At 64.7% G+C, this 42,417-nt stretch carries 38 protein-coding genes and 2 pseudogenes; 20 read left to right on the top strand and 20 right to left on the bottom strand.

Annotated features, from left to right (window positions below):
* Window positions 1–231: 231 nt before the first annotated feature.
* From ACVOLZ_RS16230 to ACVOLZ_RS16220, 3 genes are all read left to right on the top strand, one after another.
* A complete protein-coding gene (locus tag ACVOLZ_RS16230; protein WP_005411400.1) occupies window positions 232–468 on the top strand; it encodes a DUF2188 domain-containing protein in 237 nt (78 codons plus the stop codon).
* Between the two features lie 277 nt (window positions 469–745).
* A complete protein-coding gene (locus ACVOLZ_RS16225; RefSeq protein ID WP_005411399.1) occupies window positions 746–913 on the top strand; it encodes a hypothetical protein in 168 nt (55 codons plus the stop codon).
* On the top strand, window positions 910–1,818 hold the full coding sequence (locus ACVOLZ_RS16220; protein WP_005411398.1) for a hypothetical protein: 909 nt from the start codon (window positions 910–912) through the stop codon (window positions 1,816–1,818). Before ACVOLZ_RS16225 ends, ACVOLZ_RS16220 begins: the two co-directional genes overlap by 4 nt.
* Before the next feature lie 48 nt (window positions 1,819–1,866).
* Here ACVOLZ_RS16220 and ACVOLZ_RS16215 read toward each other — a convergent pair whose 3' ends face one another.
* Together ACVOLZ_RS16215 and ACVOLZ_RS16210 are read right to left on the bottom strand one after the other, a co-directional pair.
* Window positions 1,867–3,996 carry a KAP family P-loop NTPase fold protein gene (locus tag ACVOLZ_RS16215; RefSeq protein WP_005411397.1) on the bottom strand — a complete coding sequence of 710 codons (2,130 nt, stop codon included), beginning with the start codon at window positions 3,994–3,996 and terminating at the stop codon, window positions 1,867–1,869.
* A 133-nt stretch (window positions 3,997–4,129) separates the two neighbouring features.
* Window positions 4,130–5,446, bottom strand: a complete 1,317-nt coding sequence (locus tag ACVOLZ_RS16210) for a DUF5623 domain-containing protein (RefSeq protein WP_005411396.1) — start codon at window positions 5,444–5,446, stop codon at window positions 4,130–4,132.
* A 495-nt stretch (window positions 5,447–5,941) separates the two neighbouring features.
* On the opposite strand from ACVOLZ_RS16210, the gene ACVOLZ_RS16205 reads away from it, so the two are divergent.
* The 6 genes from ACVOLZ_RS16205 (at window position 5,942) to ACVOLZ_RS16180 (ending at window position 10,172) form a co-directional block, all read left to right on the top strand.
* On the top strand, window positions 5,942–6,208 hold the full coding sequence (locus ACVOLZ_RS16205) for a hypothetical protein (protein ID WP_054662511.1): 267 nt from the start codon (window positions 5,942–5,944) through the stop codon (window positions 6,206–6,208).
* 204 nt (window positions 6,209–6,412) lie between these two features.
* Complete coding sequence (locus ACVOLZ_RS16200) at window positions 6,413–7,300, top strand: hypothetical protein (protein ID WP_162486348.1); 888 nt, start codon at window positions 6,413–6,415, stop codon at window positions 7,298–7,300.
* Window positions 7,301–7,365: 65 nt separating this feature from the next.
* Window positions 7,366–7,701: a hypothetical protein gene (locus ACVOLZ_RS16195; protein WP_054662517.1), complete on the top strand. Its 336-nt coding sequence runs from the start codon at window positions 7,366–7,368 to the stop codon at window positions 7,699–7,701.
* A 332-nt stretch (window positions 7,702–8,033) separates the two neighbouring features.
* Window positions 8,034–8,918 (top strand): PfkB family carbohydrate kinase, encoded by an 885-nt coding sequence (locus ACVOLZ_RS16190; protein ID WP_481517026.1) that lies wholly within the window; start codon window positions 8,034–8,036, stop codon window positions 8,916–8,918.
* A complete protein-coding gene (locus ACVOLZ_RS16185; RefSeq protein WP_481517025.1) occupies window positions 8,915–9,520 on the top strand; it encodes a 7-cyano-7-deazaguanine synthase in 606 nt (201 codons plus the stop codon). The genes ACVOLZ_RS16190 and ACVOLZ_RS16185 overlap by 4 nt, the downstream gene beginning before the upstream one ends.
* Complete coding sequence (locus ACVOLZ_RS16180; RefSeq protein WP_005411390.1) at window positions 9,498–10,172, top strand: nitroreductase family protein; 675 nt, start codon at window positions 9,498–9,500, stop codon at window positions 10,170–10,172. The genes ACVOLZ_RS16185 and ACVOLZ_RS16180 overlap by 23 nt, the downstream gene beginning before the upstream one ends.
* Here the strand turns inward: ACVOLZ_RS16180 and ACVOLZ_RS16175 are convergent.
* The gene (locus tag ACVOLZ_RS16175) at window positions 10,113–10,928 is read right to left on the bottom strand and encodes an 8-oxoguanine DNA glycosylase (RefSeq protein WP_232282059.1); all 816 of its coding nucleotides are present in this window, start codon (window positions 10,926–10,928) and stop codon (window positions 10,113–10,115) included. The two genes, ACVOLZ_RS16180 and ACVOLZ_RS16175, sit on opposite strands and share 60 nt — an antisense overlap.
* Here ACVOLZ_RS16175 and ACVOLZ_RS16170 point away from each other — a divergent pair.
* Window positions 10,915–11,466, top strand: a complete 552-nt coding sequence (locus ACVOLZ_RS16170; RefSeq protein WP_198283852.1) for a hypothetical protein — start codon at window positions 10,915–10,917, stop codon at window positions 11,464–11,466. The two genes, ACVOLZ_RS16175 and ACVOLZ_RS16170, sit on opposite strands and share 14 nt — an antisense overlap.
* A gap of 33 nt (window positions 11,467–11,499) precedes the next feature.
* Here ACVOLZ_RS16170 and ACVOLZ_RS16165 read toward each other — a convergent pair whose 3' ends face one another.
* The gene (locus ACVOLZ_RS16165) at window positions 11,500–12,237 is read right to left on the bottom strand and encodes an enhanced serine sensitivity protein SseB C-terminal domain-containing protein (RefSeq protein ID WP_005411388.1); all 738 of its coding nucleotides are present in this window, start codon (window positions 12,235–12,237) and stop codon (window positions 11,500–11,502) included.
* A gap of 149 nt (window positions 12,238–12,386) precedes the next feature.
* Between ACVOLZ_RS16165 and ACVOLZ_RS16160 the strand changes: the two are divergent.
* Both ACVOLZ_RS16160 and ACVOLZ_RS16155 read left to right on the top strand, forming a co-directional pair.
* Window positions 12,387–12,551 (top strand): annotated as a pseudogene (locus tag ACVOLZ_RS16160) (IS30 family transposase); the annotation flags it as partial.
* Between the two features lie 84 nt (window positions 12,552–12,635).
* Window positions 12,636–13,964, top strand: a complete 1,329-nt coding sequence (locus ACVOLZ_RS16155) for an esterase/lipase family protein (RefSeq protein ID WP_157173542.1) — start codon at window positions 12,636–12,638, stop codon at window positions 13,962–13,964.
* Window positions 13,965–14,424: 460 nt separating this feature from the next.
* Here ACVOLZ_RS16155 and ACVOLZ_RS16150 read toward each other — a convergent pair.
* Window positions 14,425–15,267, bottom strand: a pseudogene (locus ACVOLZ_RS16150) (YifB family Mg chelatase-like AAA ATPase); the annotation flags it as partial.
* 10 nt (window positions 15,268–15,277) lie between these two features.
* Window positions 15,278–15,535, bottom strand: coding sequence for a ubiquinone biosynthesis accessory factor UbiK (ubiK, locus tag ACVOLZ_RS16145; RefSeq protein ID WP_481517024.1), 258 nt, complete (start codon window positions 15,533–15,535; stop codon window positions 15,278–15,280).
* A 155-nt stretch (window positions 15,536–15,690) separates the two neighbouring features.
* Between ubiK and ACVOLZ_RS16140 the strand changes: the two genes are divergently transcribed.
* Window positions 15,691–16,029, top strand: coding sequence for a P-II family nitrogen regulator (locus ACVOLZ_RS16140; protein WP_057628415.1), 339 nt, complete (start codon window positions 15,691–15,693; stop codon window positions 16,027–16,029).
* A gap of 160 nt (window positions 16,030–16,189) precedes the next feature.
* Here ACVOLZ_RS16140 and ACVOLZ_RS16135 read toward each other — a convergent pair whose 3' ends face one another.
* Window positions 16,190–16,846 (bottom strand): RIO1 family regulatory kinase/ATPase domain-containing protein, encoded by a 657-nt coding sequence (locus ACVOLZ_RS16135; RefSeq protein ID WP_481517023.1) that lies wholly within the window; start codon window positions 16,844–16,846, stop codon window positions 16,190–16,192.
* A gap of 269 nt (window positions 16,847–17,115) precedes the next feature.
* On the bottom strand, window positions 17,116–17,973 hold the full coding sequence (gene speE, locus ACVOLZ_RS16130) for a polyamine aminopropyltransferase (RefSeq protein ID WP_481517022.1): 858 nt from the start codon (window positions 17,971–17,973) through the stop codon (window positions 17,116–17,118).
* 234 nt (window positions 17,974–18,207) lie between these two features.
* Between speE and speA the strand changes: the two genes are divergently transcribed.
* Window positions 18,208–20,097, top strand: a complete 1,890-nt coding sequence (gene speA, locus ACVOLZ_RS16125; RefSeq protein WP_481517021.1) for an arginine decarboxylase — start codon at window positions 18,208–18,210, stop codon at window positions 20,095–20,097.
* A gap of 84 nt (window positions 20,098–20,181) precedes the next feature.
* Here speA and ACVOLZ_RS16120 read toward each other — a convergent pair whose 3' ends face one another.
* From ACVOLZ_RS16120 to radC, 4 genes are all read right to left on the bottom strand, one after another.
* Window positions 20,182–20,931, bottom strand: coding sequence for an SDR family NAD(P)-dependent oxidoreductase (locus ACVOLZ_RS16120; protein ID WP_481517020.1), 750 nt, complete (start codon window positions 20,929–20,931; stop codon window positions 20,182–20,184).
* A 622-nt stretch (window positions 20,932–21,553) separates the two neighbouring features.
* Complete coding sequence (locus ACVOLZ_RS16115) at window positions 21,554–22,435, bottom strand: SPOR domain-containing protein (protein ID WP_481517019.1); 882 nt, start codon at window positions 22,433–22,435, stop codon at window positions 21,554–21,556.
* A 21-nt stretch (window positions 22,436–22,456) separates the two neighbouring features.
* Entirely contained in the window at window positions 22,457–24,145 is a 1,689-nt protein-coding gene (gene argS / locus ACVOLZ_RS16110) for an arginine--tRNA ligase (RefSeq protein ID WP_481517018.1), read from the bottom strand.
* Between the two features lie 196 nt (window positions 24,146–24,341).
* Complete coding sequence (gene radC, locus ACVOLZ_RS16105) at window positions 24,342–25,016, bottom strand: RadC family protein (protein ID WP_481517017.1); 675 nt, start codon at window positions 25,014–25,016, stop codon at window positions 24,342–24,344.
* Window positions 25,017–25,113: 97 nt separating this feature from the next.
* On the opposite strand from radC, the gene coaBC reads away from it, so the two are divergent.
* The 3 genes from coaBC to ACVOLZ_RS16090 are packed head-to-tail and all read left to right on the top strand — an operon-like array spanning window position 25,114 to window position 29,186.
* Entirely contained in the window at window positions 25,114–26,355 is a 1,242-nt protein-coding gene (gene coaBC / locus ACVOLZ_RS16100) for a bifunctional phosphopantothenoylcysteine decarboxylase/phosphopantothenate--cysteine ligase CoaBC (RefSeq protein WP_481517016.1), read from the top strand.
* On the top strand, window positions 26,352–26,819 hold the full coding sequence (gene dut, locus ACVOLZ_RS16095) for a dUTP diphosphatase (protein WP_481508139.1): 468 nt from the start codon (window positions 26,352–26,354) through the stop codon (window positions 26,817–26,819). The genes coaBC and dut overlap by 4 nt, the downstream gene beginning before the upstream one ends.
* 15 nt (window positions 26,820–26,834) lie before the next feature.
* Window positions 26,835–29,186, top strand: a complete 2,352-nt coding sequence (locus tag ACVOLZ_RS16090; RefSeq protein WP_481517015.1) for a phosphomannomutase/phosphoglucomutase — start codon at window positions 26,835–26,837, stop codon at window positions 29,184–29,186.
* Window positions 29,187–29,592: 406 nt separating this feature from the next.
* Here the strand turns inward: ACVOLZ_RS16090 and ACVOLZ_RS16085 are convergent, their stop codons facing one another.
* The 8 genes from ACVOLZ_RS16085 to pyrE all read right to left on the bottom strand — a co-directional run bounded on the left by ACVOLZ_RS16085 (window position 29,593) and on the right by pyrE (window position 39,498).
* Window positions 29,593–30,303, bottom strand: a complete 711-nt coding sequence (locus ACVOLZ_RS16085) for a response regulator transcription factor (protein ID WP_481517014.1) — start codon at window positions 30,301–30,303, stop codon at window positions 29,593–29,595.
* On the bottom strand, window positions 30,293–32,953 hold the full coding sequence (locus ACVOLZ_RS16080; protein ID WP_481517013.1) for an ATP-binding protein: 2,661 nt from the start codon (window positions 32,951–32,953) through the stop codon (window positions 30,293–30,295). Before ACVOLZ_RS16080 ends, ACVOLZ_RS16085 begins: the two co-directional genes overlap by 11 nt.
* A gap of 36 nt (window positions 32,954–32,989) precedes the next feature.
* Window positions 32,990–33,586, bottom strand: a complete 597-nt coding sequence (kdpC, locus tag ACVOLZ_RS16075; protein ID WP_481517012.1) for a potassium-transporting ATPase subunit KdpC — start codon at window positions 33,584–33,586, stop codon at window positions 32,990–32,992.
* Between the two features lie 8 nt (window positions 33,587–33,594).
* Complete coding sequence (kdpB, locus tag ACVOLZ_RS16070) at window positions 33,595–35,658, bottom strand: potassium-transporting ATPase subunit KdpB (protein WP_481517011.1); 2,064 nt, start codon at window positions 35,656–35,658, stop codon at window positions 33,595–33,597.
* Window positions 35,659–35,666: 8 nt separating this feature from the next.
* Entirely contained in the window at window positions 35,667–37,385 is a 1,719-nt protein-coding gene (gene kdpA / locus ACVOLZ_RS16065; RefSeq protein WP_481517010.1) for a potassium-transporting ATPase subunit KdpA, read from the bottom strand.
* Between the two features lie 11 nt (window positions 37,386–37,396).
* Window positions 37,397–37,489, bottom strand: coding sequence for a potassium-transporting ATPase subunit F (locus ACVOLZ_RS16060; protein ID WP_054660392.1), 93 nt, complete (start codon window positions 37,487–37,489; stop codon window positions 37,397–37,399).
* 620 nt (window positions 37,490–38,109) lie between these two features.
* Window positions 38,110–38,769 carry a hypothetical protein gene (locus ACVOLZ_RS16055; protein WP_481517027.1) on the bottom strand — a complete coding sequence of 220 codons (660 nt, stop codon included), beginning with the start codon at window positions 38,767–38,769 and terminating at the stop codon, window positions 38,110–38,112.
* Between the two features lie 69 nt (window positions 38,770–38,838).
* Window positions 38,839–39,498: an orotate phosphoribosyltransferase gene (pyrE, locus tag ACVOLZ_RS16050; RefSeq protein ID WP_481517009.1), complete on the bottom strand. Its 660-nt coding sequence runs from the start codon at window positions 39,496–39,498 to the stop codon at window positions 38,839–38,841.
* 197 nt (window positions 39,499–39,695) lie between these two features.
* On the opposite strand from pyrE, the gene ACVOLZ_RS16045 reads away from it, so the two are divergent.
* From ACVOLZ_RS16045 to ACVOLZ_RS16035, 3 genes are all read left to right on the top strand, one after another.
* Complete coding sequence (locus ACVOLZ_RS16045; protein ID WP_481517008.1) at window positions 39,696–40,496, top strand: exodeoxyribonuclease III; 801 nt, start codon at window positions 39,696–39,698, stop codon at window positions 40,494–40,496.
* On the top strand, window positions 40,493–41,860 hold the full coding sequence (locus ACVOLZ_RS16040; RefSeq protein WP_481517007.1) for an AmpG family muropeptide MFS transporter: 1,368 nt from the start codon (window positions 40,493–40,495) through the stop codon (window positions 41,858–41,860). Before ACVOLZ_RS16045 ends, ACVOLZ_RS16040 begins: the two co-directional genes overlap by 4 nt.
* Before the next feature lie 81 nt (window positions 41,861–41,941).
* Window positions 41,942–42,169, top strand: a complete 228-nt coding sequence (locus tag ACVOLZ_RS16035; RefSeq protein ID WP_481517006.1) for a hypothetical protein — start codon at window positions 41,942–41,944, stop codon at window positions 42,167–42,169.
* Window positions 42,170–42,417 lie beyond the last annotated feature (248 nt).

Raw genomic sequence — 42,417 nt, 5'->3', positions numbered from 1 at the left:
TTGGTTTGGGGTTCTACTATTCTAACACCCACTATTACCTTTGTCTGGGGGGGGGGGGGCGGCGGGGCCGCCCACACCCCCGCCCCCAGCCCGGCTATCTCATCACTCGAGTGCAGAGCCGTCAACCTGAGTGGACGCCACAGCGCAAGTTGGGCTCCTGCTGGCAGGTGAGACTTCTCTATTTCCGACGACAACGGCGCCGCTATCGATAACGGCGCGAGGAGATGTGCTGTGAGCAAGAAGAAGGATATCCATGTGGTGCCCCACGACAACGGCTGGGCGACCAAGCGCGAAGGTGCCAGCCGCGCCGGCGTGGTGGTGGACACGCAGCGCGAGGCCATTGAGCGTGCCAAGGGCCAGGCGCAGCGCGAAAGGGTGGAGGTGGTCATCCACCGCCCCGACGGCCGGATCCGTGACAGCGACAGCTATGGACGGGATCCGCATCCGCCCAAAGACGAAAAGCACTGAGGTCTGACCCGGCCCCGGCGTCAACGCCGGGGCCGATTTTTGCCTGCTCCGGCGAGCTTGCGATGTCGACGCCGGACGCCTGGCCCCGCCTGTCGCACCTACGTCGCCAGGGGTGGCGGGCCGTCTGCGCCGCCAGGCAACCTTGGCCGGAAAACCAGGCAGCTTCTATAGTCACTATGTCGAATACTCCTTGCCGACAGGCGGGGAGGCCGAACCGCTGCAGCGAATTGCGGTCGAGCACGCCACCCGGTCATCCGCGCCGCCACGAGGAGCCACCATGGCCCGCCTTACGCTTCAAGAGAAAATTGACACGGTCACTCGGCTGCACACCGTCCATGAATCCCTGGGCGAAGTGGATCCGGACGTGATTCAGATTCAGCATGATGTCGATGAGCTGCTAGCACGGGGGCGCTGGTTGATGTCTACGGAAGCCAATGGCCCGTGACGACGAACGAAGTCTCCCGTAAGGATCAGCGCCCGCCACACCGGGATTGGCATGGGTCACACCAGGAGTGGGGCTATCGCCCCCAGGCATTCCGTTGGGACGGCCATAAACTGGTCGGCATCAACTTCATTCCGCTGGCGCGGGAAATGCGGGCATGGCTGAAGCAGCGAGGTCAACTGCCGCTGCTGTCAAACGCGGACCTCACGACCACAGGCGGCTACACCAATCCCTTCACGTTTAGCGGCGGGTCGATTGCCCTGATCCTGGCCCGCGTCGTGAACGCCTACTACGATTACTGCACGGTGCCCTCGGCGCAGGACGACCCCATCGATGCCGAAATCGAGCGGCTCAGGCTGTACAACGAGGTGGTTCTTTACACCGCAAGAATGTGCGAAACCACGATCAAGCAGCTGCTCTACTGCACGCAGTTTCCTGAATCTAGGTACATGAAGAAAGCACTGGGACAATTGCTGGAGGCGCCGTGCACCACGTGCAGAAAAGAGAACGGTAAGAAGCCGCACTTGATCTCCTTGGTCGGCTCACTGGCGCACCCCTTCCACCTTTGTCTGGAGTTCGATCATTGCGCCATGGACCACATGGCGCTCGGCAACACGTTGAGGAACTCACAGGCCGCGCATTCGGGTATTCAAACCTTGAACATCCGAACCGCGGACGTGTCCAAGGCGGACCTTCGTTCGGGTTGCGACGAGGTCATGCAGGGATTCATCCACATGCTGTCGCACTTGGAAAAGGTCGAGGAGGCGATGTTGGACGATCTAGCGCAAAAGGGGGCGGCGATAGAACTCCTGCGGCGCAACGGCCTTCCCGCGGAGGAGGCCAACTTTCGCCTGATGCCCGGCGAACCCTTCCACCATGAAGCCAGGGCAGAACAACCCCCGCCCTAGGACCGCGCTGCCGGCCGTCGATGCTCCGTGATCAGCTCAATCGTCCCGTCACGCTCGGCGGTTGTTCCACGCGTCCAAGAACACCTGGACCGCTGCGAGATCGTCTGCATCGTGCTTCTTCTCCTTCACCATGCGTTCCAACTCCGCTCGGAACCAGCTCGTGTCGAAGAGGTCGAAGTTACTATCGACCTGCGCACGATACTGTCGTCGCGAGACGCGGTCGCCCAAGCTGCCGAAACCGCCCATTCCCGCTGACCACGATTCCCCGGTCAGGGCTTTGGCCAGGAGGATGAGGGTTTCCTCACGCTTCATCTGCTCTGAGAGCCAGGCCTTTACTTCGGCGCCGTCATCTTCGGCAAATTCCCGCCAGCGATAGAGGCTGAACATGAGGTCGCCTCGAACCAGAAGCTCGCCGTTGGTGGCGGCCCGACGAAGCCCATCCAGGGCCCGTTGCGTGAGGGGGGCAATAGCGTTCTCGGCCACCAGGCACGTGGAGAGGTCCACCTGCCTGCCTTCGCGGGGGTGATAGTCGGTGTAGGCAGAGGAAACAAAATCGGTCAGCCAACCCAGTGACGCACGCTCCGTCGCCGCCAGGTAAAGCTCGGACTTCTCCTGCAAGGTGAACCGCTCATCCGCCACGCGACGAATCAACCAGTGCAGCCGCATCCGCGTATCGGTAGCGCCAAAGCCGCGCTCTTCATCTTCGGTTCTGGTGATGTCGTCAGCCACCTCAAACACCGCGCACAGAAAATCCTTGGCCTGCTCTCGCGGGATCCTCCCTGCGTGGCTGGTTAGCTCACCCAGTACCACCGGGACCATCGATTGCTTTCCCTTCCTAATCTGCCGCGCGGCGCGGCGCAGCCGATCTCGGACAAAGTTCTGATCCCCGGCGTTGTTGATGAACTCTTGAATATCTGCCGCTGACATCGTGTCGTCACTGAGGGACAGCTTGAAGTAGGTGTCGAAATGCTTGCTCAGGCAGACGCGCCGTTCGGCATCCCACGCCTCATGGAAGCCCGAGTACGTCATGCTCTCCATGGCGGGAAAGAGCCGCTGCAAGATAATCTTTACGGCGGCTTGCCTAGCGTCTGGGATACCCGCGAGAAATGGCAGGAAACGATCATCGTCGCGCGACTTTTGAGACGCGGATGCCCCGGTCAGTACGTCGCGGTGATGCTTGATGGCATTGAAGAGACTGGACTCGTACAGGCGAAGCGTCTCCAGGGCCAGATAGTCGGCCAGGCTGACGTTATTGGCCACAGGCGGCCAGGTCACGGTCATCGCATTGATCAGCCGTGTCACGTGGCGGGGCGTGACCAGGTACGGCGCCACCGCGTCGTAGAACACGTTCATGAACCGAACGACATGTTCTTCGCTGGGTTCCCCGCAGATTTGTTCAACGGCCGACAGCAACGCGCTGTTGAGGTCGCTCCGGGCAGGCGGCGGCAGCTCGAAACTGGCCTGAATGATCTTTTCCAGGAAGTGCGGCCCTTCCGACGGGTAGCGGTCTTGGACTGCGGCGTCAGCAAGGACGCGGTCGAAGACCAGCAGATACATCACGTTGGGCAGTCGACCTACCGATTTTACTAGGCGGAAAATCGCGAGTGCCTCGTCCGGCGATAGCCGGTCGATGTCGTCGATGATGATCAGAAAACGACAGGACTGGTTGGCCAGGGCTTCCGATAGCGCGGCGAAGGTTTTTTCCAGGGGCGGCTTGTCAGGGAAGAAGCGCTTGGTAAACGCGGCGGACCCTGCGACCAGCGCGCCAATCCCGCCTGTCGTGGCCAATGCGACCGCACTGCCAATCACCGGGCCCGCTTGAAGGATGTGCCTGCCCAGTTCGGGCACCATGCCCTTGATTCGATCCCCGAGGGACTTCTTGAGCGCCCCGTTGAGCTCTTGCAGGAACGCCAGCGCAATGGCTTCTTCGCCTCGATACCACCAGCATCTGAAGTCCACGACCTTGAGTTTTTCGTCTTTGCGGGCGTCGAGCTCGTTGCGGATCAGATTGACCGCGCTGCTCTTGCCCGAGCCCCAAGGGCCGTTGATCGCAATGGTCGTTCCGACCGGATTGGCGAGATTCAGAAGACTGGTCGCTACGGCCCGCGCGAATGCACTAATGCCGTACTGGTCGTCGTCGGGACGTTCGATGGGGCTGTCATTGAAGTACTTGGACATGGACTTGTTCCTGTAAGCAAAGCCGGGCGGGCAATCGCAGGGGTGTTTTGGGGTGGCATGACCGCTCTGAAGACGCTGGGCGCGCCTGCGACGATAGTGCCCCCGCCCCGTGGGGCGGGGGTACCTGTCTCGATCAGCGCTTGCCGGCAATGAGCGCCGTCAGCGAGCCCTGGGCCAGTTCGAGCGTCCGCAACAGCGACCGCCGGGGTACGCAGTCCGGGTAGTGCTGCGTCACGAGCTCTCGCACCTGGTCCAGATCCGCATGACAGGCAACAGCCGACACCCGGGTCAGGCGGCCCGCGTCCTCCGGCAGGCTCCCGTAATAAAGCGCGTTGAACTGCTCGGCGGGGAGATCGCTGGTCTTGTACTCGCGCTGCACCCAGTCATCCAGATCGCAGCGGATGCGGTCGCACCGGTTATAGACGCCCTTGCGCTCATAGCTCTTGGCCAGGACGCCCTTGAGCAGCGTGGCGACCCGCTCATGGGCGTCCAGGGGCATGCGCGCATCCGGACGCCGCTGCAGCCCTCCGATCATCGAGCCGTACCCAATGGAGTTGCGGTAGGGCCGCAGCAGATCGTGAGGGCTGGGCCGCTCTCGCTTGCGCGTCTTCAACACTGCGCGGCCCGGCGTCACAAACACCGGCGCGTACGGGGCCGATTCGCCGGGCCAGGCCGAACTCACCAGCGGATCGGGCAGCGACTCCAGCGCAACCACGATGGTGTCCAGGCTCACCCCGTCCGCGCTGTCGGAGATCAGCTCCATCACCGCGTTGCCCGGGCTGTAAAGACCACCCCACGCGGAGCGCCGGAGATGCAGGCCGTGACGCGCGGCCCAGGCCTCGCGCTGGCTTTCCAGTCCCCGGATCGCCGCCGCATAGGGCTCATCAACGACGAGGAGCTTTTCCGTACTGGTCTCCTTCCAGACGCTCCAGTGGTCCAAGCCCGGGAGCTGCACGCCGGACCCAGCTATGGCCTCGTGCCTCTGGTTGGTGGGACGAAGGCCCGTCGCATCCATGAAGACCAGCGCCCGGGCGGCGGCGCAGACCTGGTCACGGGCGCTGGCCTGTGACGTGACGTCTTGCTGCCTTTCGAGGTGATCGATCGCGTCCCCCCGGAAATCCCGCAGAGCCCGGTGGTGCCGGAGTTCAGCGCGAGACACCAGGTCCGCCCAGGGGCGGGACAGCTCGAGCTTGAGGGTCTCGCGGCCCCGGGTCCGGCCGTCGCGATCACGCCAGTAGGACGTGATGTACACCGTCTGCCCGTGTCGCGCCCGCGGGGTGGAACCCCGGGCAGACAACACATTCTGCGCGTGCCGGAAATTCTGGAACGCGCCCTGGCGGGCGGCTTCGTCCAGGCTGAGGGTGTGGGTGATACCGCGTTCGCGCTTAATGGACTTGGCGAGGCGCTTGATGCCTTCGATAGAAGACGGGCGAACCGTGTTGTTCGACATGATGACTCTCCCAGCCCGGAACCGTACGTCACCCGTCTGCCGTGCGCTCGAGGCCTTGGAGTAGTCAGGTCGAGAACAGGAAAGTTTGCCTGGCAGTGCTGTTAACAGCTTCGCTAGAGACGGGTGGCCGGCTCCTGCCCGGAGCCGCAACAACACTCTAGCACCGGAGGGTTTCGGCCGCAAAACACCGTCCAAAGTGTTGACCGCAGGGGGAAAATTCCACGGCGCCCTCGAACACGATCCAGCGGTTTTGGCGACGCCAGCGGAAGCCAGAGACCTCCGCGGCCACCAGCCGTCCCGGGTTTGAACGTGTGTGCCTCGCGGGTAGCTCCCGTCTTGTGTGAGGAGATGAGCAAGGTGGCGCAGTTCGCACCCACCAGGGCGCGAGGCAGTCAATCGGCGCCGGAGGAAGCCTTGAAAACCCTTCAACTAACCCGCCGCGGGCCCATGCATTCTGAGCGCTCAGCGAACAGGACACATATCTAGGAGCGCACCATGGCGGCATTGCTAGTCACCTACGACCTCAACAGCCCTGGTCAGCGACATGCTGACCTCCTGGAGTTCCTGAAGAAGACTTTTGCGTGGGCCAAGCTTTCGGAATCGTCCTACGCGATCTCGACCAACAAGACGCCGGCGCAGGTGTTCGCGCAACTGAAGCCGTACATCGACAAGAACGATCAAATCTACGTCCTGACGCTCAACAGGCCCTACATCGGCCAGGGCAAGAAGGCGGTCAATGATTGGCTTGAGCAGCATCTGTAGCTGGAGGTGCTGATCCGGCAGATCTTGGGGGTCTGACCGCAGCCACAAATCCGTCACTACCGTGCGCCGCTATGAGGGGGCGGCGAACCGACTTGGAGTGCGCCACCACCGTCCCGTCGTGCGGTCGCTAATGTTCGAGCGTCCGGATGGTGCTCGAACTGCCGTTGACCTGGAACGGCCCTAACCAATTTGCGAGGACGTGGGATGGAAGTAGCAACATCGTCGCTGCGCTCAAAGCTTTCGGCATCCTTTCGGGCGTGGTGGGAAACCGCATCGCGACCGCTGCGCATCTTTACCGTCGGCGGGAGCACGGTGGGGGTCTCAGTACTCCTGATTCAGGTCTCGGGCCCGGACCGGCTGATCTTCGGGCTGATGGCCGCGGGCGGGATCCTGTTGACGGCGGCGTTTCTGCTCGACCTCTACCACGCGGCGCTACGCGCCTGGGAGTGGCCGCTGGGCAAGATCGTCGGCACCTTGGGCGCGACCATGGTTGTTGCGGTCTCCATGGCGCTAGCTTCTGTGACGGTGAAAGAAGCGACCGGCATTGATCCCGAGCACCTGAGTTACGCCGTCACTTTCCTGGCGCCATTGATGGCTGGGTTCCTGCTTACCGCGGGAACCATGCTGGTGGTCGTGGGCGTGTTCGTTTGGTTTGTCATCGAGAGCGTTTGGGGCGTACTGCGCTGGCGGTTTGGCTCGGGAACCGACGCCAAACCGGTGAACACGGACAAGGTGCTCATCCGCCTGGTCGGTGTCTTTGCGTTGGCGCTGACCACCGCAGTTATTTTCGACATCGGCCAGCACTCCTACAACGGGGTGTTGACCACGACCGCCCGCCGCTTCACGTATCATTTTGAAATGTATCCCAACGATGCCTGCGCCTTCGGTGGCGAGCGCGTCCGTCGTCTCACGGACGACATGGTTGCGGTCGGCCGGAGCACGGATCAGGGGCTGGTGTTTGAGCAGCGACCCTGTGCATTGGGAGAAACCGCCCAAGCCACCTTGGGCCGAGAGTCGGTTGGAACCGACCCGTCGCCAGAAGCGGCGACAAGCCCGCCCGATGGCCGCGTCGACGGTGATGAGGCGTTGTAGCTGAGAAGTGGCCCAGGCTGCCCGCAAAGGGTGGAAGGGCCTAGGCTTATTTGGAGGAGGTCGACATGACGGGATCGAGCGGGAGTGGTTACGGGGGCGGATTTCGCGACACGGCTGTGGCCTGCGACGCCTTGGTGATCGAAACACAGATCAGCTCGCCCAAGGCCGACGTGATCAAGGCTCTGGTCCGGGGCTCCATCCTCAATGTCGCACTTGACCAAGTCGGTGGCGTCAGCACGGTGGTGCTGACACACCAAGGCCAAGTAGCCGGAGGCATCGCCGATCCGAGCGTCCAGCGGCTGCGCGAATGCCTGACGCAAGGGACTCAGTACACCGCGACCGTGCGCACCGTGACCGGTGGCTTGGTGACGGTGCGTATCGCCCCGGTCCCGGGCACCTGAGCGCGCTTCCGGTGATCGAGGTCGTCGGCGGCGTCTACCGCGAGCTATGCATGCACCCCCGGTGGGACCGGTTCCTAGGTTCCGCGGGCCGAGGCGCCAGCGTCATCGCCGCGCTGGGCGGGGAGACACAACTGCATTGCTGCCTGTGCGACCTGTCTGGTCCAATCATCGAAGGCGCCGCAGCCCTCGAGGGGTTCGAGTTGCGGGCCACGGCCGTGGCTGATGTCGCCGGGTTCCACTACACCCATTGGCTCTCGAGGCCCGTCATCCACCGGCCCCCTACGCCGCCACCGACACTCCTAGTGGAGGCCGAGAGGGTACTGCAGTTCGGCATGCTTGAGACGCAGGCCACGGTGCACGCCAAACAGGTTGTCTACGACCCGCAGAACGTCGAGCACCCGGAATCGTTCCGTGCCTCGGGCTCCACCGCCGAGCGTCTTGCCCTGGTGATCAATCGGCACGAGGCGACCGCGCTGCTGGGGCGTGCGGACACGCCGGAGAGAATGGCCGAGGCCTTGGCCCAGCAAGAGCAGGCCGAGGTGGTGGTGATCAAGCGCGGCCCCTTGGGGGCCTTGGTGTGGGATCAGGGGCGGGTCCACCATGTTCCGGCCTACGACACGCTGGGCGTGTGGAAGATCGGCAGCGGCGACGTGTTCGCGGCGACGTTCGCTCACGCCTGGATGGCCTTGGGGCTGGACGCCGTCGGCGCCGCAGACCAGGCGTCCCGCGCCACGGCCTATTACTGCGAGAACCGGATCTTTGCGACTGCCCCCACGCTCGCCAAGTTCAGCCCGGTGGCGCTGAAGGCGTCCGACCGGTTCCGGGACGGGTGGCGGCCGACCGTGTACCTCGCTGGCCCGTTCTTCACTCTCGCCCAGCTCTGGGTGGTGACCCAAGCGCGTGAGGCGCTGCAGCAGATGGGCCTGAAGGTGTTCTCGCCGTACCACGACGTGGGCCACGGCTCCGCGGAGGACGTGGTCGACAAGGATCTGCAGGCGATCAAGGATTGCGACCTGGTGCTGGCCATCGTGGATGGCCTGGATGCGGGCACGCTGTACGAGATCGGCTACGCCCGGGCCATCGACCGCCCGGTCGTTGTGTACTGCGAGCAGGAAAAGCGCGAGGACCTGAAGATGATGGAGGGCTCGGCGTGTCACCTGGTCGCCGATTTCACGTCCGCTATCTATCGCACGGTCTGGGTGGGAGCGGCGCTGTGAGGCAAGCGCTGCTTCTCTCGGGAGGCATGGACTCCATTTCTGTGGCGTGGTGGCTTCGGCCCGCCCTGGCGTTGACGATTGACTACGGCCAACTCGCCGCGACGGCCGAAATCCAGGCCGCTCGGGCGGTCTGTCTCCAGCTGGAGATCCCCCACGAGGTCATCACCGTGGATTGCCGAGCCCTTGGTTCGGGCGATATGGCCGGACAGCCCGCCGATGCCTTGGCCCCGGCCAGCGACTGGTGGCCCTACCGCAACCAGTTGCTGATCACCTTGGCCGGCATGCGCGCGGTATCGCGCGGTGCCGAAGCGTTGCTCGTGGGCGCCGTGGCCTCGGACGGCACACATCAAGACGGCACTCCCGCCTTCATGGCGGCCATGGATCAGGTCATGCGGGTGCAGGAGGGCGGACTGACCGTGCGCGCACCCGCCATCGGCCTAACCACTGTGGAGCTGGTGCAGCAATCGGGCATTCCACGCTCGCTGCTCGCCTGGGCGCACAGCTGTCATCGATCGCACGTTGCCTGCGGCCAGTGCCGGGGCTGCAACAAGTATTTCGAGGTGTGGCGGGAACTCGGCAATGACGTGGACTCCGCTGCCTGAGCCGCGGCCACGGCCGCAGGTCCAGCCTTACACGCCCTATGTATGGCCTGCGGGCGACTTCGTGGCCCTGCCGCAGCCTGCCGAGGGCGGCGGCCCCCCGATGTTCGAGGCCCTGGCGCAGCGGCGCAGTGTCCGGGAGCTCAAGGCCTTGCCCGTCGAAGCGCTTGGAGCGCTGTTCTGGCACAGCCAGCGCCGTCTCGCGTGGGCCCCGTCCCCCTTGGGGTTCGAGCTCGAACGTCGGCCCGCGCCGTCGGGCGGAGCGATCCACCCCATCCACGTGCTGGCATTTGATCCGCAGACTGGTGCATGGGGGCGGTACGACGGTGTCCGTCATGGACTGCACGATCTCGCGGACCAGATGCCGATGCTAGAAGGCCTCGTCGAGCAGGCGCGATCGATCGTCGCTGACCCGGAGGCGACGCTGCTCTGGCTCGTGGCCGAGCCGGGCAAGACGGAAGCCAAGTACGAGCACTCGCAAAGCGTCGTATGGCGGGACGCGGGGGTGCTTCAGGGCTACTTGGTAGCGGTCGCTGCCGGCTTGGGCCTTGGCACGTGCCTGCTCGGCATGACCGGCCAGGCCTGGGCGGCGCGCTTAGCGGATCAGGGCCAGCTGGCGGGCGTGGGGGCGCTCTGGGTTGGCGGGCGGACGTGAGGGCGCGTGCCGTGCCTTGAATGCGCTCTCTGGCATCGCAGAGAGAATCTGCGCAACTGAGTTCCGCGACGCCATCATCTCGTACCACATCAACGCATCGAGCTCAGAGGCACGGACGCCCAGTCCCGCGCTGAACGCCAGGAACTGGTCTTCCAGTTCGCGGTAGTGACGCTCGACCGTCAGCTCGGCATCGAAGAACCCGGCGAGCACACCGGCGCGCAGGATGTGGATGTCCAGGATCGCCACGTCATCGGCGTCCAGCCAATTGCGGGCGACCCACGAGGCGGTCTTGAAACCGATGCCAGGGATCTTGGTGAGCCAGTCGCGCAGGATGCGCCCCGACTGCTGAGGCGCGGCCTCCGCGGCCAAGGTCTCCAGCGCGGCGGATAGGTACCGGGCCTTCTGGCCGGCGAAGCGGTAGCGGATGGAGCGGTCTTCCATCGGCATGGGCTCGGAGAGCCACGCGAGGAGTGTCTCCGCCGGCGGCGGCTGGTCAGCGAACGCGCCGCGGCGGCGCAGGTGTTCGAACGCCACGACGCCCACCTTGGCGGGGATGCCATGCCCTCCTAACAGGCAGGCGCCGACTTCTTCCTTGAGGCTGGTCCCCAGGCGATAGCGGATGGCATTTCGCTCAATGCGGCGGGCCATGACCTGATAGGCCCAGTAGGCCGGGGTCGGGAAGGCGGCGACGTCGCCCCAACGGACGCCCGGCATCACTTCAGCCTCCGGTTCCGGAAGCTCGATGTTGACGTTCACCGATCCCAGCATCACGCAAGCGCGCTGCATGGCTTCTCCCCACACCTTCCGGCAAATCCGTTGCCTCTCACCGCCCGGCCATCACAACGCGCGGGCGGCGCCAGGACCATCCTCGCATGCCGAATCAAGTCTGGCAGCGGAGGGCTCTTTCGCTCTTGCACAGTCTATTGCAAGTTTGCACAATGTCAACATGAATCGAGACCGTTCCCTGCAGCTGCTTGGGCGACTTTTGTCAGCCCGAGTCATTACGCAAACCGCTATTGGCGAAGCTTTGGACATCCATCCGTCCCAGGTCAGCCGCATCTGCGCAGGCGACTTCAAGCGGCTGGACGGCAATGCACTGCGGGTATGCAAATATGCACAGCAAGTTGCAGCCAGGACCCAGACGGGACGCGGAGCCGGCCGCGTGGCCGGGGAGCTAGAGGGAAAACTCACCCAACTGCTCGTGGCCAGTCCCGATGCCGCCTTGGCGGTCGGCGCCCTGATTGATGCCCTGCTGGCGACCTCCCCTGCAGATACCGCCGCGGCTGGCGCCTGAGGCGCGTCGCGTCTTGCATCGGCGCCGCCTGCGCTAGCTCTCGCTGGGGGTCCGTCGATAGAAGGGCGCAGGGTTCAGCGCCAGCTTCCAGTCGGGAACCGGGTCCTCGGGAAGCAATGCCATTAGGCTCAACGGGACAGTGGTCAGCTCCGGCTGCGACTGCAGCTCAGCCAGGATCGCCCGACAGGCGCGGTCTGCTTGGGCTTTGGGCGTTGTGACGGCGACCACCCAGTTGGGGTGATCCAGATGGGGCTCAAGCCGCATGTCGACCAGGTAGGCCTCTTCCACGTAGTGAAGCTTGGCCAGGATCTGCCGAAAGGTAGCAAGCAGCGCGTCGGGAACATCCACTGGGTGATCCACGGCAATCTTCGGCCCACCCGCGTAGTCGTCAGTCTCCACGACGGCCATTGTCCCGTTCGCGAGGAGCACGCGAACCTCTTCGGGGTAGAGCTTGCACCAGTGGTTGTTGGGATTGAGGATGAGGGTGGCGCCGAGCGAGAGCTCGAAGAGCTGTCGACCACTCAACTCCACGATCCGGACGCGACCACGGCCTGCGGCCTTGGCCTTTCCCATGTCGGAAAAGAAGGGAAGTAACAGCTCTCCGTCCGGGGCATTGAACTGGATGAGCCGAAGACGACCGGTCGTGTCAGCCAACGGCGCGTGGGCAAACACGCGCGCGTCGAGCAGTGCTCGGAAGAACTCCGGCTCCAATCGCTTGTCTGCGATCGATGCCTCGAGCAAACGATTGAGTTGCGACGATGGAGTGCGCATACGCCGAGCACGAGCAAGCAACTAGGGGCCCATATTTTCGCGCAACCTGTCCAGCTGCGGGAGTGGTCCGCTGCATTACCCAGTCGCACGCACTTGTGACTTCGCGCCTTGATCTTTTCTTTGCGTTCAGTTTCATTCACGACTACGCCCACGGATTGCTGCGGCAGTACCTGCCGCACGGAACGGACCTGTCGGTCCATTCCCAAGCCGCGCTAAACAAGATTGCATTAAGCTCGTATCCGCGTCCCAGGGAAACCTTGGGCTTCAGAACGCCGGCCTATCGGCTGAGCGAGTGTGTTGCGCCGACCGATTGAGACCGCCGTCTGTTGAATACAACAAAGTCCGTTGGTGTCTATGAAGCCCGGGGCGATTCAGGGATGGCACGGCTTTGCGTCTTCTTGCTGCTTATGCTGGCCGGCTGCAGCCAGACGACGAGGCCCGATTTTGCGCGGCTCTACGCTGATACAGGCAGCCAACAGCCCCCCGTGGTCGTCATACATGGCGTGCTTGGCGCGCGCCTGGCCGATTCCGAAGGCCGCGAGCGCTGGCCGGGTGGCGTGGGTCGGCTAGCCCTGTCGGACTACGACGATCTCGCCCTGCCGATCGACCCGGTGAGCCTGCGGCCGCGCGACGATGGCCTGCGGCCCACCGACATCTTCGAGGGTGCCGCCGGGCTCGATTTCTACGGAGCCCTGCTGCGCACCCTTGAACAGGGTGGCGGTTACCGCCGCGCCAAGGTTGGCGCGCCGCCGCCGGCCGGCCGGCACTACTACGTCTTCACCTACGATTGGCGGCAGGACAACATCGACAGCGTCCGTGCGCTGGATGCGCTGCTTGCGCGGATTCGCGCCGACCACGGCGATCCTGGCCTGCAGGTCGACCTGATCGCACATTCCAACGGCGGATTGATCGCCCGCTACTACGCCCGCTATGGCGCCGTCGACCTGCTGGACGGCAATCAGTTCGTCGTCACGCAGGCCGGAGCCCTGCGGATTCGCAGGATGGTCCTGCTCGGCACGCCGAACTTCGGTTCGGTCGGTGCGCTGCACGGCATGATCGTAGGCCGAAAAGTGGTCTTCGGGAGCATGATGCCCGAAGTCCTCATGACCATGCCGTCGCTCTACCAGCTGTTCCCGCATGCGCTCAACACTTGGCTGATTGGCCACGACGGCCGGCCACTGGACAGGGATCTTTTCGATGTCACGATCTGGCGTCGGTTCGAATGGGCGGTGTTCGACCCCGAGGTGCGCGCGCGCATCCGCAAGCATCATTCCGGGGACGATCCCGAACGGTACCTTGCCACGCTGGAGCGATATCTGGGCCACCACCTCGAGCGCGCGCGCCGCTTTACCTGGGCGCTTTCGGTTCCCGAGCCGACGCCAGGTATTGAACCCATCGTGTTCGGTGGAGACTGCGAACTGACGCCGGCGCGAATGCTGGCCGAAGAAGTGGCGGGAGAAACCGTGCTGCGGCTCGATCCAGGCGAAATAAGGAGGCCGCTGCCTGGCGTTGATTACGACCGGCTGATGCTGGAGCCCGGTGACGGTACGGTCACCAAGGCCTCGCTGCTGGCGCGCGATGTGCTTGACCCGTCCCGTCAGCGCCATGCGTACAGCCACTTCCCCCATGACTACGCGTTTTTCCTCTGCGTCGCCCACGACCAGCTGACCGGCAACACCAGCTTCCAGGACAACCTGCTGCACGCCCTGCTCAGCATCGACCGGTGATCAAGACCCGTGGGGGTCCGGCTACTTCCTGGCGAGCGCCCGGCCAGCAGGATCGCCACGACGACATGCGGCGCGGCCGCAGGCCACCACAGAATCCCGACGGATCCATGCGTGATGCCGACGAAATCCATGTAAACCGCGGCGAGCGCGCTGTAGAGCGTCATTCCCTGCAGCCCTCGCCCGGTGCTGCCGGGCCGGCACGCCGACACGCCCGACCAGGTCGTGCCCAGCGAGACCTCGGCCAGAGGGGACTGCAGGCGGGAAACCACGGGCATCCCTTGCAAGGCGGGAAGCGACGGGGTGCCGCTGTGCCTTTGGCCTGGCCGGCAGGGTTCCTGGATCGGTTCTGGGGCCGGGGCGTGTACCCGAGCGTCCGCTGGCCGCGGTCAGCCTCGAACCGCTGGGTGGGCGGGCATTCGCAGGGACTTCTGGTTGGTCGCACTCACTTCTGAATCTGTCAACCGCCGCCAACCAGGGCGACCGCGCTGGCGGTGTGATGCGGCGAACGGTAGGGGCGCTGCCGCCAGCGACTGGGATCGACGCCGCGTCCGCTGATCGAGGCGATGGCAGCGGATTCCAGTGCTTCTGCTTCGCTGGCCTCGGGCAGGATGCCGGGCATGCGAGAGGCCAGCAGGGTTTTGCCGCAGCCGGGAGAGCCCAGCAGCAGAAGATGGTGGCCACCTGCTGCGGCAATCTCCAAGGCACGTCGGGCGTGTTGCTGACCACGCACATCGCTGAGGTCGGCTAGCGCAGCCGGCTCGGTTGGTGGCACCTGCGCATCGGGTAGCTGCTTGCTGCCGTTCAAAGCGGAGCAGACTTCCAGCAGGGTACGTGCGACTTTGACTTCTGCGTGTTGGGCGAGTGCGGCTTCCCCCGCGTTGCCCGGTGGAACGATCAGACAGCGTCGGGCGCTGGCGGCTGAGATGGCAGCAGGCAGTGCGCCATCTACCGCACGCAATTCACCGGTCAGTGCCAGTTCGCCGATGAACTCGTAGTTGGTCAGCGCGTTGCGGTCGATCTGACCGCTGGCGGCGAGAATGCCCAGTGCGATCGGCAGATCAAAACGGCCGCCTTCCTTGGGCAGATCGGCCGGCGCCAAGTTGATGGTGATGCGGCGTGCGGGATAGTCGAACTGCGCGCAGAGAATGGCGGCACGCACCCGATCGCGCGATTCGCGTACGGCCGCTTCGGGCAGGCCGACGATCTGGGTGAAGGGCAGGCCGCCGGACAGGTGTACTTCCACCTGCACCAGCGGTGCATGCACACCCGCGCGGGCGCGGCTGTGCACCAGCGCCAGGCTCACCGCCCGGCGCTCAGGTGTTCTTGTCGGAGATGCGGTTTTCCAGCGCGACGACTGCCTGTTCCAGTGCCTCGAGCTTTTCACGGGTGCGCAGCAGTACGGCACGCTGCACTTCAAATTCTTCGCGGGTGACCAGGTCCAGCTTGCTCAGCCCGGCCTGCAGCGCGGTCTTGAAGGTGGCCTGCAGTTCTTCGCGCGATTCGCGCAGACCTGGCGGCACCAGGCTGCTCAGGCGGCGGGCCAGCTCGTCGATGTGGTTGAGGTCGATCATGGGGTTTCTCCGCAGGGTTGAGCCGAGCCTAGGCGGCGGCTGTTGGTTGCGGGCATCGGTATCCGTTATTGCCAATGGTAAGGATAGTCCGGAACCTTGCTAGTGGCACGCCAGCCTGCACGGTATGCTGCAGGTATCACCCAAGGAGCCGACCAATGAAGATGATCATGGCCATCGTCAAGCCGTTCAAGCTGGACGACGTGCGCGAGGCGCTTGCCGAACGCGGCGTGGCCGGTATCACCGTCACCGAGGTCAAGGGCTTTGGTCGGCAGAAGGGCCACACCGAGCTGTATCGCGGTGCCGAGTACGTGGTCGATTTTCTGCCGAAGGTGAAGATCGAGGTCGCGGTCACCGATGCGCAGGCTGATGAAGTGGTGGAGGCCATCGTCAAGGCTGCTGGCACCGGCAAGATCGGCGACGGCAAGGTGTTCGTGTACGACCTGGGCAGCGTGGTGCGGATCCGCACCGGCGAACTGGATGGCGACGCGCTTTGAGGTTTCGGGGTTTGGGGTTTTGAAGCTTTGAAGCTTTAGAGCACCCCTCCCCAACCCTCCCCTGCGCTATGCGCAAGGGAGGGGGCCAAGCTCTGCTCCCTCCCTTTGGCGCAGCCAAGGGGAGGGTTGGGGAGGGGGAGCTTTGGCTTTGGCTTTGGCCTTAGCCTTTGATCCGCCGATACAGCCGCTTCCACGCATTCCGCACCGCCTGCACCCAGCCCGGCTCGGCCAGCGCCGCGGCCTGTTCGGCACTGGGCTTCTGTCCAGTCAAACGCTGGCGCATCTTCACCAGGTTCTTCATGTCGCTGCGGCGCAGTTGGCGCGAGATCGGCCAGTTGCGCAGCCAGCGCGGCGAACGCAGCGCCGAGGTGAAATCCAGCAGCACCGGCACACCCGCGCTTACCACCACATTGGTGCCATGCAGGTCGTTGTGGGTAATGCCGGCCGCATGCAGGCGGGTCAGTGCGCTCTGCAGTTGGTCAAACACTTCCTGGCTCACGCCCTGCACGCCTGCGCTCAAGGTGTCGCCGGGGACGTATTCCATGCCCAGCGCCAGACCACCCAGGCTGCCCAGCAAGGCCGGGGCATGCTTCCAGCCCTGCAGGCGTCTGAGCACCCTTGCTTCGCGGCGCACCAGCAGGCGCGCTACCGGCGACAAGGGCGTGCCGCGGTAGCGGCGATAGTCCTTGACCACTGCCGGGCGGCCGTCCAGTTCGGTCCGGTAGACGTCAGGTTCCAGCAGGCGTTCGCCACGCTTGAGCAACTGGTTATCGGGAACAACGACATGTTCGCCGTCGAAATTGGGCAGTGTGTCCATGCAAACCTTCCTGACGCGGGCAACGGCGCGGAAAGCGTCTTGCAAAGCCGGTCTAACGTGCCCTGGGCGGGCGGGGATGTGCGGCAATTATAAAACTGCACAGTCCATGAATTGCTGAATGTAAAAAAATGTAGGAATCACGTGACGGAAATGATTGTTGCGATCACGCGGTTGTCACCGTCTGGGGCGTGTGCGCTGCGTCAGGCCCTGAACGAAAAACCCCACGCCATTGCGGGCGCGGGGTTCGATTCACAGCGCTGGCAGCAGGCTTACTCGCCCAGTGCCTTGGCCACGAACGGCGGACTGACCAGTGCGCCGGTGTGCAGCGGGGCGGTGTAGTACAGCGTGTCGAACGGCTTGGCGGCCGAATCGGCCTCGCGGAAGCCGAAGCCGAAACCGGCCTGCTTGCTGGCCACGGTCACCGACCACCAGCCGGTCGGGTAGCACGGCTGCGGGAACGGCAGGGTCTTGAACGACTGGAAGCCGGCCTTGCCCATTTCCGAACGCATGTCCTTGATCAGCTCCAGCAGGGCCAGCGGCGACTCGCTCTGCTGCACCAGCAGGCCGTCGTCCTTCAGGGCGCGGAAGCAGCTCTCGAAGAAGGACTTGTTGAACAGGCCTTCGGCCGGGCCAACCGGGTCGGTGGAGTCGACGATCACCACGTCCACGCTGCCCGGGGCGCAATTGGCCATGTACGCCACGCCGTCGTCGAACAGCAGCTCGGCGCGCACGTCGCCGTTGGATTCGCACAGTTCCGGGAAGTACTTCTCGGCCATGCGGGTGACCTGCTCGTCGATATCGCACTGGGTGGCGCTTTCCACGCCCGGGTGCTTGAGCACCTCGCGCAGGGTGCCGCAGTCGCCGCCGCCGATGATGACCACGCGCTTGGGCGCCGGGTGGGTGAACAGCACCGGGTGGCTGATCATCTCGTGGTAGAAGAAATTGTCCTTGGTGGTCAGCATCATGGCGCCGTCGATGACCATCAACTTGCCCCAATCGGTGCTGTCGTAGATCTCGATCTTCTGGAACGGCGACTGCACTTCGTCCAGCTTGCCGGTGATGCGGAAACCAATAGCCGAACCGGTCGGCTGGAAGTGTTCGATGAACCAGTTTTCGTTGGAGGTCATGATGATTCCTGGGTGCTGGGGCTGTCCTTCTCCCACCGGGAGAAGGTGCCCCGAAGGGGCGGATGAGGGTAAGGGCGAAGCCTGTCACAGTCAGGTTTCACGCTTGCCCTCACCCCCGACCCCTCTCCCGGGGGGAGAGGGGAGGTAGTGAGGGCGCGGATTGTAACGGACCCTTGCCCCGCTAGCGTTAGAATGCGCGTCCTTATTTATCCACAGCTGAGAGTTGCTACGCCGATGAGCGATTGGTCCCTCGAACAGGCCCGCAAGACCTATTCGATTCCGCACTGGTCCGACGGGTATTTCGACGTCGATACCGCAGGCCACCTGGTGGTCCGTCCCGTTGGCGCCGAAGGCGCGGCGGTGTCGTTGCCGCAGATTGTCGATTCGGCGCGTGCCGCCGGCGCCAAACTGCCGTTGCTGGTGCGCTTCCCGGACATCCTCGGCCAGCGCCTGGGCAAGCTGCAGGCGGCGTTCGCCCAGGCCCAGTCCGACTGGGACTACGCCGGCGGCTACACCGCGGTCTACCCGATCAAGGTGAACCAGCACCGTGGCGTGGCCGGCACCCTGGCCAGCCACCACGGCGAGGGCTTCGGCCTGGAAGCCGGCTCCAAGCCGGAGCTGATGGCGGTGCTGGCGCTGAGCCGGCCGGGCGGGCTGATTGTCTGCAACGGCTACAAGGACCGCGAGTACATCCGCCTGGCCCTGATCGGCCGCAAGCTCGGTCTGCAGACCTATATCGTCATCGAGAAGCCGTCCGAGCTGAAGCTGGTGCTGGAGGAATCCAAGGCGCTGGACGTGATGCCGGGCCTGGGCGTGCGCATGCGTCTGGCCTCGCTGGGCGCCGGCAAGTGGCAGAACAGCGGCGGCGACAAGGCCAAGTTCGGCCTGTCCCCGCGCCAGCTGCTGGACCTGTGGAAGGCCCTGCGTGACACCGAGTACGCCGATTGCCTGAACCTGCTGCATTTCCACATGGGCAGCCAGATCAGCAATGTGCGCGATATCGCCAACGGCATGCGCGAAGCCACCCGCTACTTCGTCGAGCTGTCGCAGCTGGGCGCCAAAATCAGCCACGTCGATGTCGGCGGCGGCCTGGGCATCGATTACGAAGGCACCCGTTCGCGCAGCTACTGCTCGATCAACTACGGCCTCAACGCCTACGCCAGCAACATCGTGCAGCCGCTGGCCGAGGCCTGCGAAGCGCATGGCCTGACCCCGCCGCGCATCATCACCGAGTGCGGCCGCGCAATGACCGCGCACCACGCGGTGCTGATCGCCAATGTGTCGGAAGTGGAGCAGGCCGCCGAAGGCCGCGTGCCCGAAGCGCATGACGACGAGCCGGCGGCGATCCGTCACCTGCGCGAGATCCACGAGGAGCTCGACCAGCGCCCGGCGGTGGAACTGTTCCAGGAAGCCCAGCACTTCCATGCCGAAGGGCTGAGTGCCTATGCACTGGGCCAGATCGACCTGCCGCAGCGTGCGCGCATCGACGACCTGTTCTACGCCATCGCCAACGGCGTGCGCGCACGCCTGAGCTATGACGAAAAGAGCCATCGCCCGGCGCTGGATGAATTGAACGACCGCCTGGTCGACAAGTACTTCGTCAACTTCAGCGTGTTCGAGTCGATCCCGGATGCCTGGGCTATCGATCAGGTATTCCCGATCGTGCCGATCGAGCGCTTGAACGAGCGTCCCGAGCGTCGCGGCGTGATCGCCGACATGACCTGCGATTCCGACGGCATGGTCAAGACCTACGTCGAGAACGAAAGCCTGGACAGCTCGCTGCCGCTGCACGCGGTGCGTCATGGCGAGAGCTACCGCATCGGTTTCTTCCTGGTCGGCGCCTACCAGGAAATCCTCGGCGACATCCACAACCTGTTCGGCGATACCGACGCGGTGGAAGTAGTGGTGGATGCCGATGGCTACGTGATCACCCAGCAGCGCCGCGGCGATACCACCGACGTGATGCTGGACTACGTGGGTTACAGCCTGGACGACCTGCGCGCCTCGTACCGCAAGCGCGTGGCCGATGCACAGCTGTCGGCCGAACGCGCCGCGGAGTTGGACGCAGCGTTGGAAGCCGGCCTGACCGGCTACACCTACCTGTCAGACGAACCGCTGGCCTAACAACGCAAGCGAGATAAAAAGCCCCTCTCCCGTTCACGGGAGAGGGGTTGGGGTGAGGGGAAGCTTGTAGCAAGCGAACCCGACTTACCCCCGAAACACCTGAAACCCAGCAAACGACTGACTAACCGGCATCAACTCGATGCGGTTGACGTTCAAGTGTGCCGGCAGCGTTGCCACCCAGAAGATCTGCTCGGCGATGTCTTCAGCCGTCATCGGGCTGGCACCGCCGTACAGCTGATCGGATGCGGCCTGATTGCCATGCGTACGCACCAGGGTGAACTCGGTTTCGGCCATGCCCGGTTCGATCGCGGTCACGCGCACACCGGTGCCGTGCAGGTCCGAGCGCAGGCCCAGCGAGAACTGGCTGACGAAGGCCTTGGTGCCGCCATAGGCATTGCCACCCGGATACGGATACAGCGCAGCGGTGGAGCTGATGTTGATGATCGCGCCACGGCGCTCTACGAGCTTCGGCAGCAGGTGATGGGTCAGCGTGACCAGTGCGGTGATGTTGGTGTCGATCATCGTGCGCCAGTCTTCCAGGCTGGCGTGCTGGGCGGCAGCGGTGCCTTGGGCGAGACCTGCGTTGTTGACCAGCAGATCGATGTCGCGGAAGGCGGACGGCAGGGCGGCCAAAGCGGCTTCCATTGCAGCGGCATCGCGGATGTCGAAGGCGGCGGCGTGGATCTTGTCGGCGCCGAATTCTTCCACCAACGGCTGCAGGCGTTCGGCACGACGACCGGTGGCGATCACTTTCCAGCCCGCGGCAGCGAAGCGACGGACAGCGGCGGCGCCGAAGCCGGAAGTGGCGCCGGTGATCAGAGCGGTCTTGGACATTGCGGAATCCTTGGGGCAGGGGATTTCGATTTTCGCACTTTGGGGCTTTGGGGGTGTGGGGCCGAAGGCACAAGCAAGAGCCAAGGCCAAAGCGCGCCCTCATCCCAACCCTTCTCCCGCAGGCGGGAGAAGGGCTAAAGCCAAAGCTCAAAGCTCAAAGCCAAAGCCAAAGCCAAAGCCAAAGCCAAAGCACCCCTCCCCAACCCTCCCCTGCGCCTACGGCGCAAGGGAGGGAGCAAAGCGCGGCTTCGCTTTGCGTCGCTGCGACCTGACCGATCGCACAATTAGCCCCCTCCCTTGCGCCGTAGGCGCAGGGGAGGGTTGGGGAGGGGTGCTCTTTGCAGGGAAATCAACGGCGCAAAGGAAACCAACTATCGAGCAAACGCCCGCTCAAAGCCTCAGGTGCGCTGCACGTACCAGGACTGCAATGGCACAAACAAAAACCCCGACATCAACCGATATCGGGGCTCAAATAGTCCTGAAGTTCCGCTAGCGATCTGTACCTAGCAACAGCCCCCTTTTGTAAAGGGGGCGCGCCGACAGGCGCGGGGATTTGGATGTAAAGAGCACGGGGCCCAAAGTTTGTTTCACAAACTTTGGGGTGAAGCCGCCGTAGGCGACTTCACTGCGCCTTGATCGCCATCGCCTGCAAACCCGTGCCGTTGAGCTTGGCCTTGGCTTCAGCCAGTTCGCTGGCGGTGCCATACGGGCCCATGCGCACGCGGTACACGGTGTTGCCGTTGATCTGCGCCGATTCCACCCGCGCCGCCAAACCCATCATCGCGAGCTTGGCCTTGGTCGATTCGGCATCACCCGAAGCGCCAAATGCACCTGCCTGCAGGATGTAGCGCACGTTCTCGGTCGCAGCTGCCGGTGCGGCAGTTGCAACAGTTGCAGCCGGAGCAGGAGTTGTCGCTGCAGGCGCCGGCTTGGGAGCCGTAGCTGCAGCGGCCGGGGCATCGTTGGCAACCTGTGCCGGACGCGCTGCCACTTCGCTGACCGGCGCCGGCTGGCGAGCGGTCTCGCTCACCGGTGCCGGCAACGGACGCCCTTCCAGCGCAGCCTGCGCACGCTGGGCATCGGTTGGCGGGGTGGCCGGCGTTGCCGCCGCAGTCGCGCGCGCGGCAGCCGCACGGCGTTGTTCCTCGGCCTTGGCACTGGCTGCCAACTCGGCATCGGACATCTGCACTTCCGTGCCTGGCAGCAGGGTGTAGAAGTCGTACTGGGTGGCTGGCTTCTCTTCCGGCTTGGCACCGGCAGGCGTGGCTGGCTTGTTCGATTCCACACCGGCGTCGACGTCGGCATCGGCAACCGGCGCCGGCTGTGCGTCCGGGTTGGGTTGCGGGCCTACGCGCAGAAAACCGTCGCCGTCCTTCTTGAACAGGTTGGGCGCCGCCAGGAACACCACCGCCGCAATCGCCACGCCGGCAACCAGCCACACCCAGCCGGGCGTGCCATTGTCGTTGTTGCGCCGGGCTTGGGTTTTGCCGCGTCGTGCTGCCATGTCTACTGCGTCTCCAGGTGTTTACATCTTTTCCGGGGCACTGACGCCCAGGATGCTCAGGCCATTGGCCAGGGTCTGCCGTGCGGCGCTGGCCAAGGTGAGCTTGGCGTTGCGCTCAGCAGCATCATCCACCAGCACGGGGGTGCCGTGATACCACGTGTGGAAAGCGTGTGCCAATTCACGCAGGTACTGCGCGACCTGGTGCGGTTCCAGCGCGATGCCGGCCGCTTCCACCACTTCCGGATAACGCGAGATTTCGTTCATCAATTCCAGCGAAGCGTCGTCGCCCAGACGCGACAGCGCGGCCAGTCCCTCGGCTTGCTTGTAGTCCAGGCCCTTCTCCTGCGCCTGGCGCAGCAGCGAGCAGACGCGGGCATGCGCGTACTGCACGTAGAACACCGGGTTGTCGCTGCTCTGCTGGCGGGCCAGGTCGATGTCGAAGGTCAGCTGCGAATCGGGCTTGCGCGCGATCAGGAACCAACGCACCGCATCGCTGCCCACTTCCTCGATCAGGTCGCGCAGGGTCAGGTAGCTGCCGGCACGCTTGGACAGCTTCACTTCCTCGCCGCCGCGCATCACCGTCACCATCTGGTGCAGCACGTATTCCGGCCAGCCCTTGGGAATGCCCAGGTCCAGTGCCTGCAGGCCAGCGCGCACGCGCGCCAGCGAGCCGTGGTGGTCGGCGCCCAGTTCGGTGATAGCGCGTTCGTAACCGCGCTGCCACTTGCTCAGGTGATAGGCCACGTCCGGCAGGAAGTAGGTGTAGGTGCCGTCGGACTTGCGCATCACGCGGTCCTTGTCGTCACCAAAATCGGTGGAGCGCAGCCACAGCGCGCCGCCTTCCTCGTAGGTGTGGCCGGAGCTGATCAGCTGCTGCACGGTTTCGGCAACCTTGCCGTCCTTGTACAGCGAGCTTTCCAGGAAGTAGATGTCGAAATCCACGCCGAATGCGGCCAGATCCAGGTTCTGCTCGTTGCGCAGATAGGCCACCGCAAAACGACGGACTTCTTCCAGGTTCTCGGCATCCTTGGCGCCGACGATCTGGCTGCCTTCCAGGTCCACCGTCTCACCCAGCAGATAGGCCTTGGCCACGTCGCCGATGTATTCGCCGTTATAGGCTTCGGCTGGCCACTGCTCGTCGCCCGGCTTGAAGCCGCGAGCGCGCGCCTGCACCGACTTGGCCAGGTTTTCGATCTGCACGCCGGCGTCGTTGTAATAGAACTCGCGCTTGGCGTTCCAGCCGTTGACTTCCAGTACGCGGGCGATGCAATCGCCGATCACACCAGCGCGGCCGTGGCCGACATGCAGCGGACCGGTCGGGTTGGCCGACACGTATTCGACGCCGACGCTGCGGCCGTTGCCACTCAGGTTGCGACCGTAGTCTTCGGCTTCCTTGAGCACGCTGACCACTTCGCGCTGGTATGCCACCGGCGAGAGTTTGAAATTGATGAAGCCAGGGCCGGCGATCTCGACATTGACGATGTCGTCGCTGGCCGGCAACGCGGTTACCAGCGCCTGTGCAACGGCGCGCGGATTGCTGCGCGCGGCCTTGGCCAGCAGCATGGCGGCGTTGGTGGCGAAATCACCGTGTTCGCGGGTCTTGGGTCGTTCGACCACGAAATCCGGCGGCAGGGTGTCGGCAGGCAAAGTGCCGTTGGCGCGCAAGGCTTCGATGCCTTGGCCGATGAGGGCGCGGAGTTGGGCTTTCACGTGGACTATTCTGCTTGGAGCGCGGAACTGACCATTTTACCCGACCTGCGTCACGGCCGCCCGCGAGCTGCCTGCAGGGGTCAGCAATGTCAAAAAAACAGAAATGCCACGCTGGCCAGCAGGCATGGGGCATTCCGTCCACAGCTGGGCGGAATCGGGGAGTGGGGTGCGGGTGGGGAGGTTCAGGCTGGGCCGCTCAGACCCAGCCACGCGCGGCCAGCGACACCGGCGCGCCGTCGCCGATCACGAAATGGTCGAGCAGGCGGATATCCACCAGCGCCAAGGCCTGCTGCAGGCGCGTGGTGATGGCACGGTCGGCCGCCGACGGTTCAGGATTCCCGGACGGGTGGTTGTGCCCGACGATTACCGCCGCAGCATTGTGTGCCAAGGCCTGGCGGACGACTTCACGCGGATGTACCTCGGCGCTGTCTACCGTTCCTGTGGATAACTCCTCAAAGGCCAATGCCCGATGCCGGTTGTCCAGGAATAACGCTGCGAACACCTCCTGCGGCCGGTGGCGCAGGCGCTGGGCGAAGTAGCGGCCGGCGGCGGTCGGGTCGGTCAGCGCATCGCCACGTTCCAGCCCGGCGGCCAGATGGCGCCGGCCCAGTTCCAGCGCTGCGCTGAGCTGGCAGGCGCGGGCCGGGCCCAGGCCGGGCAACTTGGCCAGTTGCGGCGCACTGCGGTCCAGCAGTGCCCGCAGCGGGCCGTGCGCCTGCAACAGCTCGCGCGCGGTCTGCACCGCATCACGCCCGCGCAGCCCCGAACCGAGGAAAATCGCCAGCAGTTCAGCATCGGAAAGTGCGGCTGTGCCACGTGCCAGTAATTTTTCGCGCGGGCGTTCAGCGCTGGGCCAATCACGGATATGCATGAGTGGCAGATTCACCGCCATTTGCCAAAAACTGGATCAGGCGTAACAAAGCCTTCGGTTAAGCTAACCCTTCTTCTGTACCTAGGAATCCCCATCCGTGACCAGCGTTTCCCCCACTTCCCGCCCCTTGGAAGGACAGAAGCTGCTGCTATGCGTAGGCGGCGGCATCGCTGCGTACAAGTCGCTGGAGCTGGTGCGTCGGCTGCGTGATGCCGGCGCCACCGTGCAGGTGGCAATGACCGCTGGTGCGCAGCAGTTCGTTACTCCGCTGAGCTTCCAGGCGCTGTCCGGCCATCCCACCCGCACCACGCTGTGGGACAGTGCCGCCGAGCAGGCCATGGGCCATATCGAACTGGCGCGCTGGGCTGACCGCATCGTCATCGCCCCGGCCACTGCCGATCTGCTGGCCCGGTTGGCGCATGGCAATGCCGACGATCTGGTGACCACGCTGTGCCTGGCCAGTACCGCGCCGCTGACTGTGTGCCCGGCGATGAACCACCGCATGTGGCTGCACCCGGCCACCCAGGCCAACATGGCATTGCTGCGCGAGCGCGGCGTGCAGGTGATCGGGCCGGAGGACGGTCCGCTGGCCGAGGGCGAATCCGGCCCCGGCCGGGTCAGCGAAGCACCGACCATCATTGCTGCGCTCGCCGGCAACCAAGCACCGCAGGCGCCGGCCAAGCCGGGCCGGCTGAACGGCATGCGCGTGCTGATCAGCGCTGGTCCCACCTACGAAGATCTGGACCCGGTGCGCTACGTCGGTAACCGCAGTAGCGGCAAGATGGGCTATGCCTTGGCCGCCGCCGCCGCCCGTCAGGGTGCGCAGGTGGTGCTGGTCAGCGGCCCGGTACAGCTGGCCACCCCGGCCGGCGTGCAGCGCATTGATGTGCGCTCGGCCGCGCAGATGCGTGAGGCCGTACTCGGTGCCTTGCCGGCCGATATCTACATCGGCGCTGCTGCCGTGGCCGACTACACGCCGCGCCAGGTCTCTCCGCAGAAGCTGAAGAAAACCGCAGGCACCCAGACCCTGACCCTGGAGCTGGTGCGTACCGCCGACATCCTCGCCGAAGTGGCCGTGCACGAGCAGGCCTTGAAGCTGGTGGTGGGCTTTGCCGCTGAAACCCACGACGTCGAGAAGTACGCGCGCGGCAAGCTGGCCGACAAGCATCTGGATCTGATCATCGCCAACCAGGTCGGCATTGCCGGCAATGGTTTTGAGAGTGACCAGAACGCCGCTGTGGCCTACTGGAACGGTGGTCTGCGCGAGTTCCCGGGCGTCGCCAAGACCCAACTGGCCGAACAATTGCTGGATTTGATTGCCGAGAGGTTGGACGCATGAGTAATGAACTGCAGCCCTTGCAGGTGAAGCTGCTGGACCCGCGCTTCGGCGACAGCTGGCCGCTGCCGGCCTACGCCACCGAGGCCAGCGCCGGCATGGACCTGCGCGCGGCCACCGAAGCACCGTTGACGCTGGAACCCGGCGATGCGGCGCTGCTGCCCAGCGGCATCGCGATCCATATCGCCGATCCGGGCCTGTGCGCGGTGGTTCTGCCGCGCTCCGGGTTGGGTCATCGGCACGGTATCGTGTTGGGAAATGGCACGGGCTTGATTGATGCCGATTACCAGGGACCACTGCTGATCAGCGTGTGGAACCGCGGCCGCGACGCCTTCACCATCGAGCCGGGCGACCGTATTGCGCAGTTGGTGGTGATGCCGATTGCACGCGTAACGTTGCAGGTAGTAGATACTTTCATCGACAGTGCACGTGGAACGGGTGGATTCGGCCACACCGGGGTGCGCTGACAGGGGGAACGCACGATGAGCCAAGGCAATGAGAGCGGGCGGCCACGTCCTGCGCTGGGTCGATCAACGCCACTGCTGGCGGTGCTGCTGCTGTTGTTGGCCGGCTGGTTCGGCTGGAGCGCGGTAGATCAATGGATGCAATCCGGTACCAGTGCCGGGCTTGAGCAATCCCGCGATCAGGCCGTTGCCGGTGTGCAACAGGCATTGACCGCGCAGACCGCGCAGTTCGGCAAGCAGCTGGCGCTGGAGCCGGTCAAGGCCGCGCTGGCCAGCGGCGATGCAGCCGCCGTCGCCTTGGCGGTACGTGACAAGTGGAACGGCGTGGAAGACGCGCAGGTTCTCGACGCCAGCCTGGCCGAGGCTTATGCCGAGCCGGCCGCGTTTGGTTACTCGCGACTGGCCCTGCTGGAACAGGCCATGGCGACCGGCCAGCCGGTGGCGCTGGTGGTCCGCGATGGCGGCAGCCCGCGGCTGGGCCTGGCCGCACCGGTGCTGCTGCAGGGCAAGCCGGCGGTGATCTATATCCGCCAGCCGCTGACCCGGCTGACCTCCGTGTTTGATGGCATTGATTCGCCGAACAGCGCCTTCCTGGGGCTGCGTCAGGGCGGTTTTACCATCGTCCAGAAAGGCGCAACCAACTTGGGCAACAGCGCCGATGCACTGGCGCGCCCGGTTGGCGACACCGGTCTGCGCGTTGTTGCCGAGCTGCCGGATGCCAACACCGGTGCGATGGGCCTGGGGGTGATTGCCAGCGCCATCGTGGCGCTGTTGCTGCTGGCCACTGCTTTGCTGCTGTTGCTGGGGCGCAAGCGTTTGGCGAATCTGCCGGTCCTGCGCAAGAACACCGCACAGGTCGACGATGGCGGCCTGACCTTGCAGGAAGCGCTGCAGCAGGACCCGCAGCCGCTACCGGCTTCGGCCAATGCGCGCGCGGACGATGCGCCGCAGGCGCGGGTTGAGCCGGGAGCCGACGCGGTATTGCCGGTGATCTTCCGCGCCTACGATATCCGTGGCGTGCTTGGCACCGAGTTGAATGCCAGTGTCGCCACCCTGATCGGTCAGGCCATTGGTAGCGAAATGCAGGCACAGGGCCTGCGCGATGTGGTGGTGGGCCGCGATGGCCGTCTGTCCGGACCGGAGCTGGCTGACGCCTTGATCACCGGCCTGCGTCGCGCTGGTTGCGATGTGATCGATATCGGCATGGCACCGACCCCGGTGGTGTACTTCGCCAGCTATCACCTGCGTGCCGGCAGCTGCGTCGCGGTCACCGGCAGCCACAACCCACCGGACTACAACGGCTTCAAGATCGTCATCGGTGGCGAGACGCTGTCCGGCGACGCCATCACCGATCTGTACAAGCGCATCCAGGAAGGTCGCCTGCAGCATGCCGACAGCGAAGGCAGCCTGCAGCAGCGCGAGGTCATTGATGACTACGTGCAGCGCATTGCCGATGACGTGCAGCTGGACCGCCCGCTCAAGATCGTTGCCGATGCCGGCAATGGCGTTGCCGGTGCGGTGGCGCCGCAGTTGTTGGAAGCCATTGGTGCCGAGGTGATTCCGCTGTACTGCGAGGTGGATGGCAACTTCCCCAACCACCATCCGGACCCCAGCGACCCGCACAACCTCGAAGACCTGGTGCAGATGGTCAAGCGTTTCGACGCGGACCTGGGCGTGGCCTTCGACGGCGATGGTGATCGTCTTGGCGTGGTTACCAAGGACGGCAAAATCATTTTTGCCGACCGCCTGCTGATGTTGTTCGCCGCCGATGTGCTGGCGCGCAACCCCGGCGCGATGGTCATCTACGACGTGAAGTGCACGGGCAAGTTGTCGGACTACATTCTGCGCAACGGCGGTAGCCCGATGATGTGGAAGACCGGGCATTCGCTGGTCAAGGCGAAGATGCGCGAGACCGATGCCGAGCTGGCTGGCGAGATGAGCGGCCACTTCTTCTTCAAGGAACGCTGGTACGGCTTTGATGATGGTCTGTACGCGGCGGCGCGCCTGCTGGAGATCTTGGCGCAGCGTGATGAAGAACCGTCCGAGGTATTGAATGAGTTGCCGGATGCGGTTTCCACGCCGGAGTTGAAGGTGGCGGTGGAGGAAGGCACCCAACATGCGCAGGTGGCCTTGATCGTGGCTGCAGCGCAGGTTGAGGACTCGCCGTTCGCAGGCGCGCGCATCTCGACGATTGACGGCCTGCGTGCCGACTTCAGCGATGGCTGGGGTCTGGTGCGTGCGTCCAATACCACGCCGGTGCTGGTGCTGCGCTTCGAGGCCAATGATGAAGTAGCGCTGGAGCGGATCAAGGGGGTGTTCCGCGAGCAGTTGCTGCAGGTGTTGCCGGCGGGGACTGAACTGGGGTTCTGATCGGCGGTGCTGTTGTGCAAGAGCCGTCCACGCATCGCGTGGGCGGCTCTTTGCTTTCTGGACCTCCGCCATTCGCCAGCTGCTTTCTTGCATAGCAGGTTTTGTTGGATGGCTTTGGATTACTGCGAAAGGCACCCCTCCCCAGCCCTCCCCTTGGCTGCGCCAAAGGGAGGGGGTGTAGTGCGTGCAGCCCGTCAGATCGAAGCGCAGCCGCTTGTCTCCCTCCCTTTGGCGCAGCCAAGGGGAGGGCCGGGGAGGGGTTGCCGTTGCTCGAGCCTTCGTTCGCTTGTAGGAGCGGCGTCAGCCGCGAAGCCACAGTGGCTTCCGCATCCAGCAATCTCAGATCAACGAACGCTTGGTGTTTCACCAGCTTCGCGGCTGACACCGCTCCTACAAGCTGTGCTGCTCACGCCCCACCAAACCGTAAACCAACGCCGGGTTCGGTAAACAGATAGCGCGACTCCAATGCGGAATCCCCCAGCTTGTGCCGCAGCCGCCCCACCAGGATGCGCAGGTAGTGCGTGTCATGCCGATGCGTCGGTCCCCAGATTTCCTGCAGGATCTGCGGCTGGGTCACCACCCGTCCGGCATTGCGCAACAACAACGCCAGCAGCGCGTACTCCTTGCGGGTCAGTGCAATCGCTTCGCCATCCACGCGTACATCGCGGCGCGACAGGTCGATATGCAGGCGGCCGTCATCAAACACCGGCACCTGACCTTCGCTATCGGTGCTGCGGCTGCGCAGCAGCGCCCGAACCCGCGCCATCAATTCCTGGGTGCCGAACGGCTTGGTCACGTAGTCGTTGGCGCCGTTGTCCAAGGCGCGCACCTTCTCGGCTTCGCCGGCACGCACGCTGAGCATGATCACCGGCACCTGGCTCCATTGGCGCAGCTCGGCCAGCACATCGTGGCCTTCCATGTCGGGCAGGCCGATATCCAGCACCACCAGATCGGCACCATCCTCGGCCAGTCGTTGCAGGCCTTCGGCGCCGTTGGCAGCCTGGCTGACCGCATAGCCCTGCGCGCGCAGTGAAATATCCAGAAAGCGCCGGATCTGCACTTCGTCATCGACCACCAGCACGCGTGGCGGCGGGATGGCCGGCGCCTCAGCCGTCATCGCGCGGGCTCTCGGGGTGTGGCTGGAGCAGGGGCAGGGTCATGCGTATCAGCGTACCGCGTCCGTCGCGTCCCGGCAGCGCTTCGACGCTGCCGCCGTGCGCACCGATCATGCCCTGGCAGATGGTCAGGCCCAGACCGGTGCCCTGGCGGCCGCGGTCGCCGCGTTCCACGCTGTAGAACATATCGAAGATGCGCGAGCGCTCGGCATCGGGTATGCCCGGGCCGGCGTCGATCACCTCGATGCGCAGCTCGTTGGCCTGCTGGCGCGCGCGCACTTCCACCGGTACGCCGGGCGGCGAGAACTTGGCGGCGTTCTCCATTACGTTGAACACCGCCTGCTCGACCAGCGCCGGGTGCACCCAGATCGGTGCCAGCTCCGCCGGAATATCCAGCTGCAGACGCACGCCCGGTTGGTAGCGCTGCAAGCGCCGCGCGGCTGAACCGATCAGCTCGTCCACGCCGATCCAGTCGCGGTTGAGCTTGAGTCCGTCATGGCCGAGCCGGGTCATGTCCAGCAGGTTCTGGATGTAGCGGTCCAGTCGCTCGCCTTCGACCACGATGGTGTCGAGCAGGGCGCGGCGGTCGCTGGCATCCATTGCATCGGCGTAGTTGGACAGGCTGTCGGCCGAGCCGATCATCGCCGCCAGCGGCGAGCGCAGGTCGTGCGACACCGAGGACAACAGGGCCGAGCGCAGACGCTCGGTTTCGTTGTGCAGATGTGCGGTTTCCAGATCGGCCACCAGCCTTGTGCGCAGGGCCGCCTGGGCGATGTCGTCGGCCATCGCTTCCACCAGCTGACGTTGCTCCGGGGCCAGCCGTGGATGCTGATGGTCAAAGCGCAGGCCGGCCACGCCGATTGCGTGCGCTTCCCCGTCGAGCAAGGGCAGGAACCACCAGCCGGCGCCGGCCAGCGTGTCGGTGAAGCGGCCGGCGGGTTGCCCATGCCGCAGCGCCCAATCGGCGGCAGCCAGATCGGTGTCGCCCGGTGCGGCGGTGCCGCTGGTGCTGGTGTCATCACCCAGCCGCACCCATGCCGGTGCATCCAGTGCTTGTTCCAAGGCAACACGGCCGGCATGCCCAACTTGGGCGTTGTCGGTAGCGCCGACCAATTGCCGGCCCAAGGTCTGCCGCACATTGGCATGGCGATTGGCCGCGCGCAGCGCTACCACCTGCATGCGCAGACGTGATGCCAGGCGGCCTGCGACCAGCGCAGCGGCGAGGAACAGGAACACGGTGATCACGCCTTGCCGCGCGCTGATCGCAAAGGTGAAACGCGGTGCGATGAAGAAGAAGTTGTAGGCCAGGAAGCACAGCGTCGCTGCCAGCACCGCTGCACTCATGCGGGTACGCGCGGCCACCAGCACCACCGCGACGATGAACACCATCGCCAGATCGCTCAGGCCTATCCAGTGCTCGCCCAGCCACGCGGCGAGGCAGGCGCAAACCGTGGCCAACACCGCCGTCATCGCATCCTTGCCCCAGCTGTCCGGGGCCAGCGACAGGCCGAAGCGACGCGCATTGGCGCGCGCTTGCGGGGTACTGATGATGGTGATTTCGTAGTGCGCGCCGCGCTGGATCAGCTGCTGGGTCAAGGTCTGGTTGAACAGCCGCGCGAGCGGCCGCTCGCGGGTGCGGCCCAGCACCAGTGACGACACCGCGTTGTGCGCGGCGTAATCGAGCAGCGCATCGGCAATGCCCGGTCCATGCAGCAGTTCGGCATCACCGCCCAATCGCCGTGCCAGCGCGAAGGCATCGTCGATCTCGCGGCGGGTAGCTTCGTCGTGGCGACGGTGTTGCACGGTTACCACGGTCCATGGCGCATCGCGGCGCTCGGCGATACGCCGCGCTACCCGCACCAGATACTCGCTCTGGCCACCGCCATCGATGGCGACCACCACCCTCCGCCGCAGCGGCAGATTGCCTTCGCCACGTGCGGCGCGGGTCTCGCGCAGGCTGCTGTCGACGCGGTCGGCAGCTTCCTGCATTGCCAGTTCGCGCAAGGCGGTGAGGTTGGCCGGCGAGAAGAACGCCTGCAGTGCCTGCGCCGCCTGTTCGGGCACATAGACCTTGCCTTGCTGCAGGCGCTCGATCAGCTCGCGTGGTGGCAGGTCGACCAGCACGATGTCATGCAACCGATCGAACACTACGTCGGGCACGGTCTCGCTGACGCGCACGCCGGTGATGCGCATGACCACATCGTTGAGGCTTTCCAGATGCTGGATGTTGATCGTGGTCCACACGTCGATACCGGCATCGAGCAGTTCCATCACATCCTGCCAGCGACGTTCGTGACGACTACCGGGAGCGTTGCGATGGGCAAGTTCATCGACCAGTACCAGTGCTGGCTTGCGCGCCAGCACGGCATCCAGATCCATCTCCTGCAGCTGATGGCCGTGGTACTCCACCGCACTCAAGGCGATACGTGGCAGGCCGTCGAGCAGGGCGGCGGTATCGTTGCGGCCGTGGGTTTCAACCACGGCCGCCATCACGTCAACCCCGCGTCGCAGTTGTTCCTGGGCGCGGGTGAGCATGCTGAAGGTCTTGCCCACGCCCGGTGCGGCGCCGAGGAAGACGGTCAGCTTGCCGCCGGCGTCGCGTTGCAGGGCGTCGGCCAAGGCATCGGCCTGGCGGCTACGGGAGTCGTTCATGGTCACGATTGTGCGCTGTTGCAGGCGCGCCCTGCATCAGGGCGCATTCGCGGCGTGATCCAAGGCCCGGTTGAGGGCAATCACGTTGATGCGCGGCTGGCCGAACACGCCCCATTGGCGGCCCTGCAGCTGTGCATCAACCAACGACTGCACCTGTGCCAATGACAGGCCACGCGCAGCGGCCACACGTGCTACCTGCACCTGCACCGCAGCTGGCGACAGCTCCGGGTCCAGCCCGCTGGCCGACTGCGTGACCAGATCGCCCGGCACCTTGGCCGGATCGATCTTCTCGCGCGCTGCGGCAGCAGCGGTGGCTTCGCTGACGCGCTTGACTAGGTCCGGATTGCTGCGCGCCATATTGCTGCCGGCTGCGGCCATCGGGTCGTAGTTGGCAGCCGAAGGACGCGTCTGGAAATAGCCATCGCCAGTGAACGGCTGCGCCAGATACAGCGAGCCGCGCACCTGTCCATCGGCATCGCGGATCAGGCTGCCATCGGCCTGCGCCGGGAACAGCGAGCCGGAGATGCCGGTCGCCAGCACCGCATAGACCAGGCCGGTGCCGAGCAGGCCGAACAAGGACAGGCCAATGGCCGGCCGCCACAGCGGGTTGCCGGAACGATGGGAGGAGTTCATGGAGGTGTTCATGCGCCAAATACCAGAGCAAGCAGAAGGTCGATGGCCTTGATGGCCGCAAATGGCAGCAGCACGCCGCCCAAGCCGTACACCAGCATGTTCCGCCGCAGCAGCGCGGTGGCGGTGGCCGGACGGAAGCGCACGCCGCGCAGGGCCAGCGGAATCAGGGCCGGGATCACCAGCGCGTTGAAGATAAGCGCCGCCAGCACCGCATTGCGCGGGCTCGACAGCTGCATCACGTTCAAGGCCGCCATCGACGGGATGCTGGCGGCGAACAGCGCCGGCAGGATAGCGAAGTACTTGGAGACGTCATTGGCCAGCGAGAAGGTGGTCAGTGCGCCGCGGGTGATCAGCTGCTGCTTGCCCACTTCCACCACCGCCAGCAGCTTGGCCGGATCCGAATCCAGATCAACCATGTTGCCGGCCTCCTTGGCCGCCTGCGTACCGGAGTTCATCGCCAGGCCAATATCGGCCTGGGCCAGTGCCGGCGCATCGTTGGTGCCGTCGCCGACCATTGCGACCAGTCGGCCACCGGCCTGCTCGGCACGGATACGAGCGAGTTTGTCTTCCGGTCTTGCCTGGGCGATGTAGTCATCGACACCGGCTTCGGCGGCGATGGCGGCGGCGGTTAGCGGGTTGTCGCCGGTGATCATCACCGTGCGGATACCCATCGCCCGCAGCTGCGCGAACTTCTCGCGCATGCCGTGCTTGACCACATCGGCCAGTTCAACCACACCGAGTACGTGGCGGCCTTCACTGACCACCAGCGGCGTGGCACCGCCACGGGCAACCTGGTCCACCCGCGCCTGCAGCTCGTTCGGCACCGTGCCACCCAGCGCCAGTACATGTGCGGTGATGGCATCGCCAGCGCCCTTGCGGATGCTGCGGCCATTGTCCAGGTCGACGCCGGACATGCGGGTCTGCGCGGTGAACGCCAAGTACTCCGCTTTTTCCGGCTCGGCCGTGGTGCAAGCCTGCTCACGGGCCAGGCGCACAATGGATTTGCCTTCCGGGGTCGGGTCGGCGAGTGAGGACAACAGCGAGGCTTCACGCAGCTGTGCAGCGTCGATGCCGGCCAGCGGATGGAAGTGCGTAGCCTGACGGTCGCCGTAGGTGATGGTGCCGGTCTTGTCCAGCAGCAGCACGTCGACGTCACCCGCCACTTCTACAGCCTTGCCGGATTTGGCCAGCACATTGGCCGACAGCGCACGGTTCATGCCGGCGATGCCGATGGCCGGCAGCAGGCCGCCGATGGTGGTCGGGATCAGGCACACCAGCAGGGCGATCAGCAGCAGCGGATCGACCGTGACGCCGACAAAGCCTGCAATCGCCGGCAGCGTTGCCACCACCACCAGGAAGGTCAGCGACATCGCCGCCAGCAACAGGGTCAGCGCGATCTCGTTCGGCGTCTTCTGCCGGTTTGCGCCTTCCACCAGCGCGATCATGCGATCGAGGAAGCTGTGGCCCGGCTCGGCGCTGACCCGCACGATGATCTCGTCGGACAGCACCTTGGTGCCGCCGATCACGCCGGAGCGGTCGGTCTCGGCCTCACGCAGCACCGGTGCTGATTCGCCGGTGACCGCAGCTTCGTTGATGGTGGCAAGGCCGCGCACGATCTCGCCATCGGCCGGCACGAACTCGCCGGCACTGACGATCACATACTCACCCGGGCGCAGCTCGGCAGCCGGCACACGGCTTTCGGCAGCACCCTGCAACGGCGTGGCGACACGCCGTGCGACCAGGTCCTGACGTGCACGTCGCAGCGACGCGGCCTGGCCACGGCCACGCGCCTCGGCCACGGCTTCGGCGAAATTGCCGAACAACACCGTTACCAGCAGGATCGCGGTGACGGCCAGGCCGAAGCCCATCGGCGCATTGCCGCTGAGGGTGACGATCAGCGCCAGCATGGTGCCGACCATCACCACCGCCATCACCGGGTTGTGTAGCAGGTGCAACGGCGACAGCTTGCGTACCGAGTCGATCAGGGCACGGCGCAGACCGGCCGCATCAAGCAGGGCGGGGCGGCGCGATGCCGCAGGAGACGATGCCGCAGGAGAAGCAGAACGGTTCATGGGGGCGTTCACGGTGAGGGGACTCCCTGCAGGGCCAGCAGGCTCAGGTGTTCGGCCACCGGGCCAAGCACCAATGCCGGCAGGAACTGCAGCACGGTAAGGACAATGACCACGCAGATAAGCGTCAATGCGAAGGTCGGGGTTTCAATCTGCAGGCTGCCGGCGCTTTGCGGCACCTGCTTTTTAGCGGCCAACTGGGTGGCGATGATCAGCGGAATGATCAGGATCGGGAACCGACCCAGCGCCAACACCAATGCGCAACTCAGGTTCCACCAGACGGTATTGTCAGCCAGCCCTTCAAAGCCGGAGCCGTTGTTGGCATAGGCTGAAGTGAACTCGTAGAACACCTGGCTGATGCCATGGAAGCCGGGGTTGGAGGTGCCAGCCAGGCCGGGGATGGCCAGGGTCAGCGCGGTCAGGCCAAGCAGGGTGATCGGTTGCAACAGCACCAGTACCGCGAGCAGGCGCACCTGCGGCGTTTCCAGTTTGCGACCGAGCAGTTCGGGCGTTCGTCCGGTCATCAAGCCGGCCAGGAACACCGCCATCATCAGATAGACCAGGAACTGCTGGATGCCGCAGCCGATGCCGCCCCAGATAGCGCTGATCAACATGTTGACGATGGGCATCATGCCGCCGAGCGGGCTCAGCGAATCGTGCATGCCGTTGACCGAGCCGTTCTGCACCTGGGTAGTGATGGACGACCACAGCGCCGTGCCATCGGCACCGAAACGGGCTTCCTTGCCTTCCATCAGCAACGCACTGGCGGCGCTGGCGCTGTGACCTTCCAGCCACATGCTGGCGCTGGTGGTGATGACCGACATGGTCAGCATGCAGCCGAATACCAGGGCGCCAAAGCGACGCCGGCCGGTGAAGCTGCCGAGCATGCAGATGATGGCCATCGGGATCAGCAGGATGCCGATCAACTCCAGCGCGTTCGACAGCGGTGTCGGGTTTTCCAGCGGGAAGCTGCTGTTCGGGCCGTACCAGCCGCCGCCATTGGCGCCGAGCTGCTTGGCCGCAACCATCGCCGCGACCGGACCGAGCGGAATCTTCTGCGTTTCCATGCCGGCACTGGCGTCGATCGGCGTGGCCTGCGGGCCACCGGCCAGCGTGGAAGGCACACCCTGCCAGTTCAGCAGCAGCGTCCATACCAGGCACAGCGGCAGCAGGAAGCGCAGGCACAGGCGCACCACGTCGGCGTAGTAGTTGCCTACGGTGACGCGCATCGGGGTGTTGCCGGTGTCACTGCTGGCCGGCTTCATGAACAAGGCACGCAGCGTTGCTACCGCAAGTGCCAGGCCCATCATCGGGGTGATCACCTGCAGGCCGGTGATGCCGGTCATCTGCGAGAAGTAGGACAGCTGCGCCTGGCCGCTGTAATGCTGCTGGTTGGTGTTGGTCAGGAACGACACCATGGTGTGGAACGCGGTGTCCCAACGCATGTTGGGAATGTTGTCCGGGTTCAACGGCAACCAGGCCTGGGTCATGAACACCGCCTGGGTCAGCACCGCCAACACCAGGTTGCTGATCAGGAACGCGACCACATAGCCGCGCCAGGACATGGAGTGGTTGGGATCAACGCCGAGCATGCGGTACAGCGGCTTTTCGATCCAATGGAAGAGGACGTCGATACGCATCGGCGTACCGCGCATCAGCCGCGCCAGGTACAGGCCGAGCGGCCATGCCAGCGCCAGGCTGGCCAGAATGATGAGGATGGGTTCAATCACGACGGCACTCCTCAGAACGACTCAGGTCGAAGGACCGCATACAACAGGTAGGCAGCGGCGATCAGCACCACTACGCCGCACAACAGAGCAAGCCAGCCGGGCATGGAAACCTCGAATTACGATCAGGACGCGGCCGGGGCTGCCGGAACGCGCGTCGGTGGACGGGTAGGGCGGCAGGCAGGCGCGAACGACAAGTCTGATCACCCCGATCAGGCCGTTATCGTCCGCCTAGGGGGCGTAAACGATCGACGCTGTAGGGGTGGGGCTGGCGTAAAAGGCACGTAAAAAGTGGGGTTTTGGGCGAGGCGGGTGGGATTGCGGTGGGAACAATGCCGGAGCAGGAACGAAAGCCAGAAGCCAGAAGCCAGAAGCCAGAAGCCACAAGCCACAAGCCACAAGCCACAAGCCACAAGCCCCCTCATCCGCCCCTTCGGGGCACCTTCTCCCGTAAACGGGAGAAGGGACAGTCCTGGCCTGCGGTTGGCTCTGCTGTGGCTCTGCTGCAGTTCGCGGGCTTTCAGCCGCCAGTGGACTTTCAGCAACTGGCGAACTTTCAGACGCAGGGAGCCAATCCCTTCTCCCGCCCGCGGGAGAAGGTGCCCGGAGGGCGGATGAGGGGAAGCTTTTATACGAAGAAAGCGACCCTAAGGCCGCTTTCATTCTCAGTCCAAAAATTTACCGGGAAAGCCCCTGCCGAGCATGGCTCGGCACTACCGCCTACCTCTCAGCCCTTGGCAGGCACTGCATTGGCAGCAGGTGCCGCCGCAGCCGCTCCCGCATCAACCGGTGCCGCAATCCCCTTCAGCTCGCGATACCGCGCCAGGCTCTCGGCGATCTCAACTTCCAGTGCCTGCCGTTGCTGCTCGAACGCCGTCTGCAGGCGCAGCTGTGCGAGCAGTTCATTGTGACGCTGGCGGATCTCGCCGGCCTGCTTGTCAGGCACTTTCTGCCCGGCCAGTTCCCTGTTGCCGGCACTGGCGAGTTGGGAGGCCAAGGCGCCACGCAGGCTGGTCACGTTGAAGATCGCGGTCTTGACGTTGTTGTCGACAATCGCCGTGCGTTCACTGAACACACGGCGCAGATCGTCTTCTGTGGCGTAGGTGGACAGCATCGCCTGCTCGGTACGCTTGCGCGTGTCCGCCGCCGCTGCGTCCACTTCCTGTTGGGCTTTGGCCAGGGCCGCGTCAGCACGTTCTTCGGCGGTGAGCGCGCGCTGCACATCGGCACCGCGGATGCCGCTGCGTGCGTTGAACTCCTCGCGCGCCTTGTTCACCGCTTCCGGTGGCAAGGTGTCCGAGCAGATGCGCTTGCCGCCCTCATCCCAGCAGTACAGCTTCTTGCCAGGATCGGACGGCTTGTTCTGCGCCAGCGCCGGCATTGCCAGCGCTGCCAACATCAGCAACAAAGTTGCGGTGGTTTTGGACGGATTCGGCACCATGGCAGCCCCCTGCTATCAGCCTGTCGGATTGCTCCCGTAGCGGCCACGGTAGGCCAGCAACGGTTCGCGATAGCCAACAAGTTCCGGGTTCCCGGACGCGAATGCAAGCAGGTCGGCCAGATTGGCCACGGCAATCACCGGAATGCCGGTTTCGGCAGACACGGCCTGCGCGGCTGAACGGCGGTCCTCTTCGGAGGCGATCTCCTGGCGGTCCAGTGCCACCACGATGCCGGCCGGAATGCCCTTGGCTTCGCGGATGATGGCCAGGGCTTCACGGATGGCGGTGCCGGCAGTGATCACGTCGTCGACGATCAGGATGCGCTTGCCGGCCATGTCGGCGCCGATCAGGCTGCCGCCCTCGCCGTGGTCCTTGGCTTCCTTGCGGTTGAAGGTCAACGGCAGGTTGCGGCCGCGGTGCGAGAACTCGCAGGCAATCGCGGTGGCCAGCGGGATGCCCTTGTAGGCCGGGCCGAACAGCTGGTCGTAGGCAATACCGGCGGCATCGATGGCGTCGGCGTAGCAGTTGCCCAGCTGGGCCAGCGCCAAACCAGTGTCAAAACGGCCGGCATTGAAGAAGTACGGGCTTACCCGGCCAGACTTGAGGGTGAACTGGCCAAAACGCAGCGCGTCGGCATTCAGCGCCAGCTGCAGGAAACGGGAACGGTGGTCACTCATGTAAATACGCTGTCTTATCGTCTATTGAGGTTCCTAGGGTAAAGCATGGCCCTTGCAATTGCTGCGCTGCGGCTCCGGGCGGGGGCCCCGCAGCGAACCGGGCTGCTGTCAGGGGAAAGCTGAGGCCCGGTTTGTCGGCCGCCCCGGTCCGGGCGGTATGCTGTGCCGGTCTTGAGCTTTCCCAATAGCGGTCCTTCATGCGCATCATCAGTTTCAACGCCAACGGCATCCGTTCGGCCACCACCAAGGGCTTCAACGAGTGGTTTCTGGCCCAGCAGGCCGACGTGCTCTGTATCCAGGAGACCAAGGCGCAGGAGTCGCAGCTGACCGACGCGCTGTTCCGCCCCGACGGCCACCACTGCTTCTACCGTGATGCCATCACCAAGAAGGGCTATAGCGGCGTGGCGATCTGGAGCCGGCGCGAGCCCGATGAAGTGCGTACCTCGCTGGGCTGGGCACCGTTCGATGACGAAGGCCGCTATATCGAGGCGCGCTTCGGCAACCTCAGCGTGGTTTCGTTCTATATCCCGTCCGGTTCCTCGGGCGAGCTGCGCCAGGGCTTCAAGTTCGAAGTAATGGAGTGGCTCAAGCCAATCCTGGACGAATGGCTGGCCAGCGGCCGCGATTACGTGCTGTGCGGCGACTGGAACATCGTGCGCAGCGCGCTGGACATCAAGAACTGGAAATCCAACCAGAAGAACTCCGGCTGCCTGCCGGAAGAACGCGACTGGATGAACGGCTTCTGCGCCGACCAGGCCGAGCTCACCGACGCGGCCAATGGCCGCGGTTGGGTCGATGCCTACCGCGCGCTGCACCCGGAAGGCCAGGACTACACCTGGTGGAGCAACCGTGGCGCGGCCCGCGCCAACGATGTGGGTTGGCGCATCGACTACCAGTTCGTCACCCCCGGCCTGCGTGATCGCCTGCGCGGCTGCTCGATCTATACCGGCCAGCGCTTCTCCGACCACGCCCCATTCACCGTGGACTACGACCTGTGAGTGAAGCTGCCAAGCCCCAACGTCCCTGGCAGCGGGTATTGTCCAATCTGAGCCAGCGCAAGGTGTTGGCGATGCTGTTGTTGGGTTTCAGCTCGGGCTTGCCGCTGTACCTGGTGGGCAACACGCTGGGCTTCTGGATGCGCAAGGAAGGCATCCAACTGGATGCCATCGGCTTCCTGTCCTGGGTCGGCCTGGCATATTCGCTGAAGTTCCTGTGGGCACCCATCGTTGATAAGACCAATGCGCCGCTGTTTGGCTGGCTGGGGCGCCGGCGTGGTTGGATGGTGCTGTCGCAGCTGATCGTGGTTGCCGGGCTGGTGGGCATGGGCTTGATCCAGCCCAAGGGTGGCCAGATCACCTTGCTCGGCGTCGCCTGGGAGCACATTGTGGTGTTCGGGGTGATGGCGGTCATCGTCGCCTTCGCCTCGGCGACGCAGGACATCGTCATCGATGCATGGCGCATCGAGTCTGCCGACAACGGCGAACAGCTTGGCCTGCTCACGTCCTCATCGGCATTGGGTTATCGCTCGGCCTTGCTGGTGACCGATGCGCTGATCCTGCTGATAGCGGCCAGGGTGGGTTGGCAGGTTTCCTACGAAATCATGGCCGGCTTGATGGCGGTAGGTATCGTCGCCGTGTTCATGGCCCGCGAACCGTTGCCTGCACAGTTGGCGGTGGCAACGCAGTCCGCACCGTTGTGGACGCCGCGCGGCCTGTTCGACGCGCTGATTGGGCCGTTCGTCGCCTTTGTGCGTGAACATCGCAGCGGCGCGCTGCTGATTCTGGCGGCGATCAGTTTCTATCGTCTGGCCGATTTTGTGATGGGCCCGATGGCCAATCCGTTCTATGTCGATCTCGGCTTGAGCGAGGACACGGTCGGTACCGTACGCGGTTCGATCGGCCTGGTCGCGACCTTCGTGGGCATTGCCGCCGCCGGTGTGGTGGCGCTGCGCTGGGGCATGCTGGTGGCCTTGGTGGTTGGTGCTGTGTTGGGCCCGTGTTCGAACCTGGCATTTGCCTGGCTGGCGTACTCAGGCCCGGATATCACCCATTTCGCGATTGCCATGGCGGTCGATAATTTCGCCAGCGGCTTTGCCGGCACGGCGCTGATCGCCTACATGTCCAGCCTGACCAGCATTGGTTACACCGCAACCCAGTACGCCTTGCTGAGCTCGTTCTACGCCATGCCCGGCAAGGCTTTGAAGGGCTTTTCCGGTTGGTCGGTGCAGACTCTGGCGCAGGGCCGCACCTTGTTGGAAGGCTATGCACTGTTCTTCATCGGCACTGCGCTGATTGCGATTCCAGTCGTCATCCTGTGCGGATTGTTGATCCTGCATCAGCGCCGGCTAGCCCGCGCGGGCTAGGGCAGTTGCCTGCATCTGCCTGCTGCGGGATGATCGCCCCCGACGCGCCGAGGGGGCGGCCTTGCTACTGAGGAAGTGAGCATGGCAGATGTTGTATTGCGGGATATCGACCCGCTGCTGATGGAGCGCATCCGCCGCCTGTCGGTGGCGCGCGGCTGGACTCGTGAGGAAACCTGTCTGGCTCTGCTGGAGCAAGGTTTGTTTGCCAGCGAGCAACACGTGCGTGGTGGCTTCGAAGACCCCGAAGTAGATGTCCTGTCCGAGGCCATCAAGGCACTGCAGGCACTGCCAACCGGCAGCGATATCTGAAACCAAGGTAGAGCCGAGCCATGCTCGGCTGACGCTGTTTGTAGGAGCGGCGTAAGCCGCGAAGCCACTGCTCGGCCCGGTTGCGGAAATGCCCGGCAGTCCGGGAATTGGGTATGCACGTCGCGTGGAAGCAGGGTCGGCTTGGGGGGGGTGGCCCCCGCGACAAAACCCGGGGGGGCGCCCAAAAAAAATAGCCCCAACAAAAAAGCCCCCCCCCCCCCCCCCCCCCCGGGGGGGTTGACGCCCCC

The organism is Stenotrophomonas sp. STEN020 (assembly GCF_056760195.1).
This window is presented reverse-complemented; position numbering and strand designations above follow the sequence as displayed.

Coding starts and splice junctions, on each gene's coding strand:
- ACVOLZ_RS16035 (WP_481517006.1), top strand. CDS start 41,942: ATGGCAGATGTTGTATTGCGGGATATCGACCCGCTGCTGATGGAGCGC.
- ACVOLZ_RS16210 (WP_005411396.1), bottom strand. CDS start 5,446: ATGTCGAACAACACGGTTCGCCCGTCTTCTATCGAAGGCATCAAGCGC.
- ACVOLZ_RS16225 (WP_005411399.1), top strand. CDS start 746: ATGGCCCGCCTTACGCTTCAAGAGAAAATTGACACGGTCACTCGGCTG.
- ACVOLZ_RS16140 (WP_057628415.1), top strand. CDS start 15,691: ATGAAGATGATCATGGCCATCGTCAAGCCGTTCAAGCTGGACGACGTG.
- ACVOLZ_RS16060 (WP_054660392.1), bottom strand. CDS start 37,489: ATGCCCGGCTGGCTTGCTCTGTTGTGCGGCGTAGTGGTGCTGATCGCC.
- ACVOLZ_RS16115 (WP_481517019.1), bottom strand. CDS start 22,435: ATGGCAGCACGACGCGGCAAAACCCAAGCCCGGCGCAACAACGACAAT.
- radC (WP_481517017.1), bottom strand. CDS start 25,016: ATGCATATCCGTGATTGGCCCAGCGCTGAACGCCCGCGCGAAAAATTA.
- ACVOLZ_RS16200 (WP_162486348.1), top strand. CDS start 6,413: ATGGAAGTAGCAACATCGTCGCTGCGCTCAAAGCTTTCGGCATCCTTT.
- ACVOLZ_RS16045 (WP_481517008.1), top strand. CDS start 39,696: ATGCGCATCATCAGTTTCAACGCCAACGGCATCCGTTCGGCCACCACC.
- ACVOLZ_RS16170 (WP_198283852.1), top strand. CDS start 10,915: ATGTTGACGTTCACCGATCCCAGCATCACGCAAGCGCGCTGCATGGCT.
- dut (WP_481508139.1), top strand. CDS start 26,352: ATGAGTAATGAACTGCAGCCCTTGCAGGTGAAGCTGCTGGACCCGCGC.
- ACVOLZ_RS16215 (WP_005411397.1), bottom strand. CDS start 3,996: ATGTCCAAGTACTTCAATGACAGCCCCATCGAACGTCCCGACGACGAC.
- speE (WP_481517022.1), bottom strand. CDS start 17,973: ATGACCTCCAACGAAAACTGGTTCATCGAACACTTCCAGCCGACCGGT.
- ACVOLZ_RS16120 (WP_481517020.1), bottom strand. CDS start 20,931: ATGTCCAAGACCGCTCTGATCACCGGCGCCACTTCCGGCTTCGGCGCC.
- speA (WP_481517021.1), top strand. CDS start 18,208: ATGAGCGATTGGTCCCTCGAACAGGCCCGCAAGACCTATTCGATTCCG.
- pyrE (WP_481517009.1), bottom strand. CDS start 39,498: ATGAGTGACCACCGTTCCCGTTTCCTGCAGCTGGCGCTGAATGCCGAC.
- ACVOLZ_RS16180 (WP_005411390.1), top strand. CDS start 9,498: ATGACGTGGACTCCGCTGCCTGAGCCGCGGCCACGGCCGCAGGTCCAG.
- ACVOLZ_RS16190 (WP_481517026.1), top strand. CDS start 8,034: ATGCTTGAGACGCAGGCCACGGTGCACGCCAAACAGGTTGTCTACGAC.
- ACVOLZ_RS16080 (WP_481517013.1), bottom strand. CDS start 32,953: ATGAACGACTCCCGTAGCCGCCAGGCCGATGCCTTGGCCGACGCCCTG.
- ACVOLZ_RS16090 (WP_481517015.1), top strand. CDS start 26,835: ATGAGCCAAGGCAATGAGAGCGGGCGGCCACGTCCTGCGCTGGGTCGA.
- ACVOLZ_RS16165 (WP_005411388.1), bottom strand. CDS start 12,237: ATGCGCACTCCATCGTCGCAACTCAATCGTTTGCTCGAGGCATCGATC.
- ubiK (WP_481517024.1), bottom strand. CDS start 15,535: ATGATCGACCTCAACCACATCGACGAGCTGGCCCGCCGCCTGAGCAGC.
- ACVOLZ_RS16085 (WP_481517014.1), bottom strand. CDS start 30,303: ATGACGGCTGAGGCGCCGGCCATCCCGCCGCCACGCGTGCTGGTGGTC.
- ACVOLZ_RS16135 (WP_481517023.1), bottom strand. CDS start 16,846: ATGGACACACTGCCCAATTTCGACGGCGAACATGTCGTTGTTCCCGAT.
- kdpB (WP_481517011.1), bottom strand. CDS start 35,658: ATGAACCGTTCTGCTTCTCCTGCGGCATCGTCTCCTGCGGCATCGCGC.
- ACVOLZ_RS16205 (WP_054662511.1), top strand. CDS start 5,942: ATGGCGGCATTGCTAGTCACCTACGACCTCAACAGCCCTGGTCAGCGA.
- kdpC (WP_481517012.1), bottom strand. CDS start 33,586: ATGAACTCCTCCCATCGTTCCGGCAACCCGCTGTGGCGGCCGGCCATT.
- ACVOLZ_RS16195 (WP_054662517.1), top strand. CDS start 7,366: ATGACGGGATCGAGCGGGAGTGGTTACGGGGGCGGATTTCGCGACACG.